At 62.9% G+C, this 57,245-nt stretch carries 57 protein-coding genes (2 of these 57 cut by a window edge); 37 read left to right on the top strand and 20 right to left on the bottom strand.

Annotation, left to right across the window (positions count from 1 at the left end):
- From P5W99_RS30870 to tssF, 6 genes are all read left to right on the top strand, one after another.
- Positions 1-1,408 carry the 3' portion of a T6SS effector phospholipase Tle3 domain-containing protein gene (locus tag P5W99_RS30870; RefSeq protein WP_421074021.1) on the top strand. The gene continues 794 nt to the left of window position 1, outside the view, so only the last 1,408 of its 2,202 coding nucleotides appear in the window; its start codon lies beyond the left edge, outside the window; the stop codon is at positions 1,406-1,408.
- Complete coding sequence (locus P5W99_RS30865; protein WP_421028552.1) at positions 1,405-2,877, top strand: virulence factor; 1,473 nt, start codon at positions 1,405-1,407, stop codon at positions 2,875-2,877. The genes P5W99_RS30870 and P5W99_RS30865 overlap by 4 nt, the downstream gene beginning before the upstream one ends.
- 117 nt (positions 2,878-2,994) lie before the next feature.
- A complete protein-coding gene (locus tag P5W99_RS30860; RefSeq protein ID WP_434664849.1) occupies positions 2,995-4,332 on the top strand; it encodes a virulence factor in 1,338 nt (445 codons plus the stop codon).
- 117 nt (positions 4,333-4,449) lie between these two features.
- Positions 4,450-5,787 carry a virulence factor gene (locus P5W99_RS30855; protein ID WP_434664848.1) on the top strand — a complete coding sequence of 446 codons (1,338 nt, stop codon included), beginning with the start codon at positions 4,450-4,452 and terminating at the stop codon, positions 5,785-5,787.
- Between the two features lie 16 nt (positions 5,788-5,803).
- Positions 5,804-6,067: a PAAR domain-containing protein gene (locus P5W99_RS30850; RefSeq protein ID WP_434664846.1), complete on the top strand. Its 264-nt coding sequence runs from the start codon at positions 5,804-5,806 to the stop codon at positions 6,065-6,067.
- A gap of 104 nt (positions 6,068-6,171) precedes the next feature.
- On the top strand, positions 6,172-8,022 hold the full coding sequence (tssF, locus tag P5W99_RS30845) for a type VI secretion system baseplate subunit TssF (protein ID WP_434664845.1): 1,851 nt from the start codon (positions 6,172-6,174) through the stop codon (positions 8,020-8,022).
- A gap of 43 nt (positions 8,023-8,065) precedes the next feature.
- Here tssF and P5W99_RS30840 read toward each other — a convergent pair whose 3' ends face one another.
- Together P5W99_RS30840 and P5W99_RS30835 are read right to left on the bottom strand one after the other, a co-directional pair.
- Positions 8,066-8,722 (bottom strand): glutathione S-transferase family protein, encoded by a 657-nt coding sequence (locus P5W99_RS30840; protein WP_421027594.1) that lies wholly within the window; start codon positions 8,720-8,722, stop codon positions 8,066-8,068.
- Positions 8,723-8,773: 51 nt separating this feature from the next.
- Positions 8,774-9,595, bottom strand: coding sequence for an acyltransferase family protein (locus P5W99_RS30835; RefSeq protein WP_421027593.1), 822 nt, complete (start codon positions 9,593-9,595; stop codon positions 8,774-8,776).
- On the opposite strand from P5W99_RS30835, the gene glnH reads away from it, so the two are divergent.
- From glnH to P5W99_RS30810, 5 genes are read left to right on the top strand one after another with little or no spacing between them, the layout of a single operon-like run.
- Complete coding sequence (gene glnH / locus P5W99_RS30830; RefSeq protein ID WP_421027592.1) at positions 9,536-10,282, top strand: glutamine ABC transporter substrate-binding protein GlnH; 747 nt, start codon at positions 9,536-9,538, stop codon at positions 10,280-10,282. The genes P5W99_RS30835 and glnH overlap by 60 nt on opposite strands.
- Before the next feature lie 23 nt (positions 10,283-10,305).
- Positions 10,306-10,962 (top strand): glutamine ABC transporter permease GlnP, encoded by a 657-nt coding sequence (glnP, locus tag P5W99_RS30825; RefSeq protein ID WP_421027591.1) that lies wholly within the window; start codon positions 10,306-10,308, stop codon positions 10,960-10,962.
- Positions 10,959-11,699 (top strand): glutamine ABC transporter ATP-binding protein GlnQ, encoded by a 741-nt coding sequence (gene glnQ / locus P5W99_RS30820; RefSeq protein ID WP_421027590.1) that lies wholly within the window; start codon positions 10,959-10,961, stop codon positions 11,697-11,699. Before glnP ends, glnQ begins: the two co-directional genes overlap by 4 nt.
- 23 nt (positions 11,700-11,722) lie before the next feature.
- Entirely contained in the window at positions 11,723-12,823 is a 1,101-nt protein-coding gene (locus P5W99_RS30815; protein WP_421027589.1) for a C45 family autoproteolytic acyltransferase/hydolase, read from the top strand.
- Complete coding sequence (locus P5W99_RS30810) at positions 12,759-13,757, top strand: MurR/RpiR family transcriptional regulator (RefSeq protein WP_434664841.1); 999 nt, start codon at positions 12,759-12,761, stop codon at positions 13,755-13,757. The genes P5W99_RS30815 and P5W99_RS30810 overlap by 65 nt, the downstream gene beginning before the upstream one ends.
- Before the next feature lie 42 nt (positions 13,758-13,799).
- On the opposite strand, the gene P5W99_RS30805 is transcribed toward P5W99_RS30810, so the two are convergent.
- Both P5W99_RS30805 and P5W99_RS30800 read right to left on the bottom strand, forming a co-directional pair.
- Complete coding sequence (locus tag P5W99_RS30805) at positions 13,800-14,270, bottom strand: RbsD/FucU family protein (protein WP_421027587.1); 471 nt, start codon at positions 14,268-14,270, stop codon at positions 13,800-13,802.
- Positions 14,271-14,420: 150 nt separating this feature from the next.
- The gene (locus P5W99_RS30800; RefSeq protein ID WP_421027586.1) at positions 14,421-15,377 is read right to left on the bottom strand and encodes a LysR family transcriptional regulator; all 957 of its coding nucleotides are present in this window, start codon (positions 15,375-15,377) and stop codon (positions 14,421-14,423) included.
- Positions 15,378-15,591: 214 nt separating this feature from the next.
- Here P5W99_RS30800 and P5W99_RS30795 point away from each other — a divergent pair, with 214 nt between their 5' ends.
- Both P5W99_RS30795 and P5W99_RS30790 read left to right on the top strand, forming a co-directional pair.
- A complete protein-coding gene (locus P5W99_RS30795) occupies positions 15,592-16,782 on the top strand; it encodes a M20 aminoacylase family protein (protein WP_434664839.1) in 1,191 nt (396 codons plus the stop codon).
- Entirely contained in the window at positions 16,779-18,086 is a 1,308-nt protein-coding gene (locus P5W99_RS30790; protein WP_434664837.1) for an MFS transporter, read from the top strand. The genes P5W99_RS30795 and P5W99_RS30790 overlap by 4 nt, the downstream gene beginning before the upstream one ends.
- A 60-nt stretch (positions 18,087-18,146) precedes the next feature.
- Here the strand turns inward: P5W99_RS30790 and P5W99_RS30785 are convergent, their stop codons facing one another.
- A complete protein-coding gene (locus P5W99_RS30785) occupies positions 18,147-18,581 on the bottom strand; it encodes a phosphate-starvation-inducible protein PsiE (protein ID WP_421027583.1) in 435 nt (144 codons plus the stop codon).
- 197 nt (positions 18,582-18,778) lie between these two features.
- Between P5W99_RS30785 and P5W99_RS30780 the strand changes: the two genes are divergently transcribed.
- Positions 18,779-18,913 carry a hypothetical protein gene (locus P5W99_RS30780; protein WP_421027582.1) on the top strand — a complete coding sequence of 45 codons (135 nt, stop codon included), beginning with the start codon at positions 18,779-18,781 and terminating at the stop codon, positions 18,911-18,913.
- Positions 18,914-19,037: 124 nt separating this feature from the next.
- Here P5W99_RS30780 and P5W99_RS30775 read toward each other — a convergent pair whose 3' ends face one another.
- Positions 19,038-19,580: a gluconokinase gene (locus P5W99_RS30775; RefSeq protein ID WP_434664834.1), complete on the bottom strand. Its 543-nt coding sequence runs from the start codon at positions 19,578-19,580 to the stop codon at positions 19,038-19,040.
- Between the two features lie 137 nt (positions 19,581-19,717).
- Here P5W99_RS30775 and P5W99_RS30770 point away from each other — a divergent pair, with 137 nt between their 5' ends.
- From P5W99_RS30770 to infA, 3 genes are all read left to right on the top strand, one after another.
- A complete protein-coding gene (locus P5W99_RS30770) occupies positions 19,718-20,746 on the top strand; it encodes a LacI family DNA-binding transcriptional regulator (protein WP_421027580.1) in 1,029 nt (342 codons plus the stop codon).
- A gap of 228 nt (positions 20,747-20,974) precedes the next feature.
- Entirely contained in the window at positions 20,975-21,178 is a 204-nt protein-coding gene (locus P5W99_RS30765) for a cold-shock protein (protein ID WP_035525294.1), read from the top strand.
- Positions 21,179-21,536: 358 nt separating this feature from the next.
- A complete protein-coding gene (gene infA / locus P5W99_RS30760) occupies positions 21,537-21,803 on the top strand; it encodes a translation initiation factor IF-1 (RefSeq protein ID WP_421028025.1) in 267 nt (88 codons plus the stop codon).
- Positions 21,804-21,902: 99 nt separating this feature from the next.
- Here the strand turns inward: infA and P5W99_RS30755 are convergent, their stop codons facing one another.
- The 7 genes from P5W99_RS30755 to P5W99_RS30725 all read right to left on the bottom strand — a co-directional run bounded on the left by P5W99_RS30755 (position 21,903) and on the right by P5W99_RS30725 (position 28,642).
- Positions 21,903-22,391, bottom strand: coding sequence for a YaiI/YqxD family protein (locus tag P5W99_RS30755; RefSeq protein ID WP_434664831.1), 489 nt, complete (start codon positions 22,389-22,391; stop codon positions 21,903-21,905).
- 231 nt (positions 22,392-22,622) lie between these two features.
- Positions 22,623-23,102: a hypothetical protein gene (locus tag P5W99_RS30750; RefSeq protein ID WP_434664829.1), complete on the bottom strand. Its 480-nt coding sequence runs from the start codon at positions 23,100-23,102 to the stop codon at positions 22,623-22,625.
- Between the two features lie 168 nt (positions 23,103-23,270).
- The gene (locus P5W99_RS30745; protein ID WP_421027577.1) at positions 23,271-24,557 is read right to left on the bottom strand and encodes a cation:dicarboxylate symporter family transporter; all 1,287 of its coding nucleotides are present in this window, start codon (positions 24,555-24,557) and stop codon (positions 23,271-23,273) included.
- A 91-nt stretch (positions 24,558-24,648) separates the two neighbouring features.
- Entirely contained in the window at positions 24,649-25,683 is a 1,035-nt protein-coding gene (locus P5W99_RS30740) for an Ldh family oxidoreductase (RefSeq protein WP_434664827.1), read from the bottom strand.
- A complete protein-coding gene (dctA, locus tag P5W99_RS30735) occupies positions 25,680-26,993 on the bottom strand; it encodes a C4-dicarboxylate transporter DctA (protein ID WP_421027575.1) in 1,314 nt (437 codons plus the stop codon). Before dctA ends, P5W99_RS30740 begins: the two co-directional genes overlap by 4 nt.
- A 155-nt stretch (positions 26,994-27,148) precedes the next feature.
- Positions 27,149-28,324 carry a UxaA family hydrolase gene (locus P5W99_RS30730; RefSeq protein WP_421027574.1) on the bottom strand — a complete coding sequence of 392 codons (1,176 nt, stop codon included), beginning with the start codon at positions 28,322-28,324 and terminating at the stop codon, positions 27,149-27,151.
- A gap of 48 nt (positions 28,325-28,372) precedes the next feature.
- On the bottom strand, positions 28,373-28,642 hold the full coding sequence (locus P5W99_RS30725; RefSeq protein ID WP_421028024.1) for a UxaA family hydrolase: 270 nt from the start codon (positions 28,640-28,642) through the stop codon (positions 28,373-28,375).
- A gap of 262 nt (positions 28,643-28,904) precedes the next feature.
- Between P5W99_RS30725 and P5W99_RS30720 the strand changes: the two genes are divergently transcribed.
- From P5W99_RS30720 to P5W99_RS30710, 3 genes are all read left to right on the top strand, one after another.
- Positions 28,905-29,663, top strand: coding sequence for a GntR family transcriptional regulator (locus P5W99_RS30720; protein ID WP_421027573.1), 759 nt, complete (start codon positions 28,905-28,907; stop codon positions 29,661-29,663).
- A 106-nt stretch (positions 29,664-29,769) separates the two neighbouring features.
- On the top strand, positions 29,770-30,687 hold the full coding sequence (locus P5W99_RS30715) for an NAD(P)-dependent oxidoreductase (RefSeq protein ID WP_421027572.1): 918 nt from the start codon (positions 29,770-29,772) through the stop codon (positions 30,685-30,687).
- Positions 30,688-30,847: 160 nt separating this feature from the next.
- Positions 30,848-31,786, top strand: a complete 939-nt coding sequence (locus P5W99_RS30710) for a LysR family transcriptional regulator (RefSeq protein WP_421046332.1) — start codon at positions 30,848-30,850, stop codon at positions 31,784-31,786.
- Positions 31,787-31,838: 52 nt separating this feature from the next.
- Here P5W99_RS30710 and P5W99_RS30705 read toward each other — a convergent pair whose 3' ends face one another.
- On the bottom strand, positions 31,839-32,627 hold the full coding sequence (locus P5W99_RS30705; protein ID WP_421027570.1) for a COG4705 family protein: 789 nt from the start codon (positions 32,625-32,627) through the stop codon (positions 31,839-31,841).
- Positions 32,628-32,862: 235 nt separating this feature from the next.
- Between P5W99_RS30705 and P5W99_RS30700 the strand changes: the two genes are divergently transcribed.
- Entirely contained in the window at positions 32,863-33,630 is a 768-nt protein-coding gene (locus P5W99_RS30700; protein WP_421028023.1) for an ROK family protein, read from the top strand.
- Between the two features lie 87 nt (positions 33,631-33,717).
- Here the strand turns inward: P5W99_RS30700 and P5W99_RS30695 are convergent, their stop codons facing one another.
- Positions 33,718-34,506, bottom strand: coding sequence for a hypothetical protein (locus P5W99_RS30695; protein WP_421046330.1), 789 nt, complete (start codon positions 34,504-34,506; stop codon positions 33,718-33,720).
- Positions 34,507-35,093: 587 nt separating this feature from the next.
- Between P5W99_RS30695 and P5W99_RS30690 the strand changes: the two genes are divergently transcribed.
- The 6 genes from P5W99_RS30690 to hutC all read left to right on the top strand — a co-directional run bounded on the left by P5W99_RS30690 (position 35,094) and on the right by hutC (position 40,781).
- Positions 35,094-35,951, top strand: coding sequence for a transporter substrate-binding domain-containing protein (locus tag P5W99_RS30690; protein WP_421027568.1), 858 nt, complete (start codon positions 35,094-35,096; stop codon positions 35,949-35,951).
- 87 nt (positions 35,952-36,038) lie between these two features.
- On the top strand, positions 36,039-36,761 hold the full coding sequence (locus P5W99_RS30685) for an ABC transporter permease (RefSeq protein WP_421027567.1): 723 nt from the start codon (positions 36,039-36,041) through the stop codon (positions 36,759-36,761).
- Positions 36,762-36,779: 18 nt separating this feature from the next.
- On the top strand, positions 36,780-37,526 hold the full coding sequence (locus tag P5W99_RS30680; protein ID WP_434664823.1) for an ABC transporter permease: 747 nt from the start codon (positions 36,780-36,782) through the stop codon (positions 37,524-37,526).
- Between the two features lie 25 nt (positions 37,527-37,551).
- Positions 37,552-38,343, top strand: a complete 792-nt coding sequence (locus tag P5W99_RS30675; protein WP_421027565.1) for an ABC transporter ATP-binding protein — start codon at positions 37,552-37,554, stop codon at positions 38,341-38,343.
- A gap of 20 nt (positions 38,344-38,363) precedes the next feature.
- Positions 38,364-39,974, top strand: a complete 1,611-nt coding sequence (locus P5W99_RS30670) for an HAL/PAL/TAL family ammonia-lyase (RefSeq protein WP_421027564.1) — start codon at positions 38,364-38,366, stop codon at positions 39,972-39,974.
- 75 nt (positions 39,975-40,049) lie between these two features.
- On the top strand, positions 40,050-40,781 hold the full coding sequence (gene hutC / locus P5W99_RS30665; protein ID WP_421027563.1) for a histidine utilization repressor: 732 nt from the start codon (positions 40,050-40,052) through the stop codon (positions 40,779-40,781).
- A gap of 8 nt (positions 40,782-40,789) precedes the next feature.
- Here hutC and P5W99_RS30660 read toward each other — a convergent pair whose 3' ends face one another.
- Positions 40,790-41,692 (bottom strand): LysR substrate-binding domain-containing protein, encoded by a 903-nt coding sequence (locus P5W99_RS30660; protein WP_421027562.1) that lies wholly within the window; start codon positions 41,690-41,692, stop codon positions 40,790-40,792.
- 107 nt (positions 41,693-41,799) lie between these two features.
- On the opposite strand from P5W99_RS30660, the gene P5W99_RS30655 reads away from it, so the two are divergent.
- From P5W99_RS30655 to P5W99_RS30645, 3 genes are all read left to right on the top strand, one after another.
- Positions 41,800-42,588 (top strand): HalD/BesD family halogenase, encoded by a 789-nt coding sequence (locus P5W99_RS30655; RefSeq protein WP_421027561.1) that lies wholly within the window; start codon positions 41,800-41,802, stop codon positions 42,586-42,588.
- Between the two features lie 90 nt (positions 42,589-42,678).
- Positions 42,679-43,539, top strand: a complete 861-nt coding sequence (locus P5W99_RS30650) for a transporter substrate-binding domain-containing protein (protein WP_434665400.1) — start codon at positions 42,679-42,681, stop codon at positions 43,537-43,539.
- A gap of 150 nt (positions 43,540-43,689) precedes the next feature.
- Positions 43,690-44,799 carry a porin gene (locus P5W99_RS30645; RefSeq protein ID WP_434665397.1) on the top strand — a complete coding sequence of 370 codons (1,110 nt, stop codon included), beginning with the start codon at positions 43,690-43,692 and terminating at the stop codon, positions 44,797-44,799.
- A 60-nt stretch (positions 44,800-44,859) separates the two neighbouring features.
- On the opposite strand, the gene P5W99_RS30640 is transcribed toward P5W99_RS30645, so the two are convergent.
- Positions 44,860-45,801 carry an aldo/keto reductase gene (locus P5W99_RS30640; protein WP_421027559.1) on the bottom strand — a complete coding sequence of 314 codons (942 nt, stop codon included), beginning with the start codon at positions 45,799-45,801 and terminating at the stop codon, positions 44,860-44,862.
- Here P5W99_RS30640 and P5W99_RS30635 point away from each other — a divergent pair.
- Positions 45,685-46,851 (top strand): LysR family transcriptional regulator, encoded by a 1,167-nt coding sequence (locus P5W99_RS30635; protein WP_421027558.1) that lies wholly within the window; start codon positions 45,685-45,687, stop codon positions 46,849-46,851. The genes P5W99_RS30640 and P5W99_RS30635 overlap by 117 nt on opposite strands.
- Positions 46,852-46,900: 49 nt before the next feature.
- Here P5W99_RS30635 and P5W99_RS30630 read toward each other — a convergent pair whose 3' ends face one another.
- Positions 46,901-47,128, bottom strand: a complete 228-nt coding sequence (locus P5W99_RS30630) for a hypothetical protein (RefSeq protein WP_421027557.1) — start codon at positions 47,126-47,128, stop codon at positions 46,901-46,903.
- A gap of 154 nt (positions 47,129-47,282) precedes the next feature.
- Here P5W99_RS30630 and P5W99_RS30625 point away from each other — a divergent pair, with 154 nt between their 5' ends.
- Complete coding sequence (locus P5W99_RS30625) at positions 47,283-49,283, top strand: gamma-glutamyltransferase family protein (RefSeq protein WP_434664820.1); 2,001 nt, start codon at positions 47,283-47,285, stop codon at positions 49,281-49,283.
- 61 nt (positions 49,284-49,344) lie between these two features.
- On the opposite strand, the gene P5W99_RS30620 is transcribed toward P5W99_RS30625, so the two are convergent.
- Together P5W99_RS30620 and hydA are read right to left on the bottom strand one after the other, a co-directional pair.
- Positions 49,345-50,802, bottom strand: coding sequence for an NCS1 family nucleobase:cation symporter-1 (locus tag P5W99_RS30620; protein WP_421027555.1), 1,458 nt, complete (start codon positions 50,800-50,802; stop codon positions 49,345-49,347).
- Positions 50,803-50,914: 112 nt separating this feature from the next.
- A complete protein-coding gene (hydA, locus tag P5W99_RS30615; protein WP_421027554.1) occupies positions 50,915-52,339 on the bottom strand; it encodes a dihydropyrimidinase in 1,425 nt (474 codons plus the stop codon).
- 312 nt (positions 52,340-52,651) lie between these two features.
- On the opposite strand from hydA, the gene P5W99_RS30610 reads away from it, so the two are divergent.
- The 5 genes from P5W99_RS30610 to P5W99_RS30590 form a co-directional block, all read left to right on the top strand.
- The gene (locus P5W99_RS30610) at positions 52,652-53,296 is read left to right on the top strand and encodes a GntR family transcriptional regulator (RefSeq protein ID WP_421046980.1); all 645 of its coding nucleotides are present in this window, start codon (positions 52,652-52,654) and stop codon (positions 53,294-53,296) included.
- Between the two features lie 522 nt (positions 53,297-53,818).
- Entirely contained in the window at positions 53,819-54,844 is a 1,026-nt protein-coding gene (locus P5W99_RS30605) for an acetamidase/formamidase family protein (RefSeq protein ID WP_421027553.1), read from the top strand.
- A gap of 74 nt (positions 54,845-54,918) precedes the next feature.
- Positions 54,919-55,146: a XapX domain-containing protein gene (locus P5W99_RS30600; protein ID WP_421027552.1), complete on the top strand. Its 228-nt coding sequence runs from the start codon at positions 54,919-54,921 to the stop codon at positions 55,144-55,146.
- Positions 55,147-55,160: 14 nt separating this feature from the next.
- Positions 55,161-55,352 (top strand): XapX domain-containing protein, encoded by a 192-nt coding sequence (locus tag P5W99_RS30595; protein WP_035525667.1) that lies wholly within the window; start codon positions 55,161-55,163, stop codon positions 55,350-55,352.
- A gap of 174 nt (positions 55,353-55,526) precedes the next feature.
- Positions 55,527-57,245 carry the 5' portion of an acetamidase/formamidase family protein gene (locus P5W99_RS30590; protein ID WP_434665394.1) on the top strand. 573 nt of this gene lie beyond the right edge of the window, so only the first 1,719 of its 2,292 coding nucleotides appear in the window; the start codon lies at positions 55,527-55,529; its stop codon lies off the right edge, out of view.

Here is a 57,245-nt window from a genome sequence, read left to right as displayed (position 1 = left end):
GCGCGACGCCCGGAACCGGGGCGGCCGGCAGACCTACGCGGCGCGCACCCAGACCCTGCGCAGCTTCTTCGACATCATGCGCGCGCGCACGGCATTCGAAATGCCGGCCGGCAAGGTCGATGATGACATGGCCAACACGCGTACCTCGGAGACTGGCGGCAAGCCCTACACCGCCGGCGAAGACCGTACGGCTCACGGCCTGAACGGCTACACCTATGGCCGGGTGACGCTGTATTGCTGCCCGCACGACCAGGTGATTTCCGCCGCCACGGTTCAGGGCATCGGCTGGCGCGGGCTGGGCCGCGTCGTTGAAGATCCCGCCCAAGGCGGGCCGCGCGCGCGCAACGGGATGCCAAACGACGAACTGGCCGACGTCGGCGCCCATGGGGTGCTGACCCAGCGCGTCTTCGCAAGCGGCTTCGAGGTCGGCAGACAGGCTGACTATCACTACTGGGAAAACGACTGGCGCTACAGGGAGGGCAAGACGTCGGGGTTCTGGTTTCCGCCTTCGCCGCCGGCCAGATACGGCATCAAGCATGCATGGAGCGCCAACGAGAACTACGTGGCGAAGCTCGCCACGACCGCTACCGCGCCCATGCTTTATCTCGTGACGATGGCGACGTCAGCCTTCGGCCTGTGTCCGGTCAACGCCGAGCCGCCGAAGGGCTGGACGGTCACGGCCGATGCGCCGCCGCTCGATGAGCCGTTTGCGCCACAGGCCCTGCGGTACGGCAAGGAAGTTCACGTCACCGATGGCGAATTCACGAGCAACTTCAACGAGGGCAACGACCCGCTGGCCGCGGCCCGGAATGCGGACAAGCAGGACAGGAACGCCGACGACCCCTACGACAGCTACAAGCTCAAACAAGCCGACCAGGAAGCGGCCGGCGACGTCGGCAGCGAGGCGTCACAGCGCTACGAGGACCACGCGATCCTGCGCATGCGCGTGCGCAGGGACGGCAATTCGCAGTGGATCGACGGCGAAGGCAACGTGATCGGCGAGGACGGCAGGAGCGCCCTGCCCGAGGGGTACGCGCAGTGGCGCAACGAGCAGGTTACGGAGATCCTGGATGGCAGCCGGACGAACAACCCGACCAACCACTCGACCATCATGACGAACCCGATGCATGCGCGAAAGGCGCTTGCTTATGACGTGGCGATTGGGTTGTGCTACCTGTCGCCGGAGCAGATGGCTGCCTTGCGGATCGAGGCGGACTGGCGGCTGGGGGAAGGGATGAGTGATGAGAATCCGAATAAGAGGTATTCGAGATACTTCACGCGGGGAAAGATGGAGGGGCAATTCCTGAGCGAATGGATTGCCACGTCAGGCAGTGAAGCTCAAAAGCCCGAGAAGATCGTCGACGAACGCGAAGGCCAGTTCTATTTGAATCTGGGAGTTGTGGCATGAGCGCGCTCATTTCGACGTGGCCGCGCAGACTGGCGCTCGCCGTGCTGGCAATGGTGCTGGGCGCACTCTTCATGCTTTATTTGACCGTGGAGGTTGGCTACCCGCCGGCCGCTGAATTAACTACAGGAGCGTTGATGAAACGACTCGTTGCCATACCCGTCCTGCTGGCCATTGCAACCTTTGCATTCACGACGGCCGCCATGATGCCAACGCCCGCCCGGGCCGCCTCATCCCACACCGGCACACCTCAGATGGATCCCGCCAAACCCTTCATGGTGCAGGTTGTCGGGCTCGAATGGCTCAATCCGCTGCAGCGGCGCGACTACCCGACCGAGTGGCAGGTGTTGTGGACCATGGGGCTCGTCAAGCCGAACAAGAACGATGACATGGTGCGGACAGACCCGAAGTCATTCACCACGTTGCAGTCGGTGGCCGGGGTCGCATACGGCAATCACGGCAAGGAAACTTTCAAGGGTTTCTATCACAAGTATGTGGACAAATTGCTTGGCTTGTTCGGCACACGCTACGTGATGAACGCGAAATATTTCTACACGGTCAAGCCAGACAGCAAAAAGGACTGGCGGGAGTTAGCAGGGATTCATGTTGAATTCGCGATTCCCACCCGCCTTGATCCAACCGAGGCACAAACTTATTTGCGTAACGAAATCATTGACAATTACGAGATCGGGAACCCGTCAGCTAAAAGCCTCTGGAGCCGCGACACGCCTCCCGACGTGCACGTCACCCCCGGCGGTGCGAACGCGGGCTTCACCTCGCTGAACAACGCGCTGGACTACCTCCAGGCGAACCCAGACAAAAGCGTCTGGGTGATGAACTGGGACGCCCCGAGCTTTCCGCCAAAGGACGGCCAGCTCAACGAAAACATGGTGCTGCTGTTCCTCGCCGGCCCGCAGATGAAGACCGAACGCGCCCCGCTCGCCTGGATCGGCCGCGCGGCCACGGGCAACGCACAGGACTTCGAACGAAAGCCCGGCACGACGCGCGCGGTCGAAGCATGGAAGGCCACGATCGCCGCCGCCGCGCACAACGCGAACGTATCGGTGCCCGATATCCACTACACGATCCACGATGCGGGCAGGGGCAGCGAAGCCTCCTCCTCGCGCATCGGCTCGCTCGGCCGCACCCTGACCGAGACGATGCCCGACTTCGACTTCCAGAAGCAGACCTTCAACACGCCGGAGCTGCTCGGCGAAATGGGCGCCGGCACGGCGCTCACCGATGTGGTGCTGGCAATCGGCCGGGCGAATCATCTGGGCGAGACCGTGCTCGTGGCCGGCACCACGGACGCGGACCATCCCGTTGCGGTCGTCGTGACACCGCCGCCCCAGGTCGTGCCAATCGATCCAGACTCGGACTGGTTCCGCGCGCGCGGCGAAAACAACGCCTATCTGCCGTGGTGGGGCCGGCGCTACGACTCGAAGTATGGCCAGCAGGGCTGGTCTTGGTGAACCGGGAACGCAGGCCATGAAAAGCATCATTCTGAAACGACTCGTTACTGTACCCGCCGTGCTGGTCTTCGCGACGCTCTTGGCTACCCGCCGGCCGCTGAATTAACTACAGGAGCGTTGATGAAACGACTCGTTGCCATACCCGTCCTGCTGGCCATCGCAACCTTTGCATTCACGACGGCCGCCATGATGCCAACGCCCGCCCTGGCCGCCTCGCCCCACACCGGCACACCTCAGACGGATCCCGCCAAACCCTTCATGGCGCAGGTTGTCGGGCTCGAATGGCTTAATCCGCTGCAGCGGCGCGACTACCCGACCGAGTGGCAGGTGTTGTGGGCCATGGGGCTCGTCAAGCCGAACAAGAACGATGACATGGTGCGGACCAAGTCGCAAAAATTCTCGACACTCCAGTCGATCGGCGCACTTGCCTACGGCAATCACGGCAAGGAAACTTTCGACGGCTTTTATGAAAAATATATGGACGAGTTGCTCGTCAAGTTCGACACCCGCTACGTGACGAACGCGAAATACTTCTACACGGTCAAGCCCGACAACAAAAAGGAGTGGCGGGAGTTAGCGGGGATTCATGTTGAATTCGCGATTCCCACCCGCCTTGATCCCATCGAAGCGCAAACTTACTTGCGCGAAAATATCATCGGTATGTTCAATATCGGAAACGATGAGTTCACCAGCCTCTGGAGCCGCGACACGCCTCCCGACGTGCACGTCACCCCCGGCGGTGCGAACGCGGGCTTCACCTCGCTGAACAACGCGCTGGACTACCTCCAGGCGAACCCAGACAAAAGCGTCTGGGTGATGAACTGGGACGCCCCGAGCTTTCCGCCAAAGGACGGCCAGCTCAACGAAAACATGGTGCTGCTGTTCCTCGCCGGCCCGCAGATGAAGACCGAACGCGCCCCGCTCGCCTGGATCGGCCGCGCGGCCACGGGCAACGCACAGGACTTCGAACGAAAGCCCGGCACGACGCGCGCGGTCGAAGCATGGAAGGCCACGATCGCCGCCGCCGCGCACAATGCGAACGTATCGGTGCCCGATATCCACTACACGATCCACGATGCGGGCAGGGGCAGCGAAGCCTCCTCCTCGCGCATCGGCTCGCTCGGCCGCACCCTGACCGAGACGATGCCCGACTTCGACTTCCAGAAGCAGACCTTCAACACGCCGGAGCTGCTCGGCGAAATGGGCGCCGGCACGGCGCTCACCGATGTGGTGCTGGCAATCGGCCGGGCGAATCATCTGGGCGAGACCGTGCTCGTGGCCGGCACCACGGACGCGGACCATCCCGTTGCGGTCGTCGTGACACCGCCGCCCCAGGTCGTGCCAATCGATCCAGACGCGGACTGGTTCCGCGCGCGCGGCGAAAACAACGCCTATCTGCCGTGGTGGGGCCGGCGCTACGACTCGAAGTATGGCCAGCAGGGCTGGTCTTGGTGAGTCCGGAGCGCAGGCCATGAAAAGCATCATTCTGAAACGACTCGTTACTGTACCCGCCGTGCTGGTCTTCGCGACGCTCTTGGCTACCCGCCGGCCGCTGAATTAACTACAGGAGCGTTGATGAAACGACTCGTTGCCATACCCGTCCTGCTGGCCATCGCAACCTTTGCATTCACGACGGCCGCCATGATGCCAACGCCCGCCCGGGCCGCCTCGCCCCACACCGGCACACCTCAGACGGATCCCGCCAAACCCTTCATGGCGCAGGTTGTCGGGCTCGAATGGCTTAATCCGCTGCAGCGGCGCGACTACCCGACCGAGTGGCAGGTGTTGTGGGCCATGGGGCTCGTCAAGCCGAACAAGAACGATGACATGGTGCGGACAGACCCGAAGTCATTCGCCACGTTGCAGTCGGTGGCCGGGGTCGCCTACGGCAATCACGGCAAGGAAACTTTCGACGGCTTTTATGAAAAATATATGGACGAGTTGCTCGTCAAGTTCGACACCCGCTACGTGACGAACGCGAAATACTTCTACACGGTCAAGCCCGACAACAAAAAGGAGTGGCGGGAGTTAGCGGGGATTCATGTTGAATTCGCGATTCCCACCCGCCTTGATCCCATCGACGCGCAAACTTTTTTGCACAAAAGCATCGTCAGGCGATTCAACATCGGAAGCAGGAGCTTCCCCAGCCTCTGGAGCCGCGACACGCCTCCCGACGTGCACGTCACCCCCGGCGGTGCGAACGCGGGCTTCACCTCGCTGAACAACGCGCTGGACTACCTCCAGGCGAACCCAGACAAAAGCGTCTGGGTGATGAACTGGGACGCCCCGAGCTTTCCGCCAAAGGACGGCCAGCTCAACGAAAACATGGTGCTGCTGTTCCTCGCCGGCCCGCAGATGAAGACCGAACGCGCCCCGCTCGCCTGGATCGGCCGCGCGGCCACGGGCAACGCACAGGACTTCGAACGAAAGCCCGGCACGACGCGCGCGGTCGAAGCATGGAAGGCCACGATCGCCGCCGCCGCGCACAACGCGAACGTATCGGTGCCCGATATCCACTACACGATCCACGATGCGGGCAGGGGCAGCGAAGCCTCCTCCTCGCGCATCGGCTCGCTCGGCCGCACCCTGACCGAGACGATGCCCGACTTCGACTTCCAGAAGCAGACCTTCAACACGCCGGAGCTGCTCGGCGAAATGGGCGCCGGCACGGCGCTCACCGATGTGGTGCTGGCAATCGGCCGGGCGAACCATCTGGGCGAGACCGTGCTCGTGGCCGGCACCACGGACGCGGACCATCCCGTTGCGGTCGTCGTGACACCGCCGCCCCAGGTCGTGCCAATCGATCCAGACGCGGACTGGTTCCGCGCGCGCGGCGAAAACAACGCCTATCTGCCGTGGTGGGGCCGGCGCTACGACTCGAAGTATGGCCAGCAGGGCTGGTCTTGGTGAACCGGGAACGCAAGTCATGAAAGGCATCATTCGAGTAGGCGACACAACCAGCCACGGTGGCCGGGTCGAGACCGGCAGCAAAGACAGCGAGGTAATGGGCAGCGCGGTTGCCCGCAAGGGCGATCGCTGTATTTGCCCCATAAAGGGACACGAAAACTGCATGATCATCGAAGGCGATCCAGCCTTCATGGTCGACGGCAAGCCCGCCGCGTTCGACGGCCATAAGACCTCGTGTGGCGCAATATTGATTTCCAGCCGGCTGTCCTCCGGGCGGACTTGAAAAGCGTCCCCCTTCCCGTTGCCGCCATCAAGACAACAACGGACGGCCATCGGTATTGGCATATTTAAATTTGGACATGCTAATTATCAGTTTCACGCAAAGAAATGGACGATCTAATTTCCTCCTACGAACGCGAGCTCGGGTATCTGCGTGCTTCGCTTGCGGAATTCGCCGCGAGATATCCCGAGGCCGCCGCGCACCTGTCACTCAGCGGCCAGCATTCCGAGGACCCGCACGTCGAGCGCATGATCGAGTCCGCAGCGCTGCTCAATGCACGCACGATCGCGCGTCTTGAAGACGATGTCCCCGAGTTCACGAAGCCGCTGCTTGAAGTCGCGTATCCGGAATACCTTCGTGCGTTTCCCTCCTGCACGATTGCCTGTTTCGAGAGCGGCCAGAAAGTCGCGGAAATGACTAAACCGCAAGTCATCGAGCGACGCGCCGAACTGAAAACCATGACCGGAGAATGCGTCTTCGAGACCGTCTACGATGTCACCCTGGCGCCACTGCGGATCGCGGATGCCGGGTATCGCCTGCCCACCACCGCGCCATCGAATATCCGCTTGCCCAAGGAGACGACCGGCATTCTGTCCATCGTCTTCGACACATTCAACGCCAATGCCGATCTGCGAGCTATCGCACCGGCTACGATCCGCGTGTTCGTCAACGGCGCCCCGTCCACCGTTGCGGCCGCCATCGATGCGCTGCTGCAACGCGCACCCGGCGCATTCGTCGAGGTTGATGGAAAAGGGCGATGGACCGCGTTGCCGCACGTGCCAGTCAGCCTCGCCGGCTTCGATGACGACGATGCAATAATCGAGCGCGCCGACGGCAGGCGCTCGCCGTTCCGACTTCTGCTGGAATATTTCGCATTCCCGCATAAGTTCGATTTCGTCGATATCGACATGGCGGCGCTGCTACGCAGCGCTGGCTCGCACAGGCGCTTTGCCCTTCACGTCCCGGTGCGCGGCGTGCACCCAGACTCATTCGCCGCGCGCGCGCTGGACAAACTGGGCCCGACGAGCTTCCGGCTCTCGTGCACGCCGGTAGTCAACCTGTTCCGGCGTCCGGCGGATCCGGTTGCGCCCAAGGACGCGGTGACGCCAGCCTGGCCGCTCGTGCCACAAACGCTGAAGCCGGACAATGGATCGGTCTGGATCGTGGATGCCGTCCGGGTCAGCGTGCAGAAAGGCAACGACACCACAATCGAGCCGGTTCCTGCTTTCGAGTCGCTGGCTCATCACGGTCACACGGGCCGGCCGGGCACGCGCCAACCATTTTTCTGGATCATGGAGCGCGACAAGCGCTTCACGGAATTCGTCGCTGGGCAGGACACGCTGCTTTCGTTCGTTGGCCTCGACAGCCGGCCCCTCAAGCCAGAGGGCATCGATCAGATCCATGCGGACCTGCGATGCACGAACGGCAATCTCCCGTCCGCCATCGAACCGGGCGACAGCAGAGGAGATTTCGACTTTGCGGGGGAGGTGCCGGCAAGCCGCATCGTCATGCTACGGCAGCCAACCACCAGCCTGCCCCGACCGAAAAAGCCCGGCCGCTACTGGAATCTCGTGAGCCTGCTTTCGCCCGGAACGTTCACTTTGAACCAGGCGGGACTACCCGCGTTGAAAGCCATGCTGTCGGGGCACGTTCCGCACAATTCGCCGTCCGCGACCACGCATATCGATGCGATCGTCGGGCTGGCGAGCGAAGTCGCGGTGGAGTGGATGATCGAAAAGCCCCAATCGCGGCTCGAACGGGGACTGCGCGTTCGACTCTCCGTCGATGATGCGGCCCTCGCGGGCTACTCGCTCAGCACGTTCACGCGCGTGCTGGAAAGCGTATTCGTCCGGTATGCCCCCGCGCATAGCTTTGTGCAAGTCGTGCTCATTTCGGCGCGCAACGGCTCGGAACTCACGCGTGGCCAGTTGCTGCCCGGCACGGCCGCGCTGGTCTGAATGCCGAGTCGGGATCGTTGGCCGCGCGCCGCTGCGCCGGACCTCAATCCCTGTCGGGCGCGCCTGGCGGAAAGAGTGGACGGTAGGGCCTGGCCTCCTCCACCGCACGCGCAAACGACGGCCTCGCGAGCAAGCGCGCGCGATAGGCGCGCAGCACCGGAAACGTCTCGGCGATGCGGTGCGTCCAGTCCGCATAGAACAGCGACGGCGCCGCCGCGCAATCGGCCAGCGTGAAATCCGCACCGGCCGCCCAGGCGCTGTCCGCCAGCCGCGCTTCGAGCCATGCATAGGCCAACTCCAGCTTTTCCCGCGCAAACGCGAGGCCATCGGCACGCTTCGCGGCGTCGCCCGTCAAGGCGCCGTCCACGGCGCGCTGCACTGGCGTCATCACATGCAGATCGAAGAATCGGTCGAGAAAACGCACCTCGAGTGCGGCCATCGGATCAGCGGGAAGCAGGCGCACCGGCCCCGGATGCGCGAGTTGCAGATATTCGATGATGATGCTCGTCTCCGCCACATTGCGCGCCCCGTCCACCAGCACGGGAAACTTGCGCAGCGGCCAGCGTTGCAGCCAATCGGCCGTATGCGGCGAATCGGGCGCGATAACGCGAAATTCAAAGGGCGTGCCGTTCTCGTATAACGCAACGAGCACCTTCTGCGTGTATGAAGAAAAAGGATGACCGTAGAGCGCCAGCGACATCTCAAGACCTCCCGACACAGGCTGATGGTGACAGCCGCCAGACTACCTCAATCACTGTACTAGCGGACCGCTGCGTGACACCATCGTGCGCTTGAGGCGCAACGCGGGCGCTTCCACGCCTCGCCAGCTTGCGAATGTAAGCGGAACGCAAATGGCCGTCACGCACGCGAAAGCCGCCAGCGGCACAATCGCTGGCAACCCATGCGAGATCAGTTGCGTGACGGGCCAGCCGTAGAGATACAGGCCATAGGAAAGGTCATCGCGCGTGCGCAGCTTTGCGAGCCAGGGAGACTGCAACTGCCCGACGTAGAACAGGAGATAAGCGCCCATCGTCGGTGTCACGGCGCGCGTCACACTCTGCGTCGCGAACAGGGCGGCGACAAACACGATGAGCGCGCAAACGGCGAACGGCGCGCGCAACGGAATGCGCCCGCGGAATACATAAAAACACACGCCGGCCAGGTACATCGATACGAACCAGATCATGAAGCCGGTCACGCCGAACAACGCCAAACCCTCCTCGCCGCGTTGATGCGGCGCACCGTACATTGCGGCGAAGTTAACGGCGAGTGCGACTGCCAGCACCACCCAGCGGCGTTTCATGACACCGCACAGACCGATATCAGCATCAGATAGCAGCGCAGCTCGAACGTGATCGTCCACATCGAGCCATTGACCGATGGAATCGGCCATAGGGTAAACCCGCTTCGGCGCAAAAATGCGTGTTTCCCTATTGCGCAAATTATTTTGCGCGCAAATACTAATCGCAAATCCAATTGCTTTTTGGCTCCATCCACCACCGAAGGGGTTGTCATGAAACTCATAGCAAAGCTCGCCATGGCCGCACTCGTCGCCGTGTCCATTACGGGTCAAGCGGCGCGAGCCGAGACCTTGCTGGTCGCCTGCGATACCGCGTTCGTGCCGTTCGAATTCAAGCAGGGCGACAAGTACGTCGGCTTCGACATCGACTTGTGGGCCGCCATCGCCAAGGATCTGAAGCTCGACTACAAGCTGCAGCCGATGGATTTCAGCGGCATCCTGCCGGCACTGCAAACTCATAACGTGGACGTCGCGCTCGCCGGCATCACGATCAAGGACGAGCGCAGGAAGGTCATCGACTTTTCCGACGGCTATTACGACAGCGGCTTCATGCTGATGGTCCCCACGGCCAGCACGATCAAGGGCCCGGACGACCTGAAAGGCAAATCGCTCGCCATCAAGACCGGCACCTCGGCGGCGGACTACGCGAAAACCCATTTCGGCGGCACCGACCTGCGTCAGTTCCCCAACATCGACAATGCCTATCTGGAACTGCAAACCGGGCGCGTCGACGCGGCCATGCACGACACGCCCAACGTCCTCTACTACATTCACACTGCCGGCAACGGCCGCGTGAAGGCCGTCGGCCCGCAGATGATGGCGCAGCAATACGGCATCGCCTTCCCGAAAGGCAGCGCGTTGGTGCCCAAAGTCAACGCGGCACTCGCGAAGATCAAGGCCGATGGCCGCTATGCCGCGATCTACAAGAAGTGGTTCGGCGTCGAACCGGCCAAGTCCTGATCCACCGGAACCCGGAGAGCCCCATGCAGTTCGATCTTTCGGTCGTTGTCGACGCGCTCCCCGCCCTGCTCCAGGGCGCGCGGCTCACGGTGCTGATAGCCGCCGTGGGCCTCGCGGGCGGCTTGCTCGTCGGCTTCCTGTTTGGCCTGATGCGCGCCTATGGCAACGCGCTCATGCAGAAAATCGCCTTCGTCTATGTCGAATTCGTGCGCGGCACGCCGATCGTCGTGCAGGTGATGTTCATTTACTTCGCACTCCCGTTGATGCTGCATGTGCGGGTGGACGCGCTCACTGCCGCGATCGTCTCGATCATCATCAATTCGGGCGCCTATATTGCGGAGATCGTGCGCGGCGCCTTTTTGTCCGTGCCGCGCGGCCTCAAGGAGGCGGGGCTCGCGCTCGGCATGCCGATGTGGCGCGTGCTCGCATTCGTGGTGGGGCCCGTCGCGGTGCGCCGCATGACGCCGTCGCTCGGCAACCAGTTCATCGTGAGCCTCAAGGACACGTCGCTCTTTATCGTGATCGGCGTGGGTGAACTGACGCGTCAGGGCCAGGAGATCATGGCCTCGAATTTTCGCGCGGTCGAAATCTGGACGGCCGTGGCAATCATCTACCTGTGCATGATCGGCGCGCTGACCTTCTGCCTGCGCACGATGGAAAAAAGGATGCGGATACTATGAGCACCGGCAAAACCATGGTGCAGTTCAAGGGCGTGACCAAGCGCTTCGGCCAGACGACCGTGCTCGACGCGGTGGACCTGACCATTCATGCGGGCGAAGTCGTGGTTCTGATCGGGCCGTCCGGCTCAGGCAAATCCACGCTCCTGCGGTGCATCAATGCGCTCGAGCATATCGACGGCGGCGATCTGGTCGTCGACGGCATCAGCGTGCGCGACGGCTCGCGCCAGGTTCGCGAGATCCGCAAGGAAGCGGGCATGGTGTTCCAGCAGTTCAACCTGTTTCCGCAACTGACGGCGCTTGAAAACGTCGCGTTCGGTCCGCGCCAGGTGCGCGGCATGGGCAAGAACGAGGCCCAGGCGCTCGCGCGCGAACTGCTCGCAAAAGTCGGTCTCGCAGAGCGAGTCAACCACTATGCGAGCGAGTTGTCCGGCGGCCAGCAGCAGCGCGTGGCGATCGCGCGCGCGCTCGCCGTGAAGCCCAAATTGATGCTGTTCGACGAGCCGACCTCAGCGCTCGATCCCGAGCTGCGCCAAGAAGTGCTGCGCGTGATGCAGTCGCTCGCCGAAGAAGGCATGACGATGGTGGTGGTGACGCATGAAATGGCTTTCGCGCGTAAAGTGGGCACGCGGCTGATCTTCATGGAGCACGGCCATATCACCGTCGACGGGCCGCCCACCGCGCTGCTCGACGCGCCGCCGAATCAGCGCCTGCGCGATTTTCTTCAGCATGTCGAATGAATTTTCAGGCAAATTCTCAGGCTATGCCAGCACTCGATTTCATCAAGGTTTCCGGCACACCCTTCGAAGCCGGCCAGGCGCTGGGCCGTTTCGGGTCGAGCGCCGTACAGGGACATTTGCTCCAGACTCGCGCCTGGCGTCAAGTGATGCAATGGCGCGGCAGCCCGTTGGCCGAGGCGATGGCGAAGCACGTCCGGCTGGGCTTCCCGCGCATCTGGCAGGAACTGTGCGGGCTCGCCGATGGGCTGGGCGTGCCTTTCGAACAGGTCTTGCTATGGAACTGCCGTGGCGACCTGCGGCTAGACCCGCATGCAGCCGGAACGCACGACGGCTGCACGACCGTGCAACTCGGGCGCGGCGAGACCCGGCGCATCAGCCACAATGAAGACGGCGATCCCGGCTTTGCGGGACATTGCGCGATTGCCGAGTGCCGCATCGAAGGCAGTCCGGGCTTTGTGTCGTTCGTCTATCCTGGCTCGCTGCCGGGGCACACGTTCGCAGTCACGGAGGCAGGCCTCGCCGTCACGGTCAACAATTTGCGCCCGCTCCACACCGACGCGGGCGTGCCGCGCATGGTGCTCACGCGCGCCGTGCTGGATGCGCCCGACCTCGACGCCGCGGTCGCAACGCTGCGCGATACCCCTCGCGCCGGAGCGTTTCACCTCACGCTCGGGCATCGCGCGAGCCCCGATCTGCTCAGTGTCGAGTTCAATGCGCGCCAATGCTCGGTGCTGGCCATCACGGCGCCGTCGCTGCACGCCAATCATGCGATCCACCCCACGATGCGCGACGATCCGCAGGTCGTGACGGACTCCTCGCGCGACCGGCAGCGGCGCGGCGAGCAACTGCTGGAGCAGGCGTGCAGCGCCGTCGACCCGCTTGCGGTGCTCGCCGACACGAACGGCGGGAATCTCGCGGCGCTGCCGATCTACCGCACCGATCCCCACGACCCCGATGGAGAGAACACGCTCGCTACCGCCGATATCGCGATCAAGACGTCTCACATAGAATGGGACATTTACGAACAGCCCGGGACGCCGCCCCGGTATCGATTGATCGATGGATACAGACAAGCACAAGACGCGCCGTCCGAGCAGCAGCCGCGACGCGGCACCGGCGTCTGACGCCATGCCCGGCGCGCCGCGCACGGTCGACGGCCTGCGCGAACTGATGGTGCGCATCGGGCGCGGCGAGGCGAATCTTTCGCTCGGCGGCAAGGCGCATTCGGTGCTGGCGCACCTGCTCGAACAGCCCGAGGAAGTCGCCGTGCGCACCATCACGGATCTGGCCACGGCGCTGGGCGTCAATGCATCGACGCTCACGCGCCTGACGACGAAGATCGGCTACACGGGTTTCGCCGATTTTCAGAGCGTCTTCCGTGACAGCCTTGCCCAACAGCATCGGCATTTTTATACGCACCAGGCCGAGCAACTGGTTGCCGGAAAGAAGTCGCGGGCACAATCGGCGCAAGCCAACCACACCTCGCCCGAGGTCGAGGTGGTCGCCCAGCTTGCACGCGAATCGATCACCAACGTGGACGCATTTCTCACGCGGCTCTCGCCCGCCGACCTGCGCGGTGCGGCCGCGCTGCTTGCCGGCGCGCCGCGCGTGCGCGTGCACGGCTTGCGCCAATTCAGCGCGCTCGCGAGCTTTCTCTGCTATGGCCTCGGCATGATTCGCGCCGACGTTGCCCTGCTCGACGCGCACGGCCTGGGCGTGGCCGAAGGCCTTGCGCAGTTGCAGCCCGGCGACGTGGTCGTCGTGTCGAGCGTCGCGCCCTACACCCGCAGCGTCGCCGATGCCGCCGTGGCCGCCGCCGCCGCCGGCATGACCGTGATCGCCATCACCGACACGCTCGCATCGCCGCTCGTGCCGCCCGCGCACCATACCTTTCTGATTCCGCACGAGAGCAGCTTCTTCAGCAATAGCATGGGCGCGTATCTGATCTTCTGCGAGGGCTTGCTCAATCTCGTCGCGACGCACCTGGGCAAGCAGTCGCTGCAAGCGCTGGCGCGGCGCGAACGGCTCATTACGGCGCTGGGGATCGAAACGGGCTGAGCGGACAGCGGCGACACCTGCCGCACGCCCCGCCGCTCCGGCTTACTCGCTTGTGCGCGGCGCATCCGGTGCGAGCAGCACGCCCTTGGTAAACACAAAGCAGCCATAGCCGCGCGTTTCGCCCGTGGCGATCACGCAGTACGCCTTGCGTGCGCGCGCATAGAACGCATGGCGCTCGATCGGCGCGAACGGCACCGCGCGCCCCTCGGCGGCATCGACCTCGGCCTGCGCCTCGCGCTGCACGGCGGGAATCGTATCGGGCTCGCCCACCACTTCCATGCGCATCGCGGGCGCTTCCACGAACGTATCGAGCGGCAATACAGAGAGGATCGCGCGCACGGCGCGCGGCGAATCGGCGCCATCCATGCGCAGGAGCTTTCCCGAAACAGTTGCGCGCGCAACTGAATCGGCGGGGAAATTCGCGTCGCAAACCACGACTTCGTCGCCGTGTCCCATGGCGCGCAACGCGTGCAGCACGTCGGCGTTCAGCAGCGGGTCCAGATTTTTCAGCATGCGTGTCTCCTCTGTCTACTTCGTCGATGTCGATGAAAGAATCGTGCTGGTCACCGTTGCAATCATATCGTGGCCGTACGCGGCGGCCAGATTGTCATGCGCCATTAGGCGTTGGTTGGGACGGGATTCGATTGGCGGTTAGTTGCAATTCTACGGCGCGTGGTCCTGCAAGAAACTCTGTGCAAGCTGCTTCCACAAGTGATCGGCCGCGGGAGACAGGCGCCGGCCCACGCGCGTGAGCATCTGGCTGGCGAAGCCCGCCGCAATCGGATGATCGAGCGGCACCGCCACCAGCTCGCCCAGATCGATGCCGCGCCGCGCGGTGATCGACGACATGAAGGCCACGCCGAGGCCCGCAGCCGCGAGCGTCTGCGCCGTGTTGAAAAGGTCCACGCGATACGCGGGCATCACGGTGAGGCGCACGTCGTCGAGCAGCGACTGCACGAAATGCTGCACGCCAAACGCCTCGGTCATGAAAATCAGGCGCTCGTGAGCGAGCTCCGCGGGCGGCACCCTGGTCATGCGCGCGAAGCGGTGCGAAGGCGCGACCACCGCGCACAACGGCCGCGCCGCGAACGGATGAACGCGCATCACCGGATCTTCAGCCGAGCGCGCGCACAGGCCGATATCGACGATGTCGTCGCGCACCAGCGACAGCACGGCCGGCGTAGGCCCCGAGCGAATCTCGACGAGGATGTCCGGATAGGTCATCGAAAAGCGCTGCAGCGCACGCGCAATCAGATTGCCGATGAAGCCCTCGCCCACGCCGAGCGCCACGCGCCCGCGTTTCAGGTGCCGGTATTCCTCGAGGCGAGCGATCAGGTCGCGCTCGCGCCGCTGACCGTCGCGATAGTGATCGATGAGCACCTGGCCGATTTCGGTCACCACCACCTGGCGTCCGCGCCGCTCGATCAGCGGGAGGCGCAGCCGCCGCTCCAGCGCCGCCACCTGCCTGCTGATCACCGAAGCATTGACGCCCAGCGCATCGGCCGCCAGGCGCACGCCGCCGCTGGCCGCAATCTCGGCCAGGTAGCGCAGCGAGCGCTCGCCGATTTCGTCGATCCAACGGCCCATCGGCGCGTCGGCGCTGCCGCCTGTCTCGTCCATCTCGCCCCTTTTCCCGACGGCCACTCGCGGACCGTCGAATCGTTGACCTGAAAGCAACATTTTCGATGCGTTTCTGTCATGGGTCGAGCATTTCGTCGATGCAATACTCGGCGCTGCACGGGTGCACGGCGCCAGCCCAGGTCCGGCACGCCCCCCCAAGCACACACGATTCGACGCCCCGCGCGTCCACGCCAATATCAGGAGCCACCACCCCATGAGCGAAAGCCGTTATTGCGAAGTTGCCGACCTGGCCCAGGCCCGCGAGCAACTGAGCGAGATCCGCCATCACATTCACAAGCACCCCGAACTGTCTTACCAGGAAGCCAATACCGCGGAATTCGTGGCGCAAAAGCTCAAGGCATGGGGCTACGACGTGACGCGCAATGTCGGCGGCCATGGCGTGGTCGGCTCGCTGAAGGCAGGCACTAGCGCGCGCACCGTCGGCGTGCGCGCCGACATGGACGCGCTGCCGATCCACGAGCAGACCGGCCTCCCCTACGCGAGCATTCACGACGGCAAGATGCACGCCTGCGGCCACGATGGGCACACCACGGTCCTGCTCGGCGCGGCGCAGCAGCTCGCGAAGACGCGCAATTTCGACGGCACCGTGCATCTGATCTTCCAGCCCGCCGAAGAGGCCGGCTCGGACAGCGGCGCCGTGCGCATGATTGCCGATGGCCTGTTCGAGCGCTTTCCGTGCGAGGCCATCTTCGGACTGCACAATCATCCGGGCGTGGCGGCCGGCACCTTCGGCTTTCGCAGCGGCGCGCTGATGGCCGCCTGCGACACCGTCAAGGTGCGCATTGCGGGGCGCGGCGGCCACGCCGCGCGTCCGCATCTGGCAGTCGATCCGGTGCTGGTGGGCAGCAGCATCGTGATGGCGCTGCAATCGATCGTGTCGCGCAACGTCGATCCGAATGAAGCCGCGGTGATCACCGTGGGCTCGTTCCGCTCCGGCTTCGCGCCCAACGTGATTCCCGAGGATGCCGTGCTGGAAATGAGCGTGCGCTCGTTCTCGCCGGCGGTGCGCGAGACGCTCGAAAAGCGCATCCGCGCGCTGGTCCAGTCGCAGGCCGAGGCTTATGGCGCAAGCGCGGAAATCGACTACATCAGCGGCTATCCGGTGCTCGTGAATAGCGAAGCCGAGACCGAGTTTGCGCGCAAGGTGGCCGAGGAGCTGGTCGGGCCGGAGCACATCATTGCGCCGTTCCCGCCCATCGCGGGCAGCGAGGACTTCGCGTACTACCTGCAGGAGCGCCCCGGCTGCTTCGTGCGCCTTGGCAACGGCGAAGGCCGGCCGATGCTGCACAACGCGCGCTACGACTTCAACGACGAGAACCTCACCGTGGGCGCAGCGTTCTGGACGCGCCTCGTCGAGCGCTTCCTGAGCGAGGCGCGCGCATGAACATCGCCGCCAGGACACTTGCCCCCGCGCACGCGCAAGCGCCCGAGATGACGCCGGGGCAGCAAAGAAAGATCGTGGTTGCGGCGGTGATCGGCAATCTGCTCGAGTTCTTCGACTTCACGGTCTACAGCTACTTCGCGCTCACGATCGGCCAGCAGTTCTTTCCCTCCGACGACCCCGTCACGTCGTCGCTGCTCGCCTTCGCGGTGTTCGCCGTGGGCTTCGTGATGCGACCGCTCGGCGGGATCGTGCTCGGCCGCTATGCGGACCGCGCCGGACGCAAGCCCGCGCTCACGCTCACGATCCTGTTGATGGCGCTGGGCTCGGCGGCCATCGGCGTTGCGCCCACTTACGCTCAAATCGGCCTCGCCGCGCCGGTGCTGATCGTGGTCGCGCGGCTCGTGCAGGGCTTCGCGCAAGGCGGCGAATTCGGCGCGGCCACGGCCACGCTGCTGGAGATGGGCAGCACAGCGAACCGCGGCTTTCGCGCGAGCTGGCAGCTCGCGAGCCAGGGCGCGGCGGCGCTGCTCGGCTCGGGTCTTGCGGCGAGCCTCGGCTTCCTGCTCCCGGCCGCGACCATGCACAGTTGGGGCTGGCGCATTCCCTTTCTGGTCGGCACGCTGATCGCGCCGGTGGGCATCTATCTGCGCCGGCATATCCGCGAGGAGCCGCCGGCCGCAAAAGCCGTGGCCACCCGCGACGACCCGAAGCGCGGCCTCTACGTGCGCAACTGGTTTCTCACGATCTTCGCGATCATGGGCATGTCGGTTTCAACCTACGTGATGATGTATTACATGCCCACCTTCTGCATCCAGTACCTGGGCCTGCCGCCGAAGATGTCGATGCTCGCAGGCGTGGCGTCGAGCACCATCTCGCTCGTGATGTGCCCGATCTACGGCGCGTGGTCCGATCGCATGGGCCGGCGCAAGCCGCTCACGATCATCGGCCGCGTCGCGCTGATCCTGCTGCTGTATCCGGCGTTCTGGATCATGACGCACTTTCCGTCGCTGCCGGTGGTGCTCGTCACGCTGATCGTGCTGATGCTCTGCTACACGATGGGTTCCGCACCCGCCTACGCACTGATGCCCGAGAACCTCCCCAAGCATCTGCGCGCGGGCTATATGTCGAGCGCGTATGCGATCGCGGTCTCGGTGTTCGGAGGCACCGCGCAACTCGTCGCCGGGTGGCTGATCCGCGCGACGGGCAGCAAGATGGCGCCCGCGTGGTACATGATCGTGTGCGTGCTGATTTCGCTGATCGCGGTGTCGATGTTCGAGGAGACGGGGGACAAGGCGCTCGATTGAGCGCCGGATTGAACATAGCGGGCACGCTGGTTCCCCATGGCGCGCCCGCCTTCAATGCCTCTAGCTCGCCCCTTCGCCCTTCGACTCGGCCGGCTCGCTCGGATATTTCGCCCGGCCGTAGCGAATCAGCAAGACGCCCAGTGCAATCAGCACGATAGCGCCCGCCGACGCCAGCAAATGCAACTCCGTATTCGATCCCGAGCGCAGGATCAAATCCCGCGCAATCGACACCATTGCGATGTAAAGCGGAAAGCGTACGGGCAATTGCCCGGCCTTCAGGTACTGCCCGACCATCGCGAAGACTTCCAGATAGAGGAACATCAGCAGCAAATCGGTTAGCGTGACGCCGTCGGAATTCACCATCTTCCAGATCAGATGGATCATCGCCGCAACCGTGCCGATGCCGATAATCCCGAGGCCGAACAGTTCGGCAAGCTCCATCGCGCGCTCAAGACGTCCCTTGATCGCCTTTTGCAAGGCGTTCTCGTATTTCATGTTCCTTCAATCCATTGAATAGCCCGTCGGAACGCGAAATCGTAACGCGAGATTGTGAAACTCAGGAAATCGGGCCAAAAAAGCACGATCACGATACCGCCCCCCGCATCAGGTCTTGCTTTCTCGTGGAATGCCCCTATAATAGGGTTAACCCTTAGGTAACTACCCTAGGCAACCATCCCAAGCACGAGGACATCATGGCCGCACTCATCGGCATCATTTCGTCTACCGCCGCTCAAGCTTTCGAAGCAATTGGCCGCTTCAGTGTCAAGGCGCTCAATCGCCACCTGGAATACTGCGAGTTGCTCGCGGAAGCGCAACGCCGCTACTAAACCGCAGGCTCGATAGACTGCCGGACCGATTCATCATTCCCACCCCGTCGCATACTAGCCGCACGGGGTGTGGGCGCTGCGCGCCTGCTGCGGCGGCGAAGCCGCAGCATGAGACAGCGCTATCTCACACTGTCCGCATCAAGCTCGCCGGCGTGTGGTTGCTCGTGCACCACGCCACCGCGTCTGCGACGATGCTGGCTAGCGAGCGCGTGCCGTCGACGGTCAGGGTCAGCGGCTCGGTCACGGGCGGCTCCAGCGCGGCGAACTGGCTCTCGACCAGCGACACCGGCATGAAATGGTCTTCACGCTGCGCCACGCGCTGAAGCGCCGCCGACTGCGGCAGATCGAGAAACACAAAACCCAGCGAAGCCGTGGCCGCGCGCAGCCGGTCGCGGTAGCGCTCCTTGAGCGCCGAGCACGCCAGCACGGCACGCTCGCCCCGGCTGGCGGCGCGCTCGAGCTCGGCGCCGAGACGGTCGAGCCAGCCCGCGCGGTCCTCGTCGGTGAGCGGGATGCCGCGCGCCATCTTGTCGACATTCTCTGGCGGATGGAACGCATCGCCCTCGATCAGCACGCCGCCCACGCGTTCGGCAACGGCCCGCGCCACGCTGCTCTTGCCGCAGCCCGCCACGCCCATGACAACGACGGATGAAATTTGCCGGGTCATTCGAATCTCCCTGAATGCTGAGATAGCGCTATCTCTTGCCATCAAAAAAATGCACCCGCCGCATCGAGTCCAATTCCCGTTCAATTGGGGACATTACCGTTGCGCGAGGTGCGAGACAGCGCTATCCTAAATCGATCATGGCAACCTCGACACTCAGGAAAACCCGCAGCACAGGCCGGCCCACGCTCGAAGAGGTCGCCCGGCGCGCTGGCGTGAGCACGATTACGGCTTCTCGCGCGCTGCGCGGCATGGGCTCCGTGGGGCCCGACTATGTGGAACGCGTCAAGGCCGCCGCGGCGGAGCTCAATTACGTCACGAATCCCGCTGCGCGGGCCCTCGCGTCCTCGCGCAGCGACGCCGTCGCCGTGGTGATTCCATCGATCTCCAACGCGGTGTTCGTGGACGTGCTCGAAGCAATCCACAGCGTGCTGCGCCCGCGCGGCTATGAAGTGCTGATCGGCAATTCGCACTATTCGCGCCATGCGGAAGAGGACCTGATCCGCCACTATCTGGCGTTGTCGCCGGGCGGCCTGATCGTGAGCGGGTTCGACCGCACCGAAAGCGCTCGCCGCCTGATCGACGCGAGCGGCGTGCCCTGCGTGCACATCATGGAGCTGGACGAAGCCGCGGGCGTGCACTGCGTGGGCTTCTCGCAGACGCGCGCGGCCCAGGCCGTGGCCGAGCATCTGGTGGGGCGCGGCTGCCGCCGCAATGCCTTTGTCGGCGCGCAGCTCGATGCGCGCACGATGCAGCGCGCCGAGGGCTTTCGCGAAGCGCTCAGGCATCGGGGTCTCTACGACCCCGATCTCGAAGTGCTCACGTCATCGCCATCGTCGATCGGGCTGGGCTGCGACCTGTTCCGGCAACTGCTGCAACGCCGGCCCGACGTGGACGGCATTTTCTTCGGCAACGACGATCTCGCACAGGGGGCGCTCTTCGAGGCGCGCCGCCAGGGCATCGAGGTGCCTTCGCGCGTGGCTATTGTTGGCTTCAACGATCTGGCGGGCGCCGCCGATTGCGTGCCGCGCCTGACCACGATTCGCACGCCAAGGGTGGAAATGGGACGCGTGGCAGCCAATCTGCTGCTTGCCATGATCGATCGCGAGCCGATTGCCAGACCGGCGGTCGATCTGGGTTTCGAGCTGGTGGTACGGGAAAGCGCGTGAAGCAAATATCGGCGAGGCGCGATTCGGAAAGTAAAATCAGGCGAGAAAGCGCTTGACTTGGCACCGCGTACCGCGTACTGTCATGCACCAAAATGTCCAAAATGCTTGATTGCTCATCATTTGCCGCTGATCGGCGGCTCTCGTTGACCTCTCCTTTTTGATTTTTTTTATTCGCCCCCTTCTTTTTTCGGGGCGGGCAACTTTATTCGTCTGTTTAAGGAATATCTAGTGGAAACTGGTACCGTCAAGTGGTTTAACGACACCAAGGGCTTTGGCTTCATCACCCCGGACAAGGGCGGCGACGACCTGTTCGCACACTTCTCGGAAGTGCGCTCGACGGGCTTCAAGACGCTGGCTGAAGGCCAGAAGGTCAGCTACGAAACCAAGCGCGGCCCGAAGGGCCTCCAGGCTTCGAACATCACCCCGCAGTAACGCTTTCGGGTCGCGTCCGCCCGTTGGGGTGGACGCGATTCTCCCGCCTTGTCGTGGCACTCGCATGCCACTGCATGTCACGGTTGTCCGTTGTAGTCAGCTGCATTTCTTGCATTTCCGCTTCCGCCGCGCCCGCAAGTCAACGGTGCGGATGATGTCCATAGCGAGCCCGGTCTTCGCGCCCGCTACTCGATATCAGCCAGCTGGCACGCCGTTATGCGACGCATTCGCAACATGCGCCGGACAACGCTCAACATCACCCCGCGTGCAAAAGCTGCGATCGTTGCAAGCGCAATGATTGGCGCAGTTCGCTCATGTATTGCATCGACGCGGCATCACGCTCTCTGGAGGCATTGATTTGGCAAAAGAAGAACTGCTGGAACTGGACGGGATCGTCGACGAAGTGCTGCCGGACAGCAAATACCGCGTTACGCTCGAGAACGGCGTGGTGGTGAACGCGTATGCATCGGGACGCATGCGCAAGAACCACATTCGCATTCTTGCCGGTGACCGGGTCACGCTCGAGTTGTCGGTCTACGATCTGACGAAAGGACGGATCAACTTCCGCCACAAGGATGAGCGCGCTCCTTCTGGAGCGCCGCAAGCAGGTTTTCGCCGCCGCTAAGCGCGCGAGGGCCTCAAACGCACGCCCGACTGGCATACGGCGCGGCGCTGCGTTTGACTTGCGGCCCACATCCAATGAAATCCAGCCAGGCACCGGACATTAATCAGTCCCGCGCGGCGGCGTTTTGTTATGTGCGCGGTTACGTGCATGCCGTGCGAGGAACCGGTCGAGTTCGCCCGCGAACGCCTTGCTGTCGCGCGTGCTGAAGGGCGCCGGACCACCAGTATCGATACCCGCATTGCGCAGCTGGTCCATGACGTCGCGCATCGTCAAGCGCTCCTGAATATTCTCGCGCGTGAACCAGTTTCCGCGCGGATCGAGCGCATGGCCGCCCCGCTCCAATACCGCTGCGGCGAGCGGTATATCCGCGGTAATCACCAGATCTCCCGACACGACGAGCTCGACGATACGAGCATCGGCTGCATCGAAACCCGCAGGCACCTGAATCGCTTTGATAAAGGGAGACGGCGGCGTGCGCAAATATTGATTGGCAACCAGCGTCACCACGATTTCGGCGCGGCGCGCGGCCCGAAACAACATGTCCTTGATCACGGCAGGACACGCATCAGCGTCGACCAGCACTTGCATGCGGATAATCCCCAATCATAATGAGGCGATTATATATTCAGCGATCTTTGCATGAGCGGCGAGCAACAAGCGTTCGATGTGCTCGAATTGGGCCGCTGAGAGTTCCACCTCCGAGCCATAGCGCAAATAACCGACGTGAAGAGGCTAGTCGCCATCGGCATTGAGCGCCGCCATTCAATTATTCTGCAACTCGCGGCACGCAGCCATCGCGCGGATTTATCGTGCAGCCGTTCAGCGCCGCTCGGTAATCGGGCCGTCGGCGTCCACGCGCCCGACCGCGCCCGACGGGCCGCCGACGTCGATCGGGCCCCGCGCTTCGAGATCGCCATGCACAATCAACGGACCATGCACAGTAAGCGGGCCATAGAACGTGTTGGCTCCCTGGCGTCTGTCCACGGCGGGATCATCGGGCGCAATCCTCTCGATGCGGGCTGCCTTGATCGGCCCTTTAGCATGGATATCGCCGGCCACCGCGAGCGGCCCATCAACGGTCAACGGCCCGCGCACGACGAGCGACCCAGTGATGCTGAGCGGCCCCGTGGCCACAGGTTCGGCATGCGCCACCGAAGCGATGCCAATTGAAGACGCAAGCAGCATTGCGCATGCCGCCGCGCGCCGCGTCAGTCGCGATGCAGTACCCGTCATTTCGAACCTCGCGATAAAGCGTGTCTGGTAGTTCGGACGAAGCAACTCGCGCGCCCGGCGTTGCATCAGCCATGCACTTCTTGCAGTTCCTCGATCTGGCGCTCGTACTCTTCCTTCATATCCTGCATGCTCGGTCGCACCGCATTCCCCATACCACCCCGGCCATCTTCGTCCTACGACCGCAGCTCAGCAAACTGTACGAACGAGCCGTGCCGCCAGCCGGGCGAGCCAACGTTATGTCCGAGGTCCCACGGCAGCCGGCATCTTCGGCCGCATCCCCAAGGTCTTACGCATGCAGGCATCGTCACGCTGACGCTCCCAATGCGCGACCGCAACGGTAGCAACGGCATTGCCAATCATGTTGGTGGTAGCGCGGATCTCCGCGATGAAGCGATCGACGCCGAGTACGATCGCCGCGCCTTCGATCGGGATATGCTTGAAAGCGGCCAGGGTCGCGAGCAAGGTAATGAAACTCGCACCGGCGACACCCGCCATGCCTTTAGATGTGAGCATCGATATTCCGACCAGCACTGCCTGCTCCGTCAGCGATAAATGAATACCGAATGCCTGCGCGATAAACACCGCGCAAATCACTTGCGCCACGCAGGTTCCAGCAAGATTAAAGGTATAGCCCATCGGCATCACGACGCCCACCACGCCGGTCGGGCATCCCAAGGCTTCGAGCTTCTTCACGAGTTGCGGAAAGGCGGCTTCCGACGACACGGTCGCGATGACAAGCAGAATCTCGCCCCGAATATATTTGAGCAGGCGCCAGAGACTGACATCGCACATCACGCAAATGCCGCCGAGGATCACGACGATATAGACGAGCGTTGCCGCATAGACCGTGACGAGCAGCATCATCAGCGAATTCATCGTGGCGAAGCCGAACTTGCCAACGGCGTAGGCCATGGCGCCAAACGCACCGATCGGCGCCAGACGCATAACGATTCGCACAATGCCGAACAAAGCACTGCTGATACCTTCAAAGAACTTGAACGCCGTCTCTCCAACCTGGCCCGCATGAGACAGCCCAATAGCGAACAAGGTCGAGAACAGCACGACCTGCAACATGTCTGCGTGCGTGAAGGCAGACACGGCGCTATCCGGAATAATGTTCAGAAAAAATTCGGTCAGTCCGCCCGACGCATGCATCGAACGTTCATATCCAGTAAGCACGCTTGAATCGATAGACGATGGCGTGAGGTTCAGTCCCGCCCCGGGTTGAATCAGGTTGACGGCCCATAGTCCCACCAGAAGAGCGATGGTCGTCGTCAGTTCGAACAGGATGATGGCCTTGCCACCGATACGGCCCAGGGCACCGGCACCCCCCATCTCTTTCGCTCCCAGCACGATGGTGACGAAGATCAGCGGTGCCGTCACCATCTTGACCAGCTTGATGAACGCTGTGCTCAAAGGTGCGACGCTCTGGCCGAGGTGCGGATAGAAGTGTCCAAGCAGCGCGCCCGCAACGATTGCGATAAGGACCTGCACGTAAATTTGACGGAAAATCTTTCGCATGCTCGTCTCCTGGCACCTCGACGATGCCGATCTGTTATGGCTTGGTGATCATCAAGCGGAACAACGTGAAGGACCTGTTGTTTGATGGCCTTCACTGCGCGGCAGCGGGTTCGTTCGCGAGGGCCTTAAGCTGAATCAGCAGGTCGCGATTCACCGCGATGCCAGCGCGCTCGCTGCGCGTCGCGATCTCGCGTCGGCGATATCCTGGCAGTCTCACCTCAGGGTCAGCGAGCATCAATTCGATCAACGTCTCAATGCGCTCCTGGTAGACTTCGGTTCCTGCCAGCGCGTTGGGATCAATCAGCCAGAACAGATGCCCCACGCCCGAGCGCGGCCCCTCCTCCGTCAGGAACGAACCGGCCTCTGCGCCAAATTGCGCGCCCGAAAGCGAGACGGCGAGTAGTTCGACCATCAATGCGAGCATGGCGCCTTTAGCACCACCGAAAGGCAGCATCATGCCTTCGAGAGCTGCCCGGGCGTCAGTCGTCGGACTTCCGTCAGCGGCAGTCGCCCAGCCCTCGGGAATCGACGCGCCCTGACGCGCCGCCAGCATGATCTTTCCTCGGGCAACGTGCGAGAGCGAAAGGTCGATCAAAAGCGGTGCGCCATTGGCACGCGGAAAGACCGCGGCAATCGGATTGGTGCCGAACAGTGCGCGCGTGCCACTCCACGCGGGCATTGCGCCCGGCGCGTTGCTGAACGCGAGCCCTACGAGCCCTGCTTCGCCAACCGCTTCGAGATGGTACGCGCCCGCCCCGAAGTGATGACTGCGCGTCACGCTTGCGACTGCCGTGCCGAAATTGCGAGCCCGTTCGATGCCTGCCTCGATCGCCATCTCGCAGGCGCCGAACGCGAGGCCATCGGCAGCATCGACAAGAATCGCCGCGCCCTTGTCGCTCACGACGCGCGGCACCGCAGTCGCGCTAACGCGACCGTTGCGCAACTGTGCGAGGTACATCGGCAAGCGCGCCACGCCATGCGAGGCAAGGCCACGCGCGTCTGCATAAACGAGTGCTTTTGCGGCAGCGTGTGCCGTAGCTTTCGTCGTACCCGCCTCGAGGAGCGCCTTGCAGGCAAGTGACTGGAGGGCATCGACCGAGACGTTGATCTCGTCTTGTCCGTTCATTTTTGAATGTCCTGTGCAGGTTCGATCGTGATGCACACGTCGTCGGTTTTCGTGGCTGCCGCAGGTGGACAGGCGAGTGTCGCACGCGCTGCGTCGACGTCGAGCACCCCTTCCCAACGAGCAACCACCAGCGTTGCAACGGCGTTGCCGATCATGTTGACAATCGCGCGAATCTCATTGAGGACACGGTCAATACCGATGATGAGCGTGATGCCCGCAACCGGAATGATGTTGTGCGACGACAAGGTGGCCGTCAGTGCAACAAGAGCTGCCCCCGCGACACCTGCACCGCCTTTCGAAGTAACGAGCAGGATCGCCAGAAGACCGATCTGTTGCATCAGCGTCAGATGCGTGTTGGTGGCCTGCGCAATGAAAAGCGAGGTCATCGTGAGATAGATCGCGGCGCCGTCGAGGTTGAATGAATAGCCCGTGGGCAACACGAGACCTACGACCGACTTCGGACATCCCAGGCGTTCGAGCTTTTCCATCAAACGTGGCAACACGGATTCCGTCGTCGACGTACCGAGAACGATCAGCAATTCTTCTCGCAGATATCTGAGGAGAGGCCAAAGCCCGACGCCGGCCCACCGGCATGCGGTACCGAGCACGATCGCAACGAACAAAATACTCGTCAGGTAGAAGCACAGAATGAGCAGGCCGAGTTGCTGCAATGCGCCGATTCCGTACTTGCCGACCGTGAATGCAATCGCGCCAAATGCACCAAGTGGTGCGAGCCGCATGATCATTTCAACGATGCGCATCAGCGCGTCGCCAAACTGTTCAATGCCCTGAGTGAGAAACTTGCTGCGCTCGGACATGAGCGAGAGCGCGACGCCAAATAGCACCGAAAACAACAGTACCTGTAACAGGTCACCGCGTGCGAAAGCGCCCACAACGGAGTTAGGCACGATCTCTTCAAGGAAGCTCTTCTGCCCTACCGTGTGTACTTCGGTGACGTAATGCGATACCGCACCGGCATCAAGTGTCTTCGGGTCGATGTTGAGGCCCACGCCGGGATGCACGACATTCGCGACGATCAAGCCGATCACGAGCGCGATCGTCGTCACCACTTCAAAGTACAGGATGGTCTTGAAGCCAACGCGCCCGACCTGCTTCAAACTTTCCATCCGTGCGATGCCGATGGACACCGTGCAGAAAATCAGAAGCGTGATCAACATCTTGATCAGGCGGATGAATGTATCGCCGAGCGGCTTGAACTGAACGCCGAATTTGGGTGAGAAATAGCCAACAAGAATGCCGGCGGCCAGGCCGATCAGAACCTGGACGTAGAGATGTTTGAGTACGCGCAAGATGGTATCTCCTCCACTTGCTGCACGATGACAAACCGGGCGTGCGCTTGCGGTTCGCACGCCGCTTCTGGGTCGGCTTGTGAACCGGCGCGCGCACCGGACGGGGACTTCTGTCTGCCTCCTGCTTCTACGACCCTGCTTGTCCTGCTATGACGTCACGCGCTCTCGAACAAACGCGTCATCACGAACTCGCGATGGCCGAGCACTTCCGCTGCGGTCCAGCGTCCATTCGCTGTAGCAAGCATGCATTCGAGCAGCTTGTCGCCCGTTTCATCGAGGTTCTGCTCGCGTTGCAGGAGACCCGAAACGTCCACGTCGATGTGCTCGCTCATCGTCCGCACGGTGCGAGGATTTGCGCAGATCTTGATGACGGGCACAATTGCGTTGCCAATCACATTGCCCTGCCCCGTGGGAAAGAAGTGAAGCGCGAAACCTGAGGCCGCACACAGCGTGACCATTTCCGCTGCAGCAGAAGACGAATCCATGAACCACAGGCCCGAATGCGTCGGTTCCTCGGCTTTGTCGAGCACGCCATCGACCATGCACTTCTTGCCGATCTTCTGGATATTGCCAAGCGCCTTTTCCTCAATCGTCGTGAGCCCGCCGGCGATATTGCCTTTTGTCGGCTGCGACTCGGAGAGGTCGTCGGTCTTCCAGCGGTTGATCATGTCCTGATAGCGGTCGAACATGAACTGAAAGCGCTCGCGCACGCTGTCGTTCGCGCAGCGGGCTGCAACGATCTGTTCGCCGCCGGTGAGTTCCGACGTCTCGCCGAACACGAGGGTATTGCCGAGACCGTAAAGCTTGTCGAACGCATTGCCGACGGTCGGATTCGCGCCGCAGCCCGAGGTCGTGTCCGATTCGCCGCATTTGGTCGACACCCAGAGCTCGCTGATCGGACATTCCTCGCGTTCAAGGGCGGTTGCGTACTGCACCATTTCCCTGGCAGCTTTCGATGCACGCAGGATGGTGTCGTGATCGCCGTGCAACTCGATGCCGAAACCCATGACGGGCTTGCCCGACTTCGCGATGCCGTCCACGACTCGCTTCGTCCAGCCTTCCTCGATCCCGATGACAACCACCGCCGCGACGTTCGGATTGGAGCCAGCGCCGATCAGCGTGCGGAAATGGAGGTCGAGGTCCGCGCCGAACTGCAGGCGCCCATAGGGATGCGGCACGGCCATCGTGCCCTTGATGGCGCTTTCGACTGCAAGCGCCGCTGCGTTGGACAGATCGTCCACCGGCAGGATGATGACGTGGTTGCGCACGCCGACGCGGCCGTTTTCACGGCGGTAACCGCGGAAAGTGGTGTCCAGTTGAATCACGCTCATGGTGTCTCTCTCGATGTGGGGTGGAAGAAGGCTGACCGGCGATTGCGCTTACCAGCGCTTCGTCTTGATGTTGTGCACGTGCGCATGCTCGCCGGCCGTGATGGGCGCGACCACCTTGCCGATATCCACGCCGTACTTGAACACGGTGTCGCCCACGCTCATGTCTTTCAGCGCCACCTTGTGACCGATCGGAATGTCCTGCTTCGCGTTGACCGTGACGATCTCATCCTCATCCATGATCCACGCGTTCAGCTGTGAACCGGCCTTGATGCCCTCCACCACCGCGACACCGACCGTGTCTTTCGCTTCGTGCAGCACGATATGGATCGTCTTTCGTTCGCCCACACCGGACTCATTCGCCGCTCCGCTTGCTCCTGCTGTCACGTAACTCATGTGCTCCTCCTGGTTGGTGAGATCGGGGGAGTTCATCAATGCCCCCGTTGAAGCGGATACTAGGCCGGCATCCCATCCATGTCAACTAACTCATATATATGTGTTACATAAGGTTTTCCCGGGGTACAATCAGGCCGTTCGAAGATCCATTCGAGGGCTCGTCGCAAAACGACTACAGGGAGGCGCGATGAACACGATCACGGCCATGCCGGCCACGTTGGGCGGCACACGGTACAAGGAGGTCAAGGAGGGCATCCTGGCGGCGCTGTCTGCGAAGGAATGGAAAGGCGGCGAGGCGATTCCATCGGAAAAGCGTCTGGCGGAGCGCTTCGGCGTGTCGATCGGCACGCTGCGCAAGGCCATCGACGAACTTTGCGCCGAGAACATTCTGATTCGTCATCAAGGGCTCGGAACATTCGTCGCGACGCATCGGCGCGACCGACATTTCTTTCGCTACTTCCGCGTGGTGCGTCGCGATGGCGAGCGCAGCTACCCGGTGGTCAAGCTGGTGAACTTCAAAAAGGGCAAGGCCTCACGCGTGATCGCGGCAAAGCTCAATATCGCGGAAGGCGCGCGCGTCTTCACGTTCATCAATGCCCTTGCGCTGCATGAGAAGGTCGTGATTGTCGAGACCATTACGCTGCCCGAAACCCTCTTCCCGACGCTCACCGAAGCGACGCTGCGGGACCGGAAAGATACGCTCTACAACTTCTACCAGGATGCGTTCGGCATCAATGTAGTGGACACCGATGAGCGCGTGCGCGTGTCTCAAGCGAGCGAGCTCGAAGGGACTTTGCTCGCGCTTGAGGCGGGCGCGCCGGTTCTCGAAGTTGAGCGGGTAGCACATTCCTATAACCAGAAACCCGTCGAGCACCGAATCTCGCACATCAACACGGAGCACTATGAATATCTGGCAAGCGTGGTGAAGAGCGGGTCCGATGCCTGAGCATTACCGACGAGGACCTTCGCGCCCTTCGAAACAGCCTCGTCGACCGCTCGCACAACCTGGCTGAGATAATGAGCCCCCCTCCCCCCCATCCCAAGGAGCCACTGTGAGCCAAACCGCAACCTCGACCCCGCCCCACCCGGTGCGCCGCGTCGCGTTTCTGGGTCTCGGCGTGATGGGCTATCCGATGGCCGGTCATCTCGCGAAGGCCGGGCTCGACGTCACCGTCTACAACCGCACCGCGGCCAAGGCTGCGCAATGGGTTGCCGAGCACGGTGGGCGCGCGGCCTCGACGCCGCGCGAAGCGGCCCAGGGCGCCGAGCTGGTGTTCGCCTGCGTCGGCAACGACGACGACCTGCGCAGCATTGTGCTCGGCCCGGACGGCGCATTCGCGGGCATGGCGCGCGACACCGTGTTCGTCGACCATACGACCGCCTCGGCCAACGTGGCGCGCGAGCTGTCCGCGAGCGCCGCACCGCTTGGCCTGCATTTCATCGACGCGCCGGTGTCCGGCGGCCAGTCGGGCGCGCAAAACGGCAAGCTCACGATCATGTGCGGCGGCGAAGCCGCGAGCTTCGCGCGCGTGGAGCCCACGCTCGCCCACTACGCGGTGGCCGTCACGCTGATCGGCGCGGCGGGCGCGGGGCAGCTCGCGAAGATGGTCAATCAAATTGCCGTGGCCGGCCTCGTTCAGGCGCTTTCAGAAGCAATCAACTTCGGCGAGCGCGCGGGCCTCGACATGGCGCTCGTGCTCGATGTGATCGGCAAGGGCGCGGCGGCGAGCTGGCAGATGAACAACCGCGGACAGACCATGATGGCGGGCAAGTTCGACTATGGTTTTGCCGTCGACTGGATGCGCAAGGATCTCGGCGTGTGTCTGGACGAAGCGAAGCGCAACGGCGCGGCGCTGCCGGTCACCGCGCTCGTCGACCAGTTCTACAGCGATGTGCAGCGCCTCGGCGGCAGCCGCTTCGATACGTCCAGCCTGATCTGGCGCCTGCGCAAGCTCGACGCAGGCGCGTGACGCGCAGGCGCGCGGCTGTTTTCACCGTCGCACTGGCGGCGCACCTTCGGCGTCGATTGTTTGCTGAAGCGAACAATCCTCGACGCCGCCGATAAAAAGTGCGCACGCGCGGTGCTATCATCGACGACATTTTCCGGTCTGGAAGGCAGGATCCGCTTTCATGGATACGCAGAAGGTCGAAGCGCTCTGGATGCATCTGCACTGGCTGAATGTGCTTGCGGCACAGGGCAGCTACACGGCGGCCGCCGCGCGTCTGGGCGTGAGCAAGGCCGCGATGAGCCAGCGCATTGCCGAACTCGAGCGCGTGGCCGGCGTCGCGCTCGTGCAGCGCACCACGCGCAGCGTGCGCTTCACCGAGGCAGGGCAGCGTCTCGTGGAAGAGACGCGCGAGGAATTCGAGCGCATCGCGACCAGCTTCGCGAGCGTGCGCGAAATGGCCGAGGTGCCGCGCGGCACCGTGCGCGTCACCGCACCGGTCGCGTTCTCACGCCAGCAACTCGTCCCGCGTCTCGCGCACTTTTCGCGGGAGAACCCCGAGGTGCGCGTGCAACTGGAGCTCTCCGACCGGCTCACTTCGATCGCCAGCGAAGGCTTCGACCTCGCGATCCGCCATAGCTCACAGGTGCCGGAAACGCACGTGGCGTGGAAGCTGTGCGACATCCGTTCGGTGATTGCCGCAACGCCCGCCTATCTGAAGAAGCACGGCATTCCGAAAACGCCGGCCGATCTCGCGGCGCACGACTGCCTCTATTACCCGCGCACCGTGGGTTCGGGCGTGTGGTCGTTCGAGAAGACGGGCCGCCGCGCGGTGCAGTCGCGCGTGAGCGTGACCGTGAACGGCCCGCTCGCGGCCAACAACAGCGAGGCCTTGCGCGACGCCGCGCTCGAGCATCTCGGCATCGTGCTGTTGCCGGACTTCAGCGCGCAATCCGCGTTGCAGGCGCGCAAGCTCGTGGTGCTGCTCCCCGGCTGGCGGCCGGTGGGGTTCGCCCCGCAGTTGCACGTGGTGCGCCCTTATGGCGTGCACGTGCCGCGAGCCGTCACGCGCTTTATCGAGTTTCTGCGACAGTCGTTCGAGGGCGGCTTCCCGCTCGAATGAGCGGGTCGTGCCATGAGCACCGCACGGCCGCGTGACCTCGACACCGCGCGCACTACTTTGCCGATACGAAGCGCGCCGCGCGTTGCGGGAGCAGCATGATGCAAACCGCCATGAACGCAAACAGAATGCCCGAGGCGTAGAACCGGCTGACCTCGAAACCACCCTGCGCAATCGGCTTGTCGAGCAAGTCGCCGAGCGTCGCGCCGAGCGGGCGCGTCAGCACGAATGCCGCCCAGAACAGCGTCGTGCGCGAAACGCGGCGGGACAGCCAGAGCAGTCCAACCACGGCGATCCCCGCGCCGAAGATAGCAGCGCCCATTTCGTAGCCGAGCCCGATGCCGCCACGGTCCTCGCCCGCCACCCAATCGCCGAGCGCGGTGCCCAATGTTTGCGAGAACAGAATCGTGGTCCAGTAAAACCACTCTACGCGCACCGTCGCCACACTCTCGATCGAGACGGTTCCTTCCACCCGGTACCAGATAGCCAGGCTCGCGACGAGCAGAATGACGATGATCGTCACGCCGCCGGGGTAGCCGAGACCGAGCGAGCGGTCGCAGAAGTCGGCCAGCGTCGTGCCCAACGTGGTGGTTGCAACAATCGTGGCCCAATACAGTGACGGATGGAATTGTTTTGCGCGCACCTGCGCCGAAACCAGAACCACGAAGGCCGCGAAAAAGATCAGCGTGCCGACGAGATAACCGAGGTTCAGCGACATCGTGACCCAATCGCCCCCGGTCTCGCCGAGCGTGGTTGCGGCAATCTTGACGATCCAGAACCCGAGCGTGAGTTCGGGAACTTTGCTAAGCGCGTGCTCTGCCACGCCCTTGGCGGTGGAATTCATGGGCAGCTCTCCTGAGTGAATACCGCCGAATTCTATTCAACCCAGCCTTAACACCGCCTTAACGATCGTCAGATCCCTGCCATCGGCCGTGCAAACGGTGCCGTGCTACGCTGCGCACAGCGAGGGCTCGATCGAAGCACGGTTGCATCGGGCGAGCGACGCAATGACATCGCACCGCGTCGTGCGATCAATGGAGAGCCGAATAGTGATCAGCACAAAAAACACGTCGAAAAGCATTCGAGCCAGCACGAAACATGCCGCGCCCACATCGCCGCGCCTCGAAAACATTCTTGCCATCGACATAGGCGGCACCGGCCTGAAGGCCGCGATCATCGATGCGGACGGCAAGATGCGCACCGAACGCGTGCGCGTGGCGACGCCGCATCCTTGCCCGCCAGCGCTGCTCGTCGACACGCTCGATGCACTCGTCAAGCCGCTGGTCGAACAGTATCCGCCCACGCACGTGTCGATCGGCTTTCCAGGTTTCGTGCGCGACAACCGTGTATTCACGGCGCCGCATCTCGGCGTAGAAGGCTGGAGCGACATGCCGCTCGCGCAAATGCTTGGCGAACGCCTGGGCAATCCCTCGGTGCGCATGATCAACGATGCGGAAATGCAGGGCTTCGCCGCCATCGAAGGAAGCGGCCTCGAATTTGTCCTCACGCTCGGCACGGGCGCGGGCACAGCGATGTTCCGCGACGGCGAATTGATGCCGCATCTCGAACTCGCGCATCATCCGGTTAGCAAGAAGCACGCGTACGACGAATATATCGGCGATGCCGCGCGCCGCAAGGTCGGCAACAAACGCTGGAACAAGCGCATCGAGAAAGTCATCGGCATTCTCGAATCGCTCGTGCACTACGACAAGCTGTGGATTGGCGGCGGCAATGCGGCGCGACTCACCTTCGAGCTGCCGCCGAACGTGGCAATCGTGCCGAACGAGCGCGGCATTGAAGGTGGCGCACGGTTGTGGCATCCGCGTTCAGTGCGGCAAGCGCGGTAACCAGGCGCGCTTGCAATGGCTGCGACGTCATTTACCAAGGATGACTGATTATTTCGATTGGCAGGCGGCGTCGGCAGGAAGACGTCGCTACTGATTATCCAGACTAGGATCGAACTCCCGTTCGCCCTTTGCGCTTTGCTCGGCCATCGCACGCGAGAGCAAGTCCCTCGCTTCGCCGCTCGATGCATCGACGGTCAGTGCACGTCCCGCGTTGCGCCATGCGCACACCCAGTCGGCCTGGCGCGCGCACAGCCGCGCACTGCCCAGCAGCAAGTCACGATCTTGCTCGCGGGCAAGCAGCTCGGATTGCATTTGCAGCGCCTCGCCGTTGCCGGGCTGCTCGGCCAGCACGCTCATAATGGATCTGCGGGCCGGACCGAGATTGTTCTTGTCGAGGCTCGCTCGCGCGCCGGCAAGACTGCGGGAGATGTCCGCGCGCAGACTCGCATCGTGCTTCATGGCGGCCGCGCGCTCGTCGCGCAGGCTCTTGAGCGATGCGGCGCCCCGTGGCGCGGTTTCCGTATGCGAAGCGACTGCGTGACGAGGCGGCGACACCGGCGCGGCAGCGGGTGGCGGCGGCGCGGTCTGCGCGGACGGCATGGGCACGGCCACCGGAGACGGCATGGGCGCGGGCGGCGCGGCGGCGCTGGGCGGGGCGTGAGCGGGCTCGTTGGCAGCCACCGTCGCGGATTCCTGCGGCGTGCCCGCAACGGCCCCCTGAGCCACCTGAGCCTCGGGGGCTCCGTCACCGCCATTGCGATGCGAAAGCACGTAGCCGGCGAAAACCGACACGAACACGGCCACGGTCGCGAACGCATATAGATACGAACGCCGGTGATGGGCCTCGCGTTCCTCATAGGGACGATCGGCCCGCATCGGCTCGCGCGGCGACGCGCCCAGTTGGCTCGCGCCGCAATGGGGGCAAAAATTCAGCGGCCCTGCAAGCCTGGCCCCACAACTGGAACACTGCCGCGGGCCAGCGTTGCCGGAGCCTGGCTCTTTACGCATAGGAATGCTGCGCCGTGAAACGACGGATAGCGTCAAAAAATTCATATTGAATATGAACTACTTCGCCGCGAAGATCAACCAGCGGATCCGGCACCACAATCGACCTGTAACGTCCCCTTTGCCGAAGACCTTGAATCTGCCCAGTTCGCGCATTGTCATCGCTGTCCGTTCTATTACCACCATCAACTCAGAAGCCAATGTCGTCTAGTCAATACCGCCCTTTCTTTCGGGGAAGACTGCGCATTACACCGGGAAGCTTGCCGGGGCGGGAGTAAATATCCAATAGCCCCATGCTACATGGCCTTTTGGACGCCCAGGGATATACCCTGGGTTGATGGCAATTTCTGGGAAACCGCTTGCATCTATTAATTTGTTACCGCATCTTGACTAGACAAGATGCGCGACACAATGCTGCGCACCTGGCCCCCGTCTTTTGCGATCAAAGGAGTGTCGATATGCAGGCGAAGTACAGCAAGTTGGCTAAGGGATTAATTAGTGCTGCGCTCGGCGCTGCGATTTTCGGCGGTGGCGCGCAAGCCAAAGACTGGACAACCGTCACGATCGCCCTGGAGGGCGGCTATGCGCCATGGAATATGACTTTGCCGGGAGGCAAGCTGGGCGGGTTCGAACCGGAACTGGCCGCGAATCTGTGCGCACGAGCACAGTTAAAGTGCAATCTGGTGGCGCAGGACTGGGACGGCATGATTCCCGGCCTGCAGGCTGGTAAGTTCGATGTCCTGATGGATGCGATCTCGATCACGCCCGAGCGCGAAAAGATCATTGCATTCTCGAAGCCATATGCGGCCACGCCGGCAACTTTCGCGGTCACCAATACCAAGATTCTCCCCAATGCGGCGGCCGGTGCACCGGCGCTGAAACTCGATACCGACGCAAAGTCCAATGCGCCCGCGATACAGACGCTGCGCACCGCGTTCAAGGGCAAGACGATCGGGATTCAGTCCGGCACCGTCTATACGCGCTTCATCAATGAAAACTTTAAGGACGTCGCGTCGGTCCGCGTGTACAAGACCTCGCCCGAACGCGACCTCGATCTGGCCAACGGCCGTATCGACGCGTCGTTCGACGACGTGACCTACTACGCCGCGAACGCCGACAAGAAGGAAGCCGTGCCCACCGTGACGGTTGGCCCGAAGATTGGCGGTCCGATCTGGGGACCGGGCGAAGGCCTGGCGTTCCGTAAGCAGGACGCCGACCTGAAAGCAAAGTTCGACGCGGCAATTACCGCGGCGATTGCCGACGGTACCGTGAAAAAACTCTCGATCAAGTGGTTCAAGACCGACGTGACGCCCTGAGCGGCGCTTACGGCCTCGCCGCGCCCATCGCATCCACGATGTGATGTTGCGCGGCATCGTTTATCTGGCTTGCGTGGGATGGAGTTTATGGCTCTCTTTGAAATGCTCGGCTTCGGGACCGAAGGTTGGGGCAACGTGCTGTTGCTCGGCGCACTGATGACGGTGGTGCTGACGCTCGCGGCACTTGCGATCGGCGCGGTGTTCGGGGCGCTCGTTGCGGCTGCGAAGCTCTCGCGCTTTCGCACGGCTCGCGTGATTGGGGACTTCTATACGACCGTGTTTCGCGGCGTCCCGGAACTGCTCGTCATCTACTTGTTCTATTTCGGAGGCTCGACGCTCGTGTCTTCGATCGGCCAATGGTTCGGTGCCGACGGCTTCATCGGCGTGCCACCGTTCGTGATCGGTGCGTTCGCCGTGGGCATGATATCCGGCGCGTATCAGGCGGAGGTCTATCGCTCCGCCGTGCTGGCTGTTTCGCGTGGAGAGCTGGAGGCGGCGCGGTCCATCGGCATGCCGACGCTTGTCATGGCGCGCCGTATCCTGATTCCCCAAGTTCTGCGTTTCGCATTGCCAGGCATCGGCAATGTCTGGCAGCTCAGCCTCAAGGACTCCGCGCTCATTTCCGTCACCGGGCTCGCCGAGTTGCTGCGCGCAAGCCAGGTGGCGGCGGGATCGACGCATCAGTACTTCCTTTTCTTCGTGGTGGGCGGCGTGCTGTACCTCGCCATGACCGGTGTGTCGAACCGCGTGTTCGGCCGTGCGGAGGCGTACGTGGGCCGCTCCTTCAAGCGCAACTTCGCGCGCAACTGACGCACGGATCCCATCGTCATGCATATCGATTTCGATTTCCTTCTCGACACCCTGCGCCAGTTAATCGGTGCCGTGCCGACCACGCTGGGGTTGTTTTTCGCCTCGCTCGTCATAGGCGGTCTTCTGTCGCTCGTGATCGTCACGATGCGCGTGTCGCCGCACTGGCTGCCCAACCGCTTCGCACGCGCCTACATTCTGGTGTTCCGCGGCTCGCCGCTCCTGATCCAGATGTTTCTCGTCTATTACGGGCTCGGGCAATTCGGCGTAATCCGCGAGAGCTTCCTGTGGCCCGTGCTCCGCGAGCCATATGTCTGTGCCGTCCTCTCGCTCGCGCTCTGCACTGCCGGCTACACGGCGGAGATCATTCGCGGAGGCCTGATGGCCGTGCCGGTGGGCCAGATCGAGGCGGGCTACGCAATCGGCCTCTCGGGCTTCGAGCTGTTGCGCCGCGTGATTGGACCTATCGCTCTGCGCCAGTGCCTGCCCGCGTATTCGACCGAAGCCGTGCTGCTCGTCAAGTCGACGGCGCTCGCGAGTCTCGTCACCGTGTGGGAAGTCACCGGCGTCGCGCAGCAGATCATCCAGCAGACCTACCGCACGACGGAGGTCTTCACCTGCGCAGCACTGATTTATCTGCTCCTGAATTTCCTCGTAGTCCGAATCATCGGCTTCCTTGAGCATCGCCTGTCGCGCCACCTGCGTGCCGCGCCGACGGTCGCCAGCCGTCCCGCCACGGCCCTCGAAACCCGCCGCGCCGCCTCGTGATCGGCCATTCCATCCGGAGAAACGTATGAACGCAGCCGCACCGGTCGCCTTGTCCGTGAAAAACATCCACAAGTCTTTCGGCGACCATCATGTTCTCAAGGGTATTTCGCTCGACGCCCATGAAGGTGATGTCATTTCGATCCTCGGCGCGAGCGGGTCGGGCAAAAGCACCTTCCTGCGCTGCCTGAACCTGCTGGAGATGCCCGACGATGGTTCAGTCTCGCTCGCGGGCGAAGAGCTGAAGATGAAACGCCGCCGCGACGGCAAGCTGCAACCCGACGACCGCCGCCAGGTGGACCGCGTGCGCTCGCAGCTCGGCATGGTCTTTCAGAACTTCAATCTCTGGTCGCATATGACCGTGATCGAAAATCTGATTGAAGGTCCCATGCGCGTGCAAAAGCGCAGCCGTGCCGAAGCCGTCGAAGAGGCCGAGGCGCTGCTCGCGAAGGTGGGGCTTGCCGACAAGCGCGGCCACTATCCGGCGCACCTTTCGGGTGGCCAGCAGCAGCGCGTGGCGATCGCACGCGCGCTCGCGATGCATCCGAAGGTGATGTTGTTCGACGAACCGACTTCGGCGCTCGATCCCGAACTCGTCGGCGAAGTGCTCCGCGTGATGCGCGCGCTCGCCGACGAAGGGCGCACGATGCTTGTCGTCACGCATGAGATGGGCTTTGCGAAACATGTCTCCAATCGCGTGATGTTCCTGCATCAGGGCCAGGTGGATTCGGACGGCACGCCGCAGGAGGTCTTCGGCGAGCTGAAGTCGGAGCGCTTTCGCCAGTTCGTGTCGAGCCATCAGGATCGCAACGCGCATTGAGCTACCCACAAGGATCATCCATGTCCGTCACTCGTTCAGACCGCCCTCTGGATTGGCGCGAAATCTGCGAAGTTGCTGCCGGCGCGCCGCTCGAACTTTCGGCGCAAGCTCGGGAACGTATCGGCGCCGCGCGTGCACTGGTCGAGCAGATCATTGCCCGTGGCATCCGGGCCTATGGAGTGAACACGGGCGTCGGCGCATTGTGCGACGTCGTGGTATCGCCGATCGAGCAGCACGACCTTTCGCATAACATCTTGATGAGTCACGCGGTGGGCGTAGGTGCGCCGCTCGGCCCGCAGGAAACGCGCGCGATCATGGCTGCGGCCATCAACAACTATGCGCATGGGCACTCAGGCGTGCGTGTCGAGGTGGTCGAGCGGCTCGCGGCGCTGCTCGAGGCGGATTGCCTGCCCGAAGTGCCCGCGCTCGGCTCGGTCGGCTATCTGAGCCATATGGCGCATATTGCGCTGGTGTGCGTGGGCGCCGGTCACGTCAACTGGCGCGGCGAGCGCATGGCCGGCAGCGAGGCGCTGCGACGGCTCGGCCTCGAGCCCCTGAAGCTGGAGGCGAAGGAAGGCCTGAGCCTCGTGAACGGCACGCCCTGCGTGACCGGGCTCGCGGCGCTCGCGCTGCAGCGCGCGCACTGGCTGCTCGACTGGGCGGACGCCGTGGCGGCGATGAGCTTCGAGAACCTTGGCGGACAAATGGCGGCCTTCGACGCCGGATCGCTTGCCTTTCGGGTCTCGCCGGGGCTCGCCCTGGTCGGCGCGCGCATGCGTGCGGCATTGGCTGGCAGCGGCCTGCTGGCCGCGTCGCTCGGTCGCCGTACGCAGGACCCGCTCAGTATGCGGACCATTCCGCACGTCCACGGCGCCGCCCGCGACGTGCTGGCCGCCACCGAAGAAGTCGTGAACCGCGAACTGGCCTCCACGACGGACAATCCCATCGTGGTGGGAACGCAGCAAGAGCCACAGGTGTACTCGCAGGCGCACGCGGTAGGCGCATCGATCGCGCTCGCGATGGACAGTCTCGCCGCCGCGCTCGCCCAGGTGGCCGCCATGGCCGAGCGGCGTCTGGACCGTCTCGTGAACCCGCTCGTGAGCGGACTGCCCGCGTTTCTTACCGATGCGAGCGGTACGCGCTCGGGCTTCATGATTGCGCAGTACACCGCGGCCTCACTCGTTGCGCAGAACCGGCGCGAAGCCGCCCCCGCGAGCCTCGATGGCGGTGTGACGTCGGGACTGCAGGAGGACCACCTCTGTCATGCGACACCGGCCGCGCTCAAAGCGCTCACGGTCATCGAAAACAGCAGCCGCATTCTGGGCATCGAACTGCTGGCGGCCGCGCAAGCGTACGATCTGCAGTCCGTTTCGGCCGCGCGCGCGCCGTACACGGAGCGGCTCTACGCACAGGTTCGCGGCCTCTTGCCGACGTATCGCGACGACCGCCCGCTTGCGGAGGACATGACGCTGGCGTTTCACATGATCGCCGATGGCGGCCCGCCAACGCCGCCCGACCCTTTGCCAGTGCCCGCGACGACTGAACGCTGGACGCCGGCTCCGATCGAGCCGGTGGCAGACGGAACCGCCGCGCCAGCCAACGATGCGCTTCCTGGTGCGGTCGGCACTTGAGCAGGTCTTGAGGATGACGAAGGAACGATTCACCGCGATTTAACCGAGGGGGCAACGGCAGCCATGAGCACAACAATGCGGGTAGAAGCCGAGACAAACCAGGCGGCGACGCAGCGCAAGATCGCTCCCCCGTACGAGCAGATCAAGCGATACGTCATCGAGCGCATCGCCGATGGCACGTGGCGGCCCGGTGATGCCATCCCGTCGGAGACCGAGTTCGTCAAGGAATTCGGCGTCGCGCGCATGACGGTCTCGCGCGCGTTGCGCGAATTGACCGCGCAACGCGTGGTCACGCGTGTGCAGGGCTCGGGCACCTATGTCGCGCCGCGCGATTATGAATCCACGGTGCTTGATGTTCGCAACATCGCGAACGAGATCGCTTCACGCGGGCATCGCCATGATGCGCGTGTGATCGCGCTGGAAGCCAGCAGCGCGCCAACCGCGATTGGCGAGCTCGATCTGGCCAAGGGGCCGGTCTTTCATTCCGTCATCGTGCACATGGAGGAAAGCGAGCCGATCCAGTACGAGGACCGTTACGTCAATCCGCGGGTGTTCCCACAGTATCTGGAGCAGGACTTCACACTGGAGACACCGAACAATTACATGGTGCGCCTCGCGCCGATCCAGCGCGCGGAGTTCCGCATCTATGCACGTAAGCCCGATGCGCAGATTCGCCGTCATCTGGCGATGGAGATCGGTGAGCCTTGCCTGTTGCTCTGGCGCCGTACCTGGGTGGGCGATGCGGTCGCGACCGCCGTGCAGCTCTGGCACCCGGCGTCACGATTTCACCTCGCCGGCGCGGTTTGAGACGCCTGTCACCGCGGGTTGTCGCTGAGCAGCGCCACCAGCCGCTTGATGTCGGCACGCTCCGACTTGGCGCCGGAAACGAAGGCGCAGTATGGATGCCCCAGTGGAAGCGACATCGACGACAACGCAATCAAGCGGCCCGCCTCCAGGTCCGCTCGCGCCATGACCCGCTGACCGAGCGCGATGCCCAGCCCTAACCTCGCCGACGAAATCGCCAGACTGGAAAGCCCGACCCGCCGCCCACGCGAGGGATCGGGATGCGTGCCGTTGCCAAACTTCCCGAACCAGTCGCTCCATGTGGGATGAGAGGCGTAATTCGGTCCCCAGTTGGTGTGGATAAACATGCTCTCGTGCATCAGAGCAAGGTCGAATTCGTTGTTGCCATGCTTGTACCAGAAGTCCGGCGCGCAAACCGGCAGCACCTCGTCGTGGACGAGCGGGATCGCCGCGAGCGTCGGGTAATGGTAGTCGCCATAGCTGATCCGGAGATCGATATCCTGGCGCACCACGTCGACCGGATCGTCCTCGACGCGAATATCGATCGCCATCTGCGGAAAATGATGGAGCAGCTCGGCGAGTTTGGGCGCCAGCCAGGTTTCCGCGAGTGAGGCCGGTACGCTGACGGCGAGTCGCATACGCATCTCGCCCTCCAGGATACGCACGGTCATTGCAGCGATATCATTCAGCGCACGCGCGGTCTGGGGATAAATCGCGAGCCCGGCATCGGTTAGCGTAATGCGATTGCCGGTGCGCACAAAAAGCTGCTTGCCCAAATACTCCTCGAGATTTCGCACCTGTTGACTCACGGCCGCCGCCGACACCCCGAGTTCAGTCGCCGCCATGGCGAACGCACCCATACGCGCCGCCACCTCGAATGCCTTGACCGCGTTCAAGGGAGGAAGTCTCGACATCTCGCGTCTCCAGCAAAAGTTTTTCTATTTGTAGGCTAACAATTTACGCCGTTGAAAGAAAGATTTTTTCAATATATCTTTTCCTCTCACTATCTGAAGAGGCGAATATGCGGCACATTTTGAATCTTGATCGTTACCCGCTGGATCGAATTGGAAGCCCCGAATGGCAGAATCTGGTTAACCGCTCGATTGCCGATCTGGCAGCGAACGGAATGTTCAATCTCGAAGGACTGCTTTTGCCCGGCGTGGCGGAAAAAGCCGTTGCCGAGATTCAGCCCGTGATGGATACGAAGTCCCATACCCACAAACGGTCGCACAATATCTACTTCAAGCCCGAAATTCCGGAGCTCTATGCAGGCCACCCGGCGCTTCGCGAGGTTGAAACCGTTAGCCACACCGTTTGCGCCGACCAGATTCCCGCGAGCATCGTGCTGGCGATCTACGAGTATGCACCCCTTGCTCACTTTCTCGCGGCGACCATGGGGAAGCGCTCGCTTCACGTGATGCAGGACCCGCTCGCGCGTGTGAATGTCATGTCGTACCGCGAGAGCGAGACTTTGAACTGGCATTTTGACCGTGCCGAATTTACGACCACGTTGTTGTTGCAAGAGCCGGAAGCGGGCGGGGAATTCGAATACCGCTCAGACCTGCGCTCGGACGACGATCCGAACTACGACGGTGTCGCCAGGCTTCTGGAAGGACGTGACCCGCACGTCAAAAACCTCAGGCTCAAGGCCGGGAACCTCAACGTGTTCAGAGGCAAGAACACGGCGCACCGCGTCACGAGCGTGCGCGGAATTCGCGAGAGGATGATTGCTGTCTTTTCCTACTATGAAAAATCGGGCGTCGTGTTTAGCGACGAAGAAAAGCTCGGGTTTTACGGGCGCGCGGCCTAGCGGTTATCGGCAAACGTGAGCCAACGGTCAGATCAATTCAATTTGGATAACGAAATTAAATCACGAGAAATTCTCGAACGGAGACGAATGATGCTTATCAAGCGTGGGGTGCTGGGCCGGCTTGTCGCGTTGGCCGTGTGGGGTGCGTCTGTGACATTGTCCTCGTCTGCCGACGCGAAAGAGTGGACGTCGGTCACCATCGCTACTGAAGGCGCCTACGCGCCGTGGAATATCACGTTGCCCGGCGGAAAGCTCGGTGGCTTCGAGCCGGAACTGATGCAGAATCTATGCACACGCATCAAAATCGAATGCAAGCTGGTTGCGCAGGACTGGGATTCGATGATTCCGGGTCTGCGGGTGGGCAAGTTCGATGTATTGATGGACGCCATCATGGTGACGCCGGAGCGCGAAAAAGTGATCGCGTTTTCGCGTCCCTATGCGTTGACGCCGGGAGCGTTCGTTTCAGCCGACCCAAAAATTCTCTCCGGCATTAGCGGTACTGCGGAGGTGCTCAAGCTGACCGGTGACCCGAAAGCGGACAAAACCGCCATTGACCGCCTTCGCGTGGCATTGAAGGGGCGCTCCATCGGCATTCAGATCGGCACCGCGTACACCGACTTCATCAACAGGAACTTCAAGGACGTCGCCACGATTCGCGAGTACAAGAAGTCTCCTGAGCGCGATCTCGATCTCGCTTCGGGCCGGATCGACGTCGCGTTCGATGACGTGAGTTATTTTTCGGCGGTCCTTCGGCAGCCGGAAAACAAGTCGCTTGCCTTCGTGGGTCCGAAGATCGGGGGAACAATCTGGGGTCCAGGGGAAGCACTCGCATTCCGTCAGAGTGATGCCGATCTGAAGGCGAAATTCGATGCCGCGCTTACCGCCGCGCTCGCGGACGGCACCGTGAAGAAACTGTCACAGAAGTGGTTCAGCATCAATATCACACCCTGATGGCGTGAGTATGGCGATATAGGGCAGTCCAGCCAATGCTGCACTGCCCGAATACCATCTCCTGCCGAAATAAATAATTTGTAATGCCAATTATTAATATGGAGACATCGATGATAAAGAAGGTTTTCGTAGCCGGGGGGGTTCGTATTCATTTCGTCGATTGCGTCCGCGCAAAGCTCCGTCGCTCTATATGGGATTATCGACGAGGGCTTCAACTTCACGACGAATACCGGAGGTAAGCACGCGTACGAAATGGAAAGTGGCTACGCGGCAGGTAGCCGGTGGGGCGTCAACGGCAAAGAAGATCTCGGCGGTGGGCTCGCGGCACTGTTTACGCTCGAGAACGGTTTCGACGTCAATTGCGGACGCGCTGGCCAGGGGGAACGGATGTTCGGCCGGCAAGCCTACGTCGGCGTGCAAAGCGACAAGCTGGGCGGCCTGACCTTCGGACGCCAATATGACTCAGTCGTGGACTATCTCGCGCCGCTCACGGCAAACGGCGGGTACTCGGGATACCTGTTCGCTCATCCGTACGACCATGACAATACGGATAATTCGTTTCGGGTCAGCAACTCGGTGAAGTACGCCAGCCCGAATATCGCGGGCTTTACATTCGGTGGCGTCTATGGTTTCAGCAATGCCGCCGGTGCGTTCGCCAATAACCGGCTCTATAGCATTGGAGCGGCCTATAGCACAGGTTCGCTGTCGCTGGCTCTCGCCTACATGGACATCGATAACGTCGGTGCCAATAGCGTTGGCGCGGTGGCGACGAACGACGCAAGTTTTGTCGCGGGGCATCAGCGAACCTATGGGGCGGGGGTCACCTATACGATGGCCCGCGCGACGCTGGGCTTTGTTTATAGCCACACGTCGCTGGACGCGCCTGTCGGCAACGGCTACCTGATGCCCGGCACCTTTCCAGCGGGTGTGACAGTTAGTTCGCTGGACTTCGATAACTTTGAGATCAATGCGAAGTACGACTTCACGCCGGCGCTTTTCGCACAGGCCATGTACACGTACACGCTTGGCAAGTACCAGGGAAGCAATGCCAGCGCGCGGCCCAAATGGCACCAGGTGGGCCTGATGCTCGACTACAACCTCTCGAAGCGCACGGATGTCTATCTTCAAGGGGTATTTCAGCAGGTTGCGGACGGCAATACGGGGACGTTCCTGGATCAGGCATTCATTACCGGTGCGGATAATTCCTCGTCGTCGAACCGGCAATTCGTCAGTCGCGTCGCCATCAGACATTCTTTCTGAGTTGTTCAACCGGGCGCTGAAATGCGTGAGCAGATCTGCCCCCGGCTCGGTACGCATGCGTCAGTTCTGCGCCATCTTCTCGAACACCTCCGGGTAGCGTCCGCCAGAGATTTGCTCGGGCGAGAAGATGGCTTCGAGCCTCGCGCATTCGTCCGCGCTCAATCGAATATCGGCTGCGCCGGCATTCTGCTCCAGATGCGCAATGCGCTTGGCTCCCGGGATCGGCACGATGTCGTCGCCTTGCCCCAGAACCCAGGCAAGCGCGAGCTGGGCCGCCGTCACGCCTTTCTCGAGCGCCATGGCCTCGACCGCCGAAACGAGCTTGCGATTCGCCTCGATATGGCCAGGCTGGAAGCGCGGCAGGCTGCGGCGAAAGTCCTGCTCGTCCAGCGTCGCGAGCGACGCTACCGTGCCCGTCAGGAAGCCGCGCCCGAGCGGGCTGAACGGCACAAAGCCGACCCCGAGCTCCCGGCAAGCAGCCAGCACGCCATTGCGCTCGACATCGCGCGTCCAGAGCGAATATTCGCTTTGAAGCGCTGTGATGGGGTGGACCGCATGCGCCCGGCGCAAGGTCTCGGCTGAAACTTCCGACAAGCCGATTGCCCGCACCTTGCCTTGCGCGACCAGGTCCGCCATCGCGCCCACGGTTTCTTCGACGGGTACGGCCGGATCGACACGATGCAAGTAATACAGATCGATCACATCCGTTTGCAGGCGCTTGAGCGACGCCTCCGCCACGGCGCGGGCATTTTCCGGGCGGCCATCGGTGCCGGTTATCTCGCCGAAATCGTCACGGTCGCGGCGATACGTAAAGCCGAATTTCGTCGCGATCACCACCTTGTCCCGATACGGCTTGAGCGCGCGCCCCAACAGGATCTCATTGCGATGCGGCCCGTACACCTCGGCGGTGTCGAAAAAGCTCACACCCAGATCGACCGCCCGGTGCAGCGTACCGGTCGACGCTGCTTCGTCCTGCACCCCATAGGCCTGACTCAGCCCCATGCAACCGAAGCCAATGGCGGAAATATCGAATTGTCCAAGTCTGCGCATCTGCATCTTTCTCTCCTTTCGCGAACGTGTCGGGATGCAGGTATCGTAGTCGCCGATCGATCATTCGATAATATGTCCGGATTCGATTGCCTCAATCTATCCGATAGAACAATGGACCGAACGCAGCTTTCACAACTCACCGTCTTTGTGACCGTTTCGCAGCTTGGAAGCTTTCGCGCGGCGGCCGATCACCTTGGCATTGCGCCCTCGGCGGTCAGTCATGCGGTCTCGACGCTCGAAGCCAGTCTGGGCGTCAGGCTGCTGGCGCGCACGACCCGCTCGACGCGGCCAACCGAGGAGGGCCAACGATTGCTCGACCGGGTTGGCGCGCCGCTTTCGGACATCGCAGCGGGATTGGCCGAGGCGGCCGAACAGCGCGAGGCCCCTTCCGGGCCGCTGCGAATCACGATGCCGATGCTGGCGGCGGAAGAACTGATCATGCCCCGCCTGCGAGACTTCAGCACGCGCTATCCGCAGATCGAACTCGACATTCGCACGTCCGACCTGTTCGAGGACATCGTCGAAAGCGGTTGCGACGCGGGATTGAGATTGGGCGAGAGTCTCCAGGCGGACATGATCGCCGTGCGAGCGAGTAGCCCGCGCCGGAGTCTGATCGTCGCGACGCCTTTCTATTTTGAAAGCCATCCGCAGCCGATGCATCCACGCGATCTCGCCGATCACCCATGCATCCGGCGACGCTTCGAAAGCGGGCGCATTTACCGCTGGGAACTGGAAAAGGATGGACGCCCGATCAGCGTCGAGGTGAAGGGCAATTTGATCTTGCCGCAGCAGAGCCTGATGCGGCAGGCGGCGCTCGACAGTTTGGGGCTCGCGTTCCTCTTCGAGGAAGCGATCGACGAGGATCTTCGTGCTGGACGTCTCATTCCGGTCATGCAGGAATGGTGTCCGCAATTCGACGGCTTCTATATTTACTACCCCTCGCGCAGGCAAATGCGGCCTGCGCTGCGGGCTTTCATCGAGTTCTTCCGGTATCGGGAATGACAGCGCGATCTAGCGAAGCCGGATATGCCATGCAATTCGCCTGGCGCTGCTAGTCATCGTCTTCGACATCGGGCTCATTCAGATCGATTTCTAGCACCCGGCAGACATCGCGCACGAACTCGTTCATCGCGGCGAAGCATTCGGGGCTATGCGGCGGAAAGTCCTCGGGGTTCTTCTTGCCCTGCGCGCGCCGGATCGCGCGAATGCTGGCCTCCAGTGCCCGTGCTTCGGCCCAGATCGGATGGTTCCCGGAAGGTTCAAGTGGTTCGCATGCCATGCCCAGATTGTCGGCAACGGCCGCGCGAACTTTAGCGCCTCCTCCCCACAACCTGAATGAATTCCGTTTGCCTTTCTGAATGTTTTAAGAAACCATTCAGCTGCTGATTCAGCCCCACATCCCGTTCCTCGAACGACAACTCCGGTCCACGACGATGAAAATCACCACGATCCGGCCTTACATTTCCGTGGTGCTCGCTGCGGCATTGATAAGCGCCTGCAGCGGCGATTCCAGCAACAACCCGCCGCCGCAATCGTCAGCTCCGCCGCTTGCCACGGACGCCAGCGCCTGCCTCGCGGTGGACAACAACAGCTCGACCGTCGTCGTCGGCTCGAACCAGCCGGGCGATCCGTCGCTGCCCGAAGCCGCGTCGGGCTACCGGACGGGACTGAAGCCGCGCTACGCCCGGACCTACATGGTCGCAACCTCGAACGCCTACGCGAGCGCGGCCGGTTGCGCCGTGCTCAGGCGCGGCGGCACCGCCGCCGATGCGGCCGTCGCGGTGCAGGCCGTGCTCGGCCTCACGGTTCCCGAAGCGACCGGCCTCGGCTCCGGCGGCGTGCTGCTGTACTACGACGGACCCAGCAAGACGCTGCAAGCCTACGATGGCCGCGAAACGGCGCCCGCCGCCGCGACCGAAAACTATCTGCGCTATATCGACGACACGACCGATCAAACGACGCCGCTGCCGAACCCGCGCGCGAGCGGCCGCTCGATCGGCACGATCGGCGTGCCGCGCCTGATCGAAGCCTTGCAGCACGACCACGGCAAGCTGCCCTGGCGCGGCCTGTTCGGCGATGCGATAACGCTCGCCACCAACGGCTTTCCGATCGGCGGGCGTCTCGCCGCGGCCATCGCCTCGAACGCGCCGAACCTGAAGCGCGATCCCGAAGCGGCCGCGTATTTCCTGAACGCGGACGGCTCGCCGAAGACGCTCGGCACGGTGCTCAGGAACCCCGCGTACGCCGATGCCCTCACGCAGATGTCGCAATCCGGCGCGAACGCGCTCTACACTGGCGCGATTGCGCAGGACATCGTCGCGAAGATCGCCGCCACCACGGGCGCCGACGGCTCGACGCTCACGCCCGGCAAGACCACGCTCGCCGACCTCGCCGGCTATCAGGCAAAAGTGCGCAAGCCGGTTTGCACGACGTATCGCGCGACGTACTGGATCTGCGGGATGCCGCCGCCGTCCTCGGGCGGGATCGCGGTTGCGTCCGCGCTGGGCATTCTCGAGAATTTCGACCTGAAATCGCTCCCGCCCACGGCCATCGACCTCGAAGGCGGCAAGCCCACCGTCAATGGCGTGCATCTGATCACGGAAGCGGAACGGCTCGCGTATGCCGATCGCGACAAGTATGTTGCCGATACCGATTTCGTTCCGCTGCCAGGCGGCACATGGGACACCCTGCTCAACAAGCCCTACCTGAAGAGCCGTGCGAATTTGATTAGCATGTCGAAAAGTATGGGCACGGCGCAGGCGGGCAATCTCGGCGCGGCGCCGGTCGGCATTGCCGCCAACCAGATCGAGCACGGCACGAACCAGTTCACGATCGTCGACGGCGACGGCAGCGTGCTCACCGCCACGACCACGGTGGAGTCGAGCATGGGTTCGTTCCACATGACGCACGGCTTCCTGCTGAACAACCAGTTGACCGACTTCTCCGCGAGCCCGACCGACAGCGCCGGCAATCCGGTCGCGAACCGCGTGCAGCCCGGCAAGCGGCCGCGCAGCTCGATGGCGCCGACGCTCGTGTTCAAGGTTGCGGCCGACGGTTCGCGGGGCGACTTCGTGATGGCCACCGGCTCGCCCGGCGGCGGCGCGATTCCGCAATATGTGGTGAAGACGTTGGTGGGTGTGCTCGACTGGGGGCTCGACGCGCAGCAGTCGGCGGGGCTGATGGACTTCGGCGCGGGCAACAGCCCGACCACGACGATCGGCGGCGAGCATCCCGATCTCGATCTCACCGACAACGGCGTGCACGATCCGCTGATCGCAGGCCTGACCGCACTCGGCCATAAGGTGTCGACGGCCTCGCAGGCTAGCGGCATCAACACGGTGATGCGTGTCACGCGAGGCCAGTCTGTCGTGCTGCAGGGCGGCACCGATCCGCGCCGCGAAGGCGTGGTGCTCGGCGATACCTTCACGCCCTGATATTCAGGATGCGGGGCTGCCGCGCGGGCGCGTGACCGCCCCGCCCGCGCGGCGTACACCGTTACTCCAGCGCGCCCACTCCGGCATTGGCGCGCGCGCCCGCTCCGCCCATCACCACGAAGTACGCCGCGCCCGCCGCCACGAATCCTATCGGCCACGCAAACGCTGCAACCGCGGAGAGCGCGGGCAGCAGCGCAACCGCAACCGCCGCGCCCGCGGTCGGCACGAACACGGCCATTGCCTTCGGATTGACACCATTGCGATAGAAGTACTCGCCGTTTTCGTCCGAGCGATACAGGTCCTGGAGCTTGACCACACCGCGCCGGATCAGGAAATAGTCGGCGGCCATGATCCCGAACAGCGGCCCGAGAAACGCACCGAGCCCGCCCAGGAAGTAGTTCACGACCACCGGGTTCGAGTACAGGTTCCAGGGCATGACCACGAGCGCCAGCACCGCGCTGATGATGCCGCCGCGACGGAACGTGATGCGCTTGGGCCACACGTTGGCGAGGTCATAGGCAGGCGACACGAAGTTGAGCACGACGTTCACGCCGATGGTCGCCACGATGAACATCAGTGCGCCCACCACCAGCACGAAGGTGTTGGGCACTCTGGCGAGGATCAATGCCGGGTCGGTGATGGCCTTGCCGAACACCACCACGGTGCCCACCGTCATGGTGATGCTGATGGCGGCGAACGCCGCGAAATTAATCGGGATTCCCCAAAAATTCCCGACGATCACGGCACGCTCCGATTTCGCGAAACGCGTGAAGTCGCAATAGTTGAGCAGCATGGTCGCGTAAGTGGAGACCAGCAGGAATGCGCCGGTGAGAATGCCCTGCACCACCCCGCTGCCCGACAAGGGCTTGACGGACAGATTCATCGGCAGATGCCAGTCGGCCATCGCGAAGAGCCACAGCGCCATCAGCAGCATCACGACCCACACGATCGGTCCTGCCCAGTCCTGGAAGCGGCGCACCGCTTCCATGCCGCGCGTGATCACGAGCAGCTGCATGACCCACAGAAACACGAAGCAGGCCCATCCGAGATACGAGAGACCGAGCAGGCTCTGGTCCTCCCAGTGCTGCAAGGCCGGATTCATGCGCAGCAACAGGACGACCACGGCGGTCGAAGCCAGATAGGTCTGAATGCCGTACCAGCAAATAGCGATGACCGCGCGAATCAGCGCCGGCACGTTGGCGCCCCAGATGCCGAAGCTGAGTCTCGCCATCACGGGAAACGGCACCCCGGTCTGCTGCCCCATGCGGCCAGCCCAGTTCATGCCGAAGAACAGAATGCCGGTGCCGATCAGAATGGACGCGAGCACCTGCCACCCCGTCATGCCGAGCACGAACAAGCCCGCCACGAACGTATAGGTGCCGATGTTGTGTATCGCCGACATCCAGACCGCGAAGAAGCTATAGGACGTCCACTTCCGCTCGGTGGCGGGCGCCAGGTCGTCGTTATACAGCCGGCCTGTCGGGTCCAGCTCGGCCAGTTTCCTGTCCTGTCTTTCCACGATGCTCTCTCCTCGCATAATTCCGCCGCTCACATTAGTTCAGTGAATTGTTTGTGAGTTTTTAGTGAAACGGCGGGCACTCCATGAATGGAATCACCACAACCACAACGCGTTAGTCGAGCGCACCTCGAGGCCCGATCGTCGGTTTCCCGCAACGCAGAAAGCGGCCTCGCCCGCGGCGCGGATGGAACTCGCCATCCCACACTACCGCCCCGCCGATCAGCGTGATGTCGGGCCAGGCACGCAGCGTCTGACCTTCGTAAGGCGTGTAGTCGACCGCATGATGCAGGTCCGCGTTGCGCAGCACGAACCCGCGCTCGCCCCAGATGACGAGGTCGGCGTCGCTGCCGATGGCGATAGTGCCTTTGCGCGGGTGCAGGCCATAGGTCTTGGCCGGATTGGTAGACGTCAGTTCCACGAAGCGGTTCAGCGTCATGCGCCCCGCCAGCACGCCCTCGGAATAGAGCAGCGGCATGCGCGTCTCCACGCCGGGAATGCCGTTCGGAATGTGGCTGAACGAGACTTCCTCGCCGCCGGGCTTTTTGCCTTCGGGCGCGTCGTAGTTGAATGGCGCGTGGTCGGAACTGAAAAGCGTAAAGAGCCCGTCGTTCAGGCCGTCCCAGATCACCTCCTGGTTGGCCTTGTCGCGCGGCGGCGGACTGCAGACGCATTTCGCGCCCTGATAGGTGTCGTCGATGCCGAGATCGGCGGCGGTCAGAAACAGGTATTGCGGGCAGGTCTCGGCATAAACCTTGAGGCCGCGCGAGCGCGCCCAGCGAATCTGCTCGACCGCTTCGCGCCCCGAGACGTGCACGATCAACACCGGCACGTCCACCAGTTCGGCGAGCGAAATGGCCCGATGCGTGGCCTCGCGCTCCACCAGCAGCGGGCGAGCATGCGCATGAAAGCGCGGCGCTTTGCGGCCCGCGGCTTCGAGACGCTTCGTCAGCCATTCGATGCAATCGGCGTTCTCCGCGTGAACCATGGCCATCGCGCCGTATTCGCGAGCGATGGCCAGCACGTCGAGGATCTGGCCATCGTCGAGCTTCAGATCCTCATAGGTCATGTAGATCTTGAACGACGTGTAGCCCTCGGCAATCAGCGCCGGCAACTCCTCTTCCAGCACCTTCGGCGTGGGGTCGCTCACGATTAAATGGAACGCGTAGTCGATGTGCGCCTTGCCTTCGGCGCGGCCGTGATAGTCGTCCACGGCGGCGCGCAGCGACTGCCCTTTCTCCTGCGCCGCGAACGGAATCACGGTGGTCGTGCCGCCGCATGCCGCTGCGCGCGTGCCGGTGTCGAAGTCGTCGGCCATGCGCAGCGGCGGCGCCATCGGCTGATCGAAATGGCAGTGCGCATCCACGCCGCCCGGCGTCACCACGCGCCCCGCCGCATCGATCTCGCGCGCGCCCGCCGGCAAGCCCATGCCCAGCTGAACGATGCGCCCGCCCGCGATGCCGATGTCAGCCTTGAAGGTGTCGCTGGCCGTCGCGACACGCGCATTGCGGATAACCAGATCTAGCGCCGAACCTGTCACCTGAAATCTCCCGACTCGAAAATTATCTTATGAATCAACGGCAACCATGACGTCTTTGCTGTCGACATAATAGTCAACAATTATGTTTACAAAACTAGTGTTTACATGAGTGTCGACAATCCGCGAGGCGGCCGGTATCCTGACTCTGGGCGATGCGCAGCGCGGCTGGCGCGCCCGCTACACCGCATACGAGAGGCCATTGCCGTGCCTGCAATCGACGAACTTGCCACGCCCCCTGCCGGGAAATCCGCTCCACGCAAACGCAAATCCGCTGCGCCGGCGCGCGCGCCGCTGGAACTCAGTCAGGACGAGATTTACGAGCGCATCTACGCGGCGATCCTCGAGCACCGGCTGCACCCCGGCACCAAACTCGCGGAAGAGCGCCTGGCCGAAATTTTCAATGCCAGTCGCGGACGCATTCGCGAAGTGCTGGCGAGGCTCGCGCATGAGCAGGTGGTCGAATTGATTCCGCAGAAGGGGGCGTATGTCGCGCGCCCTTCCATCGAGCAGGCGCTCGACGTTTTCGAAGCGCGCCGCCTGATCGAGCCCGCGATCATGCGGCGGCTTGTCGAGAACTTGACGGCCGAAAAGCTCAAGCGCCTGCGCGAGCACGAAGCACTCGAAGCCGATGCGCGCAAGCGCGAGGACAAGCGCACCGTGATCCGGCTCTCGGGCGAGTTTCATTCGCTCGCGGCGGATCTCGCGGGCAACTCGGCGCTCGCCCGCACCATGCGTGAGCTTTCCGTGCTCACGTGTCTCATGATCTTTCTCTACGACGCGCCTACAGCAACCTGCTGCCGCGCCGACGAGCACTCGCATATCGTCGATGCCATCGCGAAGCGCGACGCCGCGCGCGCCGAGCGTTTGATGCTCGAGCACCTGGACCACATTCAAGGCAGCATGAAGCTCGAGTCGGCAAGCGAGCAGGTCGATCTCGAAGAGATCTTCAGAAGCTGACGCGCGGACCGCGCGTCACCAGCGACTGCGTCGGCTGGTGTGATTGGTTGTGTCCACATCTTGTTTGCATCGACCGATATTGCGCTCATGAAGTATCAATAACGCGCACACATCACGTGCGATCGCGCGAATTCTCTCGCCCGCGCCACTTCCCCGATTACAACGGACTTAACGCGATCTGCATGCCGTCACGCACGTGGCTGGCGCGCGTGCGCGTTCCGGTTACGCATTGAAGCGGGCATTTCATACCGCATTTGCAGCGGGTTTACGCTAGTTCGCGAGAACACAAGCGATTGGGGCGCATCGCCCTATGTCGCAAGAATCCGGAATACCTAATATCAAGTCACGGCGAGACATCAAGTCGAACGGCTAAGCACCGAGCGATTCCCGCAAGTCATGGATGGCCACGATCAATGAGGTGGCTGTCCATCAGCATTGCACCTGGCCATAACCGCTTCACGCACGACCGTTCAATCATGCACGGCCGTCGGACGCGGCTACCCATAAATCAAGGAGACAACCATGCTGCATGATCTGCCCGCCCGTCCCGAGACCGTTCATTGGGGCTATTTCGACGCCTGCAAAGCACCGGCCCTGACCGTGAAAAGCGGCGACATCATTCGCGCCGAAGCGATCACCCACCATGCCGGCGATGCGCCGGACCTGATGATGGACAACGCCGTGCGCGAAATCTATTCGAAGATCCCGCACGAGGACCGCAATCCGGGCGTGCACATCATGACAGGCCCGATTTACATCGAGGACGCCAAGCCCGGCGACGTGCTCGAAGTGCGCTACCTGCAAATGATTCCGCGCTTTCGCTACGGCGCAAATGCTGCCGCGCACTGGGGCCAGCTGTACCGCGAATTCAACAAGGAACGCATCACCATCTACGAACTCGACACCGCGTCGAACACCGCGCACGCACTGTACGCCTACGACTACCCGAACAAGATGACGACGCCCGGAAAAATCGTCGACGAGCGCGAATGCTGCCGCCAGCCAGCGCTCGCAGGCGTGCGCGTTCCGGTGCGCCCGCATCTGGGCACGGCGGGCGTGGCGCCCGACAAGGCAGGCCGCGTCTCGACCGTGGAGCCGGGCTTGCACGGCGGCAACATCGACAACTGGCGTATTGGCGCGGGCGCCACCATGTATTACCCGGTTGCGGTGGACGGCGCGCTGTTCTCGATCGGCGACCCGCACATCTCGCAGGGCGACGGCGAAATCAGCGGCACCGCGATCGAGGCCTCATTGAATGTGCTTTTCCAGGTAGTCCTGAGAAAAGATTTCCACTTCCCCTCGCCGCTGCTGGAAACGCCGGACTGCTGGGTCGTCCACGGTTTCCATGAGGATCTCGACGAAGCCGGCAGGAATGCGGCGCGCGACATGATCCATCTGCTGACCGAGCAGCAAGGCCTCTCGCGCGACGACGCCTACTCGCTCATGAGCGTCTCCGCGGATTTCGGCGTCACGCAGGTGGTCGACGGCACCCAGGGCATTCATTGCACGATGCCGCGTGCCATCTTCCCACCGAAAACCAAGGGCTAAACGCCAGATCAGGCCAAAACAAGGCCTAAATCGGACACCCGGATAACGCAAGCGAACAAGCGTGAGGAACTCACATGCACTATGTCTACGTGGGGCGCAATGAACTGGTTGCGCTCATAGTCGGTCTCGTCACCGGCACGCTGTATTCGTGGCTCGATCTGCCCATTCCCGCACCCAACGTCACGGGGGGCATTTGCGCCATTCTCTTCACCTATCTCGGCTACCTGGTCGTGAACGCATGGCGCAAGAGTGTCAGTTTCGGTCGTCCACCAGCAAGCGGATCGATCGCGGCCGATTCATGATAAAGGGGAATGACATGGTTGAAATCATGCTAGGTCAAACGGAAATTCAGGCCGCAGCCGTTGGCCTGGTAACAGGGGTTGTTTACACTGCGGTACGGGCTCCGATACCTGCGCCCAATGTGCTCGGCGGCATCTTCGCGATCGTCGGCACATTCGCGGGCTTCGTCCTGGTGGCGGCCATGCGAGGGCAGCTGCATTTCGGCTAGCCGCCACAACGGCTCGACGCATGTGCTGGATTGAAGTCAGGCGGGCCCAGCCGGTGGGTCCGCCATCACCACTGCTGCATGCACGCGCCAGGGAGACAGGCCTTGCGTCAATCGCACTTTTCCACTGAAGCCTGGCCGCAACCCGGCCGTGCCGCTGCCTGGCGCGCCGAGCTCATGGTCGCGCGGCTCTCCTGCCAGAACCTGTGCGCAGATCACTCGCTGCATGGCACGGTGCAGTCCAGAACCACCAGTGCCGGCATCGAGCTCGCGTGCATCGCTTCAGTGCCGCAATCGGTTGCCGTGGCCGCGGGCAAGGACCGTGGCCTCGTGTTGCTGATGCTGCTCGAAGGCGAGGCCGGGCTCGCCACCACGGGCACGAGCGACAGCCTGCGTGAGAACGAAATTGTCTGCGTGCCCGCGGGCGCGCACGCCGAGTTGTCGCTCGCCACCGCGTTTCGCCTGCTCACCGTTCACATCGGCCCCGCGCTGCTCGCCGCGCGCGTAGCCGCGCCGCTGCCCACCGAAGCGATCAAGCTCACGGGCGATGCAGGACTGCTCTTCGCGAGAATGCTGTGCGCGGCCGCCGACACCTTCGAAACCGTCGTGGCCGCCGACCCCAAGGCCTTGCAGCCCATCGACAGCACGATCACCGAGTTTCTCGCCACGGCCCTGATCGCGAGCCAGCCGCCCGACCTCGCGGGGCTCACGCAGTCGCGCACCGCCATCTTCTCGCGCATCTGCGAACGCGTGGACGCGCGGCTGGCCGAGCCCGGCTTGAGCGTGGCCTCCATCGCCTCGGACGAGCACGTGTCCACGCGCTACCTGCAAAAGCTGTTCGAAAAGTCGGGCACGAATTTTTCGGTCTATCTGCGCACGCGGCGGCTCGAACGTTGCCGTACCGATCTCGCGAATCCGCTCTACAGCAAGCTCACGGTTTCGGATATCTGTTATCGATGGGGCTTTAACGATCCCTCGTACTTCAGCCACGCGTTCCGGCAGCAGTTCGGCATCTCGCCCAGTTCCTACCGCGACCAGATGATGCCCGCGCCGGCCAAGGTCGTTGCGCAACGCATCTCGCGCGGCCGGCCCGAACACGTGCGGATCCAGCCCATCGCGCGCGACCAGCTTCCGGCCAACGACGGCACCGCGCCGGCGAGCACGCCGGGCCACCCCGGCCGTGTTTCGCGCTGGGGCCATGCCACCGATAGCTTCGGACGCCGCCATCACCGGCTCAACGCCACCGACAAGACCGTCCATTGGGGCTATTTGAGCCGCGACTTGCCTGCGGTGCTCGAAGTCGAGTCGGGCGACAAGGTGACGATCGAAACGCTCACACAGCACGCATCGGATGACTGGGAGCGCATGATCGAAGGCGATGCCGGCGCGCAAAGCGTGTTCCATTGGACCGCGCAGAAGAAGAACGTCGACCGGCGCGGCGCGGGCCCGCTCGATGCATCGATCTATGGGCGCGGCGCGGGCGAAGGATTCGGCGTCCATATCTGCACGGGGCCCGTGGCCGTGCGCGACGCCATGCCGGGCGACGTGCTCGAAGTGAGGATTCTGGACATCCGCCCGCGCATGAGCGCGAACCCCTGCTTTCACGGCAAGGCCTTCGGCAGCAACGCCGCAACGTGGTGGGGGTTTCATTACCGCGACCTGCTCACGGAGCCGCGCGAGCGCGAAGTCGTGACCATCTTCGAAATCGACTGCGAACGCTCCGACGGCAAGGCGCGCGCGCTCTACAACTTCCGCTGGACGCCGCAACGCGACCCGTCTGGCGTGCTGCATCCGACGATCGACTATCCCGGCGTGCCGGTCGACCATTCCACCATCGAGAAAAACTACGACGTCCTGAGCGATATCGAAATACCGGTTCGCCCGCACTTTGGCGTG

Origin of the sequence: Paraburkholderia sp. A3BS-1L (genome assembly GCF_051125215.1) — a bacterium.
Classification (GTDB): Bacteria; Pseudomonadota; Gammaproteobacteria; order Burkholderiales; family Burkholderiaceae; genus Paraburkholderia.
The sequence above is the reverse complement of the archived record's forward strand: the minus strand, read 5'-3'. Positions and strand labels throughout refer to the sequence as shown.

Coding starts and splice junctions, on each gene's coding strand:
- P5W99_RS30865 (WP_421028552.1), top strand. CDS start 1,405: ATGAGCGCGCTCATTTCGACGTGGCCGCGCAGACTGGCGCTCGCCGTG.
- P5W99_RS30850 (WP_434664846.1), top strand. CDS start 5,804: ATGAAAGGCATCATTCGAGTAGGCGACACAACCAGCCACGGTGGCCGG.
- tssF (WP_434664845.1), top strand. CDS start 6,172: ATGGACGATCTAATTTCCTCCTACGAACGCGAGCTCGGGTATCTGCGT.
- P5W99_RS30840 (WP_421027594.1), bottom strand. CDS start 8,722: ATGTCGCTGGCGCTCTACGGTCATCCTTTTTCTTCATACACGCAGAAG.
- glnH (WP_421027592.1), top strand. CDS start 9,536: ATGAAACTCATAGCAAAGCTCGCCATGGCCGCACTCGTCGCCGTGTCC.
- glnP (WP_421027591.1), top strand. CDS start 10,306: ATGCAGTTCGATCTTTCGGTCGTTGTCGACGCGCTCCCCGCCCTGCTC.
- glnQ (WP_421027590.1), top strand. CDS start 10,959: ATGAGCACCGGCAAAACCATGGTGCAGTTCAAGGGCGTGACCAAGCGC.
- P5W99_RS30815 (WP_421027589.1), top strand. CDS start 11,723: ATGCCAGCACTCGATTTCATCAAGGTTTCCGGCACACCCTTCGAAGCC.
- P5W99_RS30810 (WP_434664841.1), top strand. CDS start 12,759: ATGGATACAGACAAGCACAAGACGCGCCGTCCGAGCAGCAGCCGCGAC.
- P5W99_RS30805 (WP_421027587.1), bottom strand. CDS start 14,270: ATGCTGAAAAATCTGGACCCGCTGCTGAACGCCGACGTGCTGCACGCG.
- P5W99_RS30800 (WP_421027586.1), bottom strand. CDS start 15,377: ATGGACGAGACAGGCGGCAGCGCCGACGCGCCGATGGGCCGTTGGATC.
- P5W99_RS30795 (WP_434664839.1), top strand. CDS start 15,592: ATGAGCGAAAGCCGTTATTGCGAAGTTGCCGACCTGGCCCAGGCCCGC.
- P5W99_RS30790 (WP_434664837.1), top strand. CDS start 16,779: ATGAACATCGCCGCCAGGACACTTGCCCCCGCGCACGCGCAAGCGCCC.
- P5W99_RS30785 (WP_421027583.1), bottom strand. CDS start 18,581: ATGAAATACGAGAACGCCTTGCAAAAGGCGATCAAGGGACGTCTTGAG.
- P5W99_RS30780 (WP_421027582.1), top strand. CDS start 18,779: ATGGCCGCACTCATCGGCATCATTTCGTCTACCGCCGCTCAAGCTTTC.
- P5W99_RS30775 (WP_434664834.1), bottom strand. CDS start 19,580: ATGACCCGGCAAATTTCATCCGTCGTTGTCATGGGCGTGGCGGGCTGC.
- P5W99_RS30770 (WP_421027580.1), top strand. CDS start 19,718: ATGGCAACCTCGACACTCAGGAAAACCCGCAGCACAGGCCGGCCCACG.
- P5W99_RS30755 (WP_434664831.1), bottom strand. CDS start 22,391: ATGCAAGTGCTGGTCGACGCTGATGCGTGTCCTGCCGTGATCAAGGAC.
- P5W99_RS30750 (WP_434664829.1), bottom strand. CDS start 23,102: ATGCAACGCCGGGCGCGCGAGTTGCTTCGTCCGAACTACCAGACACGC.
- P5W99_RS30745 (WP_421027577.1), bottom strand. CDS start 24,557: ATGCGAAAGATTTTCCGTCAAATTTACGTGCAGGTCCTTATCGCAATC.
- P5W99_RS30740 (WP_434664827.1), bottom strand. CDS start 25,683: ATGAACGGACAAGACGAGATCAACGTCTCGGTCGATGCCCTCCAGTCA.
- P5W99_RS30730 (WP_421027574.1), bottom strand. CDS start 28,324: ATGAGCGTGATTCAACTGGACACCACTTTCCGCGGTTACCGCCGTGAA.
- P5W99_RS30720 (WP_421027573.1), top strand. CDS start 28,905: ATGAACACGATCACGGCCATGCCGGCCACGTTGGGCGGCACACGGTAC.
- P5W99_RS30710 (WP_421046332.1), top strand. CDS start 30,848: ATGGATACGCAGAAGGTCGAAGCGCTCTGGATGCATCTGCACTGGCTG.
- P5W99_RS30705 (WP_421027570.1), bottom strand. CDS start 32,627: ATGAATTCCACCGCCAAGGGCGTGGCAGAGCACGCGCTTAGCAAAGTT.
- P5W99_RS30695 (WP_421046330.1), bottom strand. CDS start 34,506: ATGCGGGCCGATCGTCCCTATGAGGAACGCGAGGCCCATCACCGGCGT.
- P5W99_RS30690 (WP_421027568.1), top strand. CDS start 35,094: ATGCAGGCGAAGTACAGCAAGTTGGCTAAGGGATTAATTAGTGCTGCG.
- P5W99_RS30685 (WP_421027567.1), top strand. CDS start 36,039: ATGGCTCTCTTTGAAATGCTCGGCTTCGGGACCGAAGGTTGGGGCAAC.
- P5W99_RS30680 (WP_434664823.1), top strand. CDS start 36,780: ATGCATATCGATTTCGATTTCCTTCTCGACACCCTGCGCCAGTTAATC.
- P5W99_RS30675 (WP_421027565.1), top strand. CDS start 37,552: ATGAACGCAGCCGCACCGGTCGCCTTGTCCGTGAAAAACATCCACAAG.
- P5W99_RS30670 (WP_421027564.1), top strand. CDS start 38,364: ATGTCCGTCACTCGTTCAGACCGCCCTCTGGATTGGCGCGAAATCTGC.
- hutC (WP_421027563.1), top strand. CDS start 40,050: ATGCGGGTAGAAGCCGAGACAAACCAGGCGGCGACGCAGCGCAAGATC.
- P5W99_RS30660 (WP_421027562.1), bottom strand. CDS start 41,692: ATGTCGAGACTTCCTCCCTTGAACGCGGTCAAGGCATTCGAGGTGGCG.
- P5W99_RS30655 (WP_421027561.1), top strand. CDS start 41,800: ATGCGGCACATTTTGAATCTTGATCGTTACCCGCTGGATCGAATTGGA.
- P5W99_RS30650 (WP_434665400.1), top strand. CDS start 42,679: ATGCTTATCAAGCGTGGGGTGCTGGGCCGGCTTGTCGCGTTGGCCGTG.
- P5W99_RS30635 (WP_421027558.1), top strand. CDS start 45,685: ATGCGGCCCGTACACCTCGGCGGTGTCGAAAAAGCTCACACCCAGATC.
- P5W99_RS30640 (WP_421027559.1), bottom strand. CDS start 45,801: ATGGGGCTGAGTCAGGCCTATGGGGTGCAGGACGAAGCAGCGTCGACC.
- P5W99_RS30630 (WP_421027557.1), bottom strand. CDS start 47,128: ATGGCATGCGAACCACTTGAACCTTCCGGGAACCATCCGATCTGGGCC.
- P5W99_RS30625 (WP_434664820.1), top strand. CDS start 47,283: ATGAAAATCACCACGATCCGGCCTTACATTTCCGTGGTGCTCGCTGCG.
- P5W99_RS30605 (WP_421027553.1), top strand. CDS start 53,819: ATGCTGCATGATCTGCCCGCCCGTCCCGAGACCGTTCATTGGGGCTAT.
- P5W99_RS30600 (WP_421027552.1), top strand. CDS start 54,919: ATGCACTATGTCTACGTGGGGCGCAATGAACTGGTTGCGCTCATAGTC.
- P5W99_RS30595 (WP_035525667.1), top strand. CDS start 55,161: ATGGTTGAAATCATGCTAGGTCAAACGGAAATTCAGGCCGCAGCCGTT.